The organism is Thetidibacter halocola (assembly GCF_018224955.1).
Taxonomy (GTDB): domain Bacteria; phylum Pseudomonadota; class Alphaproteobacteria; order Rhodobacterales; family Rhodobacteraceae; genus Thetidibacter; species Thetidibacter halocola.
This window is the reverse complement of record NZ_JAGTUU010000010.1, coordinates 57,672-112,277: the sequence shown is the minus strand read 5'-3', so window position 1 is coordinate 112,277 and position 54,606 is coordinate 57,672. Positions and strand designations below refer to the sequence as shown.

At 65.8% G+C, this 54,606-nt stretch carries 56 protein-coding genes, 1 tRNA gene and 1 riboswitch (2 of these 58 running past the window's edge); of the genes, 36 read left to right on the top strand and 21 right to left on the bottom strand.

The features are described from left to right. Together KB874_RS21160 and KB874_RS21155 are read left to right on the top strand one after the other, a co-directional pair. Positions 1–526, top strand: the 3' end of a protein-coding gene (locus KB874_RS21160) for a polyamine aminopropyltransferase (protein WP_346346583.1). The gene continues 1,037 nt to the left of window position 1, outside the view; the window shows 526 of its 1,563 coding nt (coding positions 1,038–1,563); the start codon falls outside the window, past its left edge; it ends in the stop codon at positions 524–526. A gap of 56 nt (positions 527–582) precedes the next feature. Then, positions 583–1,143 carry a helix-turn-helix domain-containing protein gene (locus KB874_RS21155; RefSeq protein ID WP_212538556.1) on the top strand — a complete coding sequence of 187 codons (561 nt, stop codon included), beginning with the start codon at positions 583–585 and terminating at the stop codon, positions 1,141–1,143. 89 nt (positions 1,144–1,232) lie between these two features. On the opposite strand, the gene KB874_RS21150 is transcribed toward KB874_RS21155, so the two are convergent. The 3 genes from KB874_RS21150 to KB874_RS21140 form a co-directional block, all read right to left on the bottom strand. Next, entirely contained in the window at positions 1,233–2,606 is a 1,374-nt protein-coding gene (locus tag KB874_RS21150) for an L-serine ammonia-lyase (RefSeq protein ID WP_212538555.1), read from the bottom strand. Between the two features lie 87 nt (positions 2,607–2,693). Continuing rightward, complete coding sequence (locus KB874_RS21145) at positions 2,694–3,398, bottom strand: glutathione S-transferase family protein (protein WP_212538554.1); 705 nt, start codon at positions 3,396–3,398, stop codon at positions 2,694–2,696. Further along, positions 3,391–4,116 carry a glutamine amidotransferase gene (locus KB874_RS21140; RefSeq protein WP_212538553.1) on the bottom strand — a complete coding sequence of 242 codons (726 nt, stop codon included), beginning with the start codon at positions 4,114–4,116 and terminating at the stop codon, positions 3,391–3,393. The genes KB874_RS21145 and KB874_RS21140 overlap by 8 nt, the downstream gene beginning before the upstream one ends. A gap of 112 nt (positions 4,117–4,228) precedes the next feature. On the opposite strand from KB874_RS21140, the gene KB874_RS21135 reads away from it, so the two are divergent. Next, complete coding sequence (locus KB874_RS21135; protein WP_212538552.1) at positions 4,229–4,978, top strand: YebC/PmpR family DNA-binding transcriptional regulator; 750 nt, start codon at positions 4,229–4,231, stop codon at positions 4,976–4,978. Positions 4,979–5,109: 131 nt separating this feature from the next. Here the strand turns inward: KB874_RS21135 and KB874_RS21130 are convergent, their stop codons facing one another. After that, the gene (locus KB874_RS21130) at positions 5,110–6,039 is read right to left on the bottom strand and encodes a 3-hydroxyacyl-CoA dehydrogenase family protein (RefSeq protein WP_212538551.1); all 930 of its coding nucleotides are present in this window, start codon (positions 6,037–6,039) and stop codon (positions 5,110–5,112) included. 200 nt (positions 6,040–6,239) lie between these two features. Here KB874_RS21130 and KB874_RS21125 point away from each other — a divergent pair, with 200 nt between their 5' ends. Then, positions 6,240–6,989, top strand: coding sequence for a hypothetical protein (locus KB874_RS21125; protein WP_212538550.1), 750 nt, complete (start codon positions 6,240–6,242; stop codon positions 6,987–6,989). Between the two features lie 4 nt (positions 6,990–6,993). Here the strand turns inward: KB874_RS21125 and KB874_RS21120 are convergent, their stop codons facing one another. Then, positions 6,994–7,701 (bottom strand): DUF5765 domain-containing protein, encoded by a 708-nt coding sequence (locus tag KB874_RS21120; RefSeq protein ID WP_212538549.1) that lies wholly within the window; start codon positions 7,699–7,701, stop codon positions 6,994–6,996. Positions 7,702–7,826: 125 nt separating this feature from the next. Here KB874_RS21120 and KB874_RS21115 point away from each other — a divergent pair, with 125 nt between their 5' ends. The 6 genes from KB874_RS21115 to KB874_RS21090 all read left to right on the top strand — a co-directional run bounded on the left by KB874_RS21115 (position 7,827) and on the right by KB874_RS21090 (position 12,479). Continuing rightward, positions 7,827–8,423 carry a LysE/ArgO family amino acid transporter gene (locus KB874_RS21115; RefSeq protein ID WP_212538548.1) on the top strand — a complete coding sequence of 199 codons (597 nt, stop codon included), beginning with the start codon at positions 7,827–7,829 and terminating at the stop codon, positions 8,421–8,423. A gap of 81 nt (positions 8,424–8,504) precedes the next feature. Next, positions 8,505–9,404 carry a DMT family transporter gene (locus tag KB874_RS21110; RefSeq protein ID WP_249200708.1) on the top strand — a complete coding sequence of 300 codons (900 nt, stop codon included), beginning with the start codon at positions 8,505–8,507 and terminating at the stop codon, positions 9,402–9,404. Between the two features lie 136 nt (positions 9,405–9,540). Beyond that, a complete protein-coding gene (locus tag KB874_RS21105) occupies positions 9,541–9,738 on the top strand; it encodes a hypothetical protein (protein WP_212538547.1) in 198 nt (65 codons plus the stop codon). 146 nt (positions 9,739–9,884) lie between these two features. Further along, entirely contained in the window at positions 9,885–11,390 is a 1,506-nt protein-coding gene (gene betC / locus KB874_RS21100) for a choline-sulfatase (protein ID WP_212538546.1), read from the top strand. 90 nt (positions 11,391–11,480) lie between these two features. Continuing rightward, on the top strand, positions 11,481–12,149 hold the full coding sequence (locus KB874_RS21095; protein WP_212538545.1) for a thermonuclease family protein: 669 nt from the start codon (positions 11,481–11,483) through the stop codon (positions 12,147–12,149). 84 nt (positions 12,150–12,233) lie between these two features. Beyond that, positions 12,234–12,479 (top strand): HP1242/YdcH family protein, encoded by a 246-nt coding sequence (locus KB874_RS21090; protein ID WP_212538544.1) that lies wholly within the window; start codon positions 12,234–12,236, stop codon positions 12,477–12,479. Here KB874_RS21090 and KB874_RS21085 read toward each other — a convergent pair. Next, positions 12,476–12,985 (bottom strand): glutathione peroxidase, encoded by a 510-nt coding sequence (locus KB874_RS21085; protein WP_212538543.1) that lies wholly within the window; start codon positions 12,983–12,985, stop codon positions 12,476–12,478. The two genes, KB874_RS21090 and KB874_RS21085, sit on opposite strands and share 4 nt — an antisense overlap. Before the next feature lie 121 nt (positions 12,986–13,106). On the opposite strand from KB874_RS21085, the gene KB874_RS21080 reads away from it, so the two are divergent. The 5 genes from KB874_RS21080 (at position 13,107) to KB874_RS21060 (ending at position 15,094) form a co-directional block, all read left to right on the top strand. Next, complete coding sequence (locus KB874_RS21080; protein WP_212538542.1) at positions 13,107–13,412, top strand: DUF4389 domain-containing protein; 306 nt, start codon at positions 13,107–13,109, stop codon at positions 13,410–13,412. Positions 13,413–13,513: 101 nt separating this feature from the next. Then, the gene (locus tag KB874_RS21075; RefSeq protein ID WP_212538541.1) at positions 13,514–13,783 is read left to right on the top strand and encodes a DksA/TraR family C4-type zinc finger protein; all 270 of its coding nucleotides are present in this window, start codon (positions 13,514–13,516) and stop codon (positions 13,781–13,783) included. 13 nt (positions 13,784–13,796) lie between these two features. Further along, positions 13,797–14,186, top strand: coding sequence for a hypothetical protein (locus KB874_RS21070; RefSeq protein ID WP_212538540.1), 390 nt, complete (start codon positions 13,797–13,799; stop codon positions 14,184–14,186). A gap of 115 nt (positions 14,187–14,301) precedes the next feature. Next, on the top strand, positions 14,302–14,547 hold the full coding sequence (locus tag KB874_RS21065; RefSeq protein ID WP_212538539.1) for a CDGSH iron-sulfur domain-containing protein: 246 nt from the start codon (positions 14,302–14,304) through the stop codon (positions 14,545–14,547). A 100-nt stretch (positions 14,548–14,647) separates the two neighbouring features. After that, the gene (locus KB874_RS21060; protein WP_212538538.1) at positions 14,648–15,094 is read left to right on the top strand and encodes a host attachment protein; all 447 of its coding nucleotides are present in this window, start codon (positions 14,648–14,650) and stop codon (positions 15,092–15,094) included. Between the two features lie 43 nt (positions 15,095–15,137). Here the strand turns inward: KB874_RS21060 and KB874_RS21055 are convergent, their stop codons facing one another. The 4 genes from KB874_RS21055 to KB874_RS21040 form a co-directional block, all read right to left on the bottom strand. Beyond that, on the bottom strand, positions 15,138–16,964 hold the full coding sequence (locus tag KB874_RS21055) for a M3 family oligoendopeptidase (RefSeq protein WP_212538537.1): 1,827 nt from the start codon (positions 16,962–16,964) through the stop codon (positions 15,138–15,140). Positions 16,965–17,027: 63 nt separating this feature from the next. Beyond that, on the bottom strand, positions 17,028–17,882 hold the full coding sequence (locus KB874_RS21050) for a hypothetical protein (protein WP_212538536.1): 855 nt from the start codon (positions 17,880–17,882) through the stop codon (positions 17,028–17,030). Between the two features lie 60 nt (positions 17,883–17,942). Continuing rightward, a complete protein-coding gene (locus KB874_RS21045; RefSeq protein ID WP_212538535.1) occupies positions 17,943–19,535 on the bottom strand; it encodes an ATP-dependent DNA ligase in 1,593 nt (530 codons plus the stop codon). Next, on the bottom strand, positions 19,532–20,533 hold the full coding sequence (locus tag KB874_RS21040) for a ligase-associated DNA damage response exonuclease (protein ID WP_212538534.1): 1,002 nt from the start codon (positions 20,531–20,533) through the stop codon (positions 19,532–19,534). Before KB874_RS21040 ends, KB874_RS21045 begins: the two co-directional genes overlap by 4 nt. A gap of 51 nt (positions 20,534–20,584) precedes the next feature. On the opposite strand from KB874_RS21040, the gene KB874_RS21035 reads away from it, so the two are divergent. After that, a complete protein-coding gene (locus KB874_RS21035; protein ID WP_212538533.1) occupies positions 20,585–21,364 on the top strand; it encodes an HpcH/HpaI aldolase family protein in 780 nt (259 codons plus the stop codon). Here KB874_RS21035 and KB874_RS21030 read toward each other — a convergent pair. Together KB874_RS21030 and KB874_RS21025 are read right to left on the bottom strand one after the other, a co-directional pair. Beyond that, positions 21,344–22,306, bottom strand: a complete 963-nt coding sequence (locus tag KB874_RS21030; protein ID WP_212538532.1) for an alpha/beta fold hydrolase — start codon at positions 22,304–22,306, stop codon at positions 21,344–21,346. The two genes, KB874_RS21035 and KB874_RS21030, sit on opposite strands and share 21 nt — an antisense overlap. After that, complete coding sequence (locus KB874_RS21025) at positions 22,306–22,596, bottom strand: SCP2 sterol-binding domain-containing protein (protein ID WP_212538531.1); 291 nt, start codon at positions 22,594–22,596, stop codon at positions 22,306–22,308. The genes KB874_RS21030 and KB874_RS21025 overlap by 1 nt, the downstream gene beginning before the upstream one ends. Before the next feature lie 82 nt (positions 22,597–22,678). Here KB874_RS21025 and KB874_RS21020 point away from each other — a divergent pair, with 82 nt between their 5' ends. The 5 genes from KB874_RS21020 (at position 22,679) to KB874_RS21000 (ending at position 27,778) form a co-directional block, all read left to right on the top strand. Then, positions 22,679–23,233 carry a tetratricopeptide repeat protein gene (locus tag KB874_RS21020; RefSeq protein WP_249200707.1) on the top strand — a complete coding sequence of 185 codons (555 nt, stop codon included), beginning with the start codon at positions 22,679–22,681 and terminating at the stop codon, positions 23,231–23,233. A 25-nt stretch (positions 23,234–23,258) separates the two neighbouring features. Then, on the top strand, positions 23,259–26,195 hold the full coding sequence (locus KB874_RS21015; RefSeq protein ID WP_212538530.1) for a helicase-related protein: 2,937 nt from the start codon (positions 23,259–23,261) through the stop codon (positions 26,193–26,195). A gap of 1 nt (position 26,196) precedes the next feature. Further along, a complete protein-coding gene (locus KB874_RS21010) occupies positions 26,197–26,574 on the top strand; it encodes an RNA-binding S4 domain-containing protein (protein ID WP_212538529.1) in 378 nt (125 codons plus the stop codon). 54 nt (positions 26,575–26,628) lie between these two features. Beyond that, entirely contained in the window at positions 26,629–26,967 is a 339-nt protein-coding gene (fdxA, locus tag KB874_RS21005) for a ferredoxin FdxA (protein WP_212538528.1), read from the top strand. Positions 26,968–27,268: 301 nt separating this feature from the next. Continuing rightward, entirely contained in the window at positions 27,269–27,778 is a 510-nt protein-coding gene (locus KB874_RS21000) for a CarD family transcriptional regulator (RefSeq protein ID WP_212538527.1), read from the top strand. A 64-nt stretch (positions 27,779–27,842) separates the two neighbouring features. Here KB874_RS21000 and KB874_RS20995 read toward each other — a convergent pair whose 3' ends face one another. Together KB874_RS20995 and KB874_RS20990 are read right to left on the bottom strand one after the other, a co-directional pair. Further along, on the bottom strand, positions 27,843–29,723 hold the full coding sequence (locus KB874_RS20995; protein WP_212538526.1) for a monovalent cation:proton antiporter-2 (CPA2) family protein: 1,881 nt from the start codon (positions 29,721–29,723) through the stop codon (positions 27,843–27,845). Positions 29,724–29,827: 104 nt separating this feature from the next. Beyond that, positions 29,828–30,757 (bottom strand): hypothetical protein, encoded by a 930-nt coding sequence (locus tag KB874_RS20990; protein WP_212538525.1) that lies wholly within the window; start codon positions 30,755–30,757, stop codon positions 29,828–29,830. Between the two features lie 134 nt (positions 30,758–30,891). Further along, positions 30,892–30,970: riboswitch (SAM riboswitch) on the top strand. 45 nt (positions 30,971–31,015) lie between these two features. On the opposite strand from KB874_RS20990, the gene metZ reads away from it, so the two are divergent. The 5 genes from metZ (at position 31,016) to KB874_RS20965 (ending at position 36,906) form a co-directional block, all read left to right on the top strand. Next, positions 31,016–32,191, top strand: a complete 1,176-nt coding sequence (metZ, locus tag KB874_RS20985) for an O-succinylhomoserine sulfhydrylase (protein WP_212538524.1) — start codon at positions 31,016–31,018, stop codon at positions 32,189–32,191. Between the two features lie 124 nt (positions 32,192–32,315). Continuing rightward, positions 32,316–33,416: a GTP cyclohydrolase FolE2 gene (gene folE2, locus KB874_RS20980; RefSeq protein WP_212538523.1), complete on the top strand. Its 1,101-nt coding sequence runs from the start codon at positions 32,316–32,318 to the stop codon at positions 33,414–33,416. Between the two features lie 168 nt (positions 33,417–33,584). After that, entirely contained in the window at positions 33,585–33,809 is a 225-nt protein-coding gene (locus tag KB874_RS20975) for a hypothetical protein (protein WP_212538522.1), read from the top strand. 59 nt (positions 33,810–33,868) lie between these two features. Next, complete coding sequence (locus KB874_RS20970) at positions 33,869–35,320, top strand: TrkH family potassium uptake protein (RefSeq protein ID WP_212538521.1); 1,452 nt, start codon at positions 33,869–33,871, stop codon at positions 35,318–35,320. Then, positions 35,320–36,906: a 5-guanidino-2-oxopentanoate decarboxylase gene (locus tag KB874_RS20965; protein ID WP_212538520.1), complete on the top strand. Its 1,587-nt coding sequence runs from the start codon at positions 35,320–35,322 to the stop codon at positions 36,904–36,906. Before KB874_RS20970 ends, KB874_RS20965 begins: the two co-directional genes overlap by 1 nt. A gap of 74 nt (positions 36,907–36,980) precedes the next feature. Here the strand turns inward: KB874_RS20965 and KB874_RS20960 are convergent, their stop codons facing one another. Further along, on the bottom strand, positions 36,981–40,112 hold the full coding sequence (locus tag KB874_RS20960) for a valine--tRNA ligase (protein ID WP_212538519.1): 3,132 nt from the start codon (positions 40,110–40,112) through the stop codon (positions 36,981–36,983). Positions 40,113–40,617: 505 nt separating this feature from the next. After that, on the bottom strand, positions 40,618–40,836 hold the full coding sequence (locus KB874_RS20955) for a DUF1127 domain-containing protein (RefSeq protein WP_212538518.1): 219 nt from the start codon (positions 40,834–40,836) through the stop codon (positions 40,618–40,620). Between the two features lie 220 nt (positions 40,837–41,056). On the opposite strand from KB874_RS20955, the gene KB874_RS20950 reads away from it, so the two are divergent. Further along, the gene (locus tag KB874_RS20950) at positions 41,057–42,121 is read left to right on the top strand and encodes an Mrp/NBP35 family ATP-binding protein (protein ID WP_212538517.1); all 1,065 of its coding nucleotides are present in this window, start codon (positions 41,057–41,059) and stop codon (positions 42,119–42,121) included. Between the two features lie 7 nt (positions 42,122–42,128). On the opposite strand, the gene KB874_RS20945 is transcribed toward KB874_RS20950, so the two are convergent. The 4 genes from KB874_RS20945 to KB874_RS20930 form a co-directional block, all read right to left on the bottom strand. Then, positions 42,129–43,250, bottom strand: a complete 1,122-nt coding sequence (locus KB874_RS20945; RefSeq protein WP_212538516.1) for a DNA polymerase III subunit delta' — start codon at positions 43,248–43,250, stop codon at positions 42,129–42,131. Beyond that, on the bottom strand, positions 43,247–43,885 hold the full coding sequence (gene tmk / locus KB874_RS20940; protein ID WP_212538515.1) for a dTMP kinase: 639 nt from the start codon (positions 43,883–43,885) through the stop codon (positions 43,247–43,249). The genes KB874_RS20945 and tmk overlap by 4 nt, the downstream gene beginning before the upstream one ends. Continuing rightward, positions 43,882–45,051, bottom strand: a complete 1,170-nt coding sequence (locus tag KB874_RS20935; protein WP_212538514.1) for a D-alanyl-D-alanine carboxypeptidase family protein — start codon at positions 45,049–45,051, stop codon at positions 43,882–43,884. The genes tmk and KB874_RS20935 overlap by 4 nt, the downstream gene beginning before the upstream one ends. 97 nt (positions 45,052–45,148) lie before the next feature. After that, entirely contained in the window at positions 45,149–46,090 is a 942-nt protein-coding gene (locus KB874_RS20930) for an SPOR domain-containing protein (RefSeq protein WP_212538513.1), read from the bottom strand. Positions 46,091–46,302: 212 nt separating this feature from the next. Between KB874_RS20930 and KB874_RS20925 the strand changes: the two genes are divergently transcribed. From KB874_RS20925 to KB874_RS20900, 6 genes are all read left to right on the top strand, one after another. Continuing rightward, a tRNA-Ser gene (locus tag KB874_RS20925) sits at positions 46,303–46,392 on the top strand. A gap of 268 nt (positions 46,393–46,660) precedes the next feature. Continuing rightward, complete coding sequence (locus KB874_RS20920) at positions 46,661–46,930, top strand: hypothetical protein (protein ID WP_249200706.1); 270 nt, start codon at positions 46,661–46,663, stop codon at positions 46,928–46,930. A 317-nt stretch (positions 46,931–47,247) separates the two neighbouring features. Next, positions 47,248–47,463, top strand: coding sequence for a helix-turn-helix transcriptional regulator (locus KB874_RS20915; protein ID WP_212538512.1), 216 nt, complete (start codon positions 47,248–47,250; stop codon positions 47,461–47,463). A gap of 168 nt (positions 47,464–47,631) precedes the next feature. Then, entirely contained in the window at positions 47,632–48,132 is a 501-nt protein-coding gene (locus tag KB874_RS20910) for a hypothetical protein (RefSeq protein ID WP_212538511.1), read from the top strand. 656 nt (positions 48,133–48,788) lie between these two features. Then, positions 48,789–49,196, top strand: a complete 408-nt coding sequence (locus KB874_RS20905; protein ID WP_212538510.1) for a helix-turn-helix transcriptional regulator — start codon at positions 48,789–48,791, stop codon at positions 49,194–49,196. A 555-nt stretch (positions 49,197–49,751) separates the two neighbouring features. Beyond that, positions 49,752–50,153: a hypothetical protein gene (locus tag KB874_RS20900; protein ID WP_212538509.1), complete on the top strand. Its 402-nt coding sequence runs from the start codon at positions 49,752–49,754 to the stop codon at positions 50,151–50,153. A 215-nt stretch (positions 50,154–50,368) separates the two neighbouring features. Here KB874_RS20900 and KB874_RS20895 read toward each other — a convergent pair whose 3' ends face one another. Further along, positions 50,369–51,814 carry a DUF6880 family protein gene (locus KB874_RS20895; RefSeq protein WP_212538508.1) on the bottom strand — a complete coding sequence of 482 codons (1,446 nt, stop codon included), beginning with the start codon at positions 51,812–51,814 and terminating at the stop codon, positions 50,369–50,371. A gap of 1,387 nt (positions 51,815–53,201) precedes the next feature. On the opposite strand from KB874_RS20895, the gene KB874_RS20890 reads away from it, so the two are divergent. From KB874_RS20890 to cas3, 3 genes are all read left to right on the top strand, one after another. Further along, positions 53,202–53,501, top strand: a complete 300-nt coding sequence (locus tag KB874_RS20890) for a hypothetical protein (protein ID WP_212538507.1) — start codon at positions 53,202–53,204, stop codon at positions 53,499–53,501. 202 nt (positions 53,502–53,703) lie between these two features. Continuing rightward, a complete protein-coding gene (locus KB874_RS20885) occupies positions 53,704–53,928 on the top strand; it encodes a hypothetical protein (RefSeq protein WP_212538506.1) in 225 nt (74 codons plus the stop codon). A 2-nt stretch (positions 53,929–53,930) separates the two neighbouring features. After that, positions 53,931–54,606 carry the beginning of a CRISPR-associated helicase Cas3' gene (gene cas3 / locus KB874_RS20880; RefSeq protein WP_212538505.1) on the top strand. The gene runs 1,820 nt beyond the window's last position, so the window shows 676 of its 2,496 coding nt (coding positions 1–676); it begins with the start codon at positions 53,931–53,933; the stop codon falls past the right edge of the window.

The window sequence follows — 54,606 nt, the reverse complement described above, 5'->3', positions numbered from 1 at the left end:
TCCGCGCGTCACCATCGTCAACGCCGACGCCTGGCGCTTTGCCGAGGACAGCCCGCAGGCCTTCGACATCATCCTCCTCGACCTGCCCGACCCCAAGAACCTCGCCCTGTCAAAGCTCTACAGCCGCGAGTTCTATGCCGTCCTTGTCGAACGCCTGGCCGCCGACGGGCTGCTGGTGACGCAGGCGGGCTCGCCGCTCTATGCGCGGCAGGCGTTCTGGTCGGTTGTCGCCACCTTGGGAGACACGCGCAACCCGGTGGCGCCAGGGCAGGGCCTGTCGGTGGTCCCCTACCACGCCCATGTGCCCAGCTTCGGCGAATGGGGCTTTGCTCTGGCCAGCCTCGCGCCGCTGGCCGATCGCGCGCCGCGATGGCCCGAAGGCCTGCAGTTCATGTCGGGCGCGACCTGGACCGCGGCTCGCCATTTCCCCGCCGACATCGCGCGCGTCGCCGTCGAAACCAACAGAATCCAGTCGCACGCGCTGCTTGGCTACTACCTGGACGGGTGGGATCGCTGGTTCCGCTAGACCCGGGGGACCTCACAGCGTATTCTCTTCACCGGGATTATCTCCCGGGGGCTGCCATGAAAACCGCGCTGAACCGTCGCTTGGCCGACCGTCTCGCGCAACTGCGCGCGGCAGAAGGCTGGACGCTGGACCAGCTCGCTGCGCGCAGCGGGGTCAGCCGGGCGGCCCTATCGCGGCTTGAAAACGCCGAGGTCTCGCCGACGGTCGACGTGATCGCCCGGCTGGCCGATGCCCATGGCATGGCCCTGTCGCAACTCCTGTCCCAGGTCGAAGAGGCCGAACCCGGACATATCCGCCGCGACGACCAGCCAAGTCTGCGCGACGAGGCGACCGGGGTGCGGCATCGCGTTCTCTCCCCGCCCGCAGCGTCCTTCGCCCTTCACATCGAGGAAATCACGCTGCCGCCCGACCGCGAACTCGCCCAGCAGCAGGGCAGCCTGCCGGGGCAGGAACGGCAGATCGTGATGCTGTCGGGCTACATGACCGCCATTGTCGAGGACAGCCCGCAGGCGCTGGGCCCGGGCGACGTGCTGCGCTTCCGCCAATACGGCGCTACGCGTTTCGTCACCGAAAAGGGACAGGGTGCGCGCTTCCTGCTCTGCATCTCGGGCGCCTGATCCGTTTTCTTCTGGCTGAAAATATCCCGGGGGAGTCGCGGAATGCGACGGGGGCAGAGCCCCCTCGACGCCCTCTCCGGCCGGTGCCGTCAGCAGTTCGGCACGTTCACTGCCAGACCGCCCAGCGAGGTTTCCTTGTAATGCGCGTGCATGTCGCGCCCGGTCTGTCGCATCGTCTCGATGCAGGCGTCGAGTGGCACGAAATGCGTGCCGTCCCCGCGCAGGGCCAGCGAAGCCGCAGAGACGGCCTTGATCGCGCCCAGCCCGTTGCGCTCGATGCAGGGTACCTGCACAAGGCCCTTCACCGGGTCGCAGGTCATGCCGAGGTGATGCTCCAGCGCGATCTCGGCGGCGTTTTCCACCTGTTCGGGCGTCCCGCCCATGACGGCGCAAAGCCCCGCCGCGGCCATCGCCGCAGCCGATCCGACCTCGGCCTGGCAGCCGGCCTCGGCGCCACTGATCGAGGCATTGTATTTCACCAGTCCGCCGATCGCCGCCGCGGTCAGCAGGAAATCGGGGATGCGCGCGGCCGTTGCGCCGGGAACATGGTCCAGCCAATACCGGATCACCGCCGGCACCACGCCCGCCGCGCCGTTGGTGGGTGCGGTCACGACCTGCCCGCCGGCGGCGTTCTCTTCGTTGACCGCCATGGCATAGACGCTCATCCAGTCGTTGATCGTGTGCGGCGCGGTCAGGTTCATGCCCCGTTCCGCCAGCAATTGCTGATGGATCGCGCGGGCACGGCGTTTCACCTTCAGCCCGCCGGGCAGAATGCCGTCCCCTTCCAGTCCGCGGTCGATGCAATCGGCCATCACCTGCCAGATCCGGGCCACGCCCCGGTCCAGCCCATCGGCCCCGCCGCGCGAGATCTCGTTAGCACGTTTCATCTGAGCGATGGTCTTGCCGCTGGCCTGCGCCATCTCCAGCATCTCGGCGGCGGTCTTGAACGGGTAGGGAACGGGCGGCCCGTCATCGGTGTCCTTGCCCGCCGCCAGTTCGCCTTCGGTCAGGACGAACCCGCCGCCGACCGAGTAATAGGTCTCCTGGAGGATCACGTCGCCCTGCGCGTCGGTCGCCATCAGGATCATGCCGTTGGCGTGCCCCGGCAGCGTGCGCTCGAAGTCAAAGCGCAGATCGTGCTCCGGGTCGAAGGCCAGCGGTGGCAGGCCGTCGGGCGTAACGCGCCTGTCCTGGCGGATCGCGGTCAGCGCGGCATCGGCCTTGTCGCGGTCATACTCGGCGGGGGTGAACCCTGCGAGGCCCAGCACCGTCGCTCGGTCTGTGGCATGGCCGACACCGGTAAAGGCCAGAGACCCGTGCAGCGAGGCCTTCAGCCCATGCGCGGTGAAGGGCGCGGCGCGCAGCCGATCGAGGAACCGCGCCCCGGCCACCATCGGCCCCATCGTGTGCGACGAGGACGGGCCGACGCCCACCTTGAACATCTCGAAAACGGACAGGAACATGCGCGCGACTCCTTTGTCGGGTAACTATGCCGGATCGGGCCGGGTTCCACGCCGGAAAACGACCTGGGACAGCGGACAAGCGGCCTGTCAGGTGGCACTGCCCTCGGGCGGGTCGCAGGGGCGCGGCGCGGTAAAGGGGGTTGGCCCCAGCCCCTCGGCGCGGGCGGCGGCTTGGCCCGAAGGGCGCGCCTCCATCCTTGCGGCCAGTTCCGCCAGCGCCGGGAAGTCGGCCAGCCGGAACCACGCCGTGCCGCCCGCAGGATAGAGTGCGCACCAGCGCAGGAGCGGGGCGAGGTAGCAATCCAGCATGTCCGGCCCGGGGCCGCGCGCGGCGACATGGGTGTCGAGCAGGTGCAGCGCGCGGGGCAGGGTCATGTCCACCGCGTGCCACGCCCGTAGCGTCGCGCACAGCGCCGCCTGCGCCGCGGCGTCGTCACCGACGAACTTCCCCGGATAGAAACTCATGCGCAGCATCAGGTGCAGCGTGTTCGATGTGAAGAACAGCCATTTCAGGAAGTCCCCCCGCGCCGGATCGCCCGGCAGGGGCGCCATCCGCCCGTGCCGGTCGGCCAGCCACAACAGGATCGCCCCGGTCTCGAAAATCACGCCATCCGGCGTCTCCAGCGCGGGGATCAACCCGGCGGGGTTCACCGCGCGATAGACCGCGCCCTGCTGCGCCTTCGCGGCCCTGTCGACAAGACGGGTCGCATATGGAGCGCCCAGTTCCTCCAGCGCCAGCCGTACCGCCAGCGAGGCATTGTCGGGCGCATAATGCAGCCGGTAGTCAGCCATGGCGACGGACGAACCCTTCGAGGATGCGCGCGGGCCAGGTCACATCTGCGGCGCGGCACATGGCGATCAGGTCGCCGGCGGTCTCGGGCGGGAAATAGCCGCGGTCCTTGTAGATGCGGATGCGGGTTTCAAAGCCTGCCGCGTCGGCCTCGGGGTGGAACTGCGTGGCATAGACGTTCTGCCCGTGGCGGATCATCTGGAACGGGCAGCCCTCGCCTGCCAGCAGGTGCACGCTTCCCTGCGGCAGGGCCTGCACCGCCTCCTTGTGGCCGACGAAGGCGTCGAAGCGGTCGGGCAGGGCGGCCAGCAGCGGATCGTCACCCACCTTGCGGCAGGTCACGGCCCCCACCGGCTCGCCATAGCGGGCCTTGGATACCTCGGCGCCAAGGTGATGCGCCAGGATGCCGATGCCATAGCAGCAGCCCATGAAGGGAATGTCTTGCGCGGTGATCGCGGGCATCAGCGACAGGCAGGCGGCCTCGATCCGCGCCTCGACCGGATCCTTTGTCTCGGGCGGGTCCGAGACGCAGCCCGGCCCGCCACCGACGATGACTCCGGCGTAATCGGCAGGGTCCAGCCCCCGCGGCAGATCCTCGCGGTCCAGCCGGATGCGGTGGACGCGCGCGGCGTCCAGCCCGCCCTTGTCCAGGAAGGCGTGGTATTCGTCGTCCGAGGCTTCCGTCTCGGGGCGGAGTTGCAGCAGCAGGAACCGTGCCATGTCCTTCCGTTACCGCGTGGGTGGCGGCCTGCCAAGCCCGGCCTTGGCAAGCGCGGGGGGCATGCGCTAAGAGGGCGCAGTTTTGCGCACACCACACCCAAGAGGCAACCACATGGCCGGCCATTCCAAATGGGCAAACATCCAGCACCGCAAGGGGCGTCAGGACGCCGTGCGGGCCAAGCTGTTTTCCAAGTTCTCCAAGGAAATCACCGTCGCCGCCAAGATGGGCGACCCCGACCCCGACAAGAACCCCCGCCTGCGCCTTGCGGTGAAGGAAGCCAAGGCGCAGTCCATGCCCAAGGACAACATCGAGCGCGCCATCAAGAAGGCGATCGGTGGCGAGGGCGACAATTACGAGGAAATCCGCTATGAGGGCTATGGCCCGAACGGCGTCGCGGTGATCGTCGAGGCGATGACCGACAACCGCAATCGCACCGCATCCAACGTGCGCTCGACCTTCACCAAGAACGGCGGCAACCTGGGCGAGACGGGCTCTGTCGCCTTCATGTTCGAACGCAAGGGCGAAATCGTGTTTGCGGCCTCGGTCGGTGACGCAGACACGGTGATGATGGCCGCGATCGAGGCCGGTGCCGAGGACGTCGAAAGCGACGAGGAAGGCCACGTGGTCTATTGCCAGGACACCGACCTGGCCGAGGTCGCCGCCGCGCTGGAAGAGGCGCTGGGCGAATCCGAATCGACCAAGCTGATCTGGAAGCCGTCGACCACCACCGAACTGGGCGTCGAGGACATGCAGTCGCTGATGAAGCTGGTCGAGGCGCTGGAGGATGACGACGACGTGCAGCGTGTCACCACCAATTTCGAGGCCTCCGACGAGGTCATGGCGCAGCTCGAGAACGCCTGAGCCGCGACACGAAACCTGTCGGCGGGTTTCGACCGAAGCCCGCCGCAGTCGGCCCTTGGGGGCAACCGCTACGCCCTGGTCTGGCCCCCCGGTGAGGTCCTTCTCCTGAACCCGCCGTGGCTCTTCGAGCCCTAGAGACGGTGTGCGGCCTTCAGCTTGAGCAACTCGACTAGGGCCGCATCGCGTCTGTCGGTCAGCGTCGCTTCGTCCATATCGGCGAGTTCGTTGTCCACGCCCGCGACCAGCGCCGCCTTTACCGCCTCGGTCAGTGTCGGGTTTCCAAGGCTCTTCCAGCGCTCTTCCTGTGTCGGGCCAAGGTGGTCCAGGTAGCCGCGATATCCGCCCTGACCGCCGCCCATGTGATAGGTCAGATGCGGCCCCATCAGGGCCCAACGCAGTCCGGGTCCATAGGCAACGGCCTTGTCGATATCCTCGACATCCGCGATCCCCTCGGCAACCAGATGGACCGCCTCGCGGAACAGGGCCGAGGTGAGGCGATTGGCCAGGTGACCCGGGACTTCGCGTTTCACGCGGATGCACACGCGCTGCATCCGGGCATAGAACCGCTCGGCGACGGCCACCGCCTCCTCCGACGTTTCCCGTCCTGCGACGAGTTCCACCATCGGCACGAGATGCGGCGGGTTCATCGGATGTGCGACGAGGATGCGGCCAGGGACCCGGGCGCCGGTCTGCATGTCGCTGGCGCAGAGCGATGATGTGCTTGACGCGATGACGACCTCGGGCCTGATCACCGCCTCGAGTTCCGCGATGATCGCCCGTTTGGCCTCGAGGCGCTCGGGACCGTTTTCCTGCACGTAATCAACGGGCCGCAGTGCCGCGACATCGTCTGTCACGACGGGCGCCGGGCAGGTTTCGCTGTTCGTCAGGCCCAATGCCGTCAGATTGGCCCAGGCCTTGGGCAGGAAATCCTCCAGGCGTCTGGCGGTTTCGGGATCCGGGTCGACCACGATGACGTCACATCCCCTGGCCAGGAACAGGCTTGCCCAGCTCATGCCGATCAGGCCGCCGCCGACGATTCCCACGGTTTCAAAGTCGCTCATGCCGAACCTTTCGATTTCGGGACAGCTTCGCGTGATCCGGTCCGAAGTTGTAGCCCCCTTGCGACGCGGCCAGGCGGGAAAACCTGTCTGGCGCGTGGCCTGCCTCTGGGCTTCCCGGGGAATATCCCCGAAACTTTGCAAATCGTCGTCGGCCCGTTTTTCAGGGCCGTTTGAAACCCGCGGGGAGACTGTCGGAACCCATGCTGCGCGCCATCGTCCTCCTGATCCTTGTCGTCGGCCTGTCGGCGCTGGCGACGTGGTATTTCGGGCGTGACGTGGTCATCGCGCTGGGGCTGATCCTTGTCCAGGTCAAGGTGCTGGCCAAGAAACTGGCGATGGTGGAATGGCCTGCGCTGCTCATCTGGCTCAAGGCGCAGTGGGTCGCGTTCTTTCGCGTCGAGCTGCTGAAGAAATGGATCACCTCGGTTGCCGTGCCGATGGTGTTCGGCCGCGCCCTGATACGCCGGATCAAGCTGTTCCTGGCGGGCTATCTCGCCAGCGTTCAGCAGACCTATGACTCCTTGATGCGCTGGTTCGCGGGGCTGGGGCCGGTGGAAAAGGCGCTCGCCTGGGCGATCGTGCTTTTTGCCACGCTGGCGCTGTCGGTCACGTCGCTGGGGCTGTGGCTGGTGCTGTTCTCGGTCCAGCTGCCGTTCTGGCTGGCGGCGGGGGCGGCGGGGCTGGCCAAGGCGATCTGGGCCAGCACGCAGAAATCGTTGTTCAAGCTGCTGGCCTTTCTCCAGCTGTCGTGGCTGTGGCGGGGGATGCGCCGCCTGCTGCCCCGGCACTGGCTGGAGGCCAAGCGGCGGTTCGATTTCCGCGTGGCGCGGGCGGTGGTGCGGCGGCGGCGCATGACAGTGCGCCAGCTGGCCGAGCGCAAGGACCGTCTGCCGTTCCGCACCGGGGTGCTGATCGAATACCTGCTGCTGCCACCGCGGCGGGACGGCTGAGCGCCTAGGCCGGGGCGGCAAGGACGCGCGTGCGGATCGGCGGGCAGAGTGCCACCAGCACGAGAGCGATGGAGGTCAGGCACCAGATCGCCGGCATCTCGTTCGGGTCGGTCGTCAGCAGCGATGCGAGAACCGGCCCGAAGGTCAGATGGAACAGCGCGAACCGCCATGCGCCATAGGCCAGCGGCAGCACGAAGACTGCGATCATGTAGCTGGGGAACTGGATCGCGTCGCCGAACAGCCCGCTGACCCCGCCCCAGAGATCGTTCAACGGCACCTCCCAGGCCAGGTGCCAGGTGCCTGAGCGTGTGCACAGGAACGGGCCGCACAGCACGTCGCCCGGCTGGCATTGCCCGGCCCAGGAAACGGGGGCGAGGCGGAACAGCAGCATCGCCGTCGCCAGCGCCGCGAGGGCATAGACCACCCGGCGCATTCCGGCCGAAACGGGCCGCGGTGCGATGGCCATGGCGAAGGCGTTGATGAAGATGGGTTGCACCGCGATATGGACATAGGACAGCAGCGTGACGATGCGGTTTTCCGCCGTGCCGCACTGGTCGATCACCCAGTAGCCGCCGACCTGCAACGCCTCCATCAGCGTGAAGAATGCCAGCGTGGCCGGGATGGCGCGGGGCAGGCCGCGGCGGGCGCTGACCAGCGTTGCCGCCGTGCCAAGGCCGACCATGGCGACCGAGACGCCTTCGCTCCAGCACATGGCGGCTCCTTTCCGAACGCTGCGCCGACCCTGCGGCGCGACGCCGGTCGGGTCAAGCCCATGGGCGCTTGCACACTGCGCAGCAAAATGGCACCCGGCTGCCGACGGACAGGAAGGGGCAGGGCATGCAGGCGGCTTTCGCGGGATTCGCTCTGGGTTTTTCGCTGATCCTGGCGATCGGGGCGCAGAACGCCTTTGTCCTGCGGCAGGGTCTGCGGCGGGCGCATGTTCTGCCCGTGGTTCTGGTCTGCGCGCTGTCAGACGCGGCGCTGATCGCGGCGGGGGTGGCGGGGTTCGGCGCGCTGACGCAGGCGGTGCCGGGTCTGGAATTCTGGATGCGGGTCTTCGGCGCGGTTTTCCTGATCTGGTACGGCGCGCGCACCCTGCGCAGCGCCTGGCGCGGCGGGCAGGTGCTGGTTGCCGGGGCCGAGGCGCAGAGCCTGCACTCGGCGGTGCTGACCTGTCTCGCGCTGACCTGGCTCAACCCGCATGTCTATCTTGATACCGTGGTGCTGCTTGGTGCCGTCTCGGCGCAATACGAGCCGCGGCTGGCCTTTGCGCTGGGCGCGATGACCGCGTCTTTCGCCTTCTTCTTCAGCCTGGGATTCGGCGCGCGGGCGCTGGCGCCGCTCTTTTCACGGCCGCGGGCCTGGCAGGGGCTGGACCTGCTGGTGGGCCTGACCATGTGGGCCATCGCGGCCAAGCTGCTGTGGGGCGGTTGAGCGCGGGGCTGTTCCATGGCGCAAGGCGGGGTTGCGCCCCGCCCCCTTGCCACTGCCGCGCCGGCGGTTAAACCCGTCCTTATGGACGAGACGCAATACAGCCCCGGCCGGGGCATCTTCTGGATGGCGGTGACGGGGCTGTGTTTTGTCATGGTCACGGCCTTGGTCAAGCTGCTGGGCGGTGCCATCCCGGCATCGGAATCGGCCTTTCTGCGTTATCTGCTGGGGCTGGTCTTTCTGATCCCGATGTGGCCCGCCATGCGCCAGACGCGGCTGACCGCCCGGCAATGGCGCCTGTTCACCCTGCGGGGCATCACCCATACCGGGGGCGTCGTGCTGTGGTTCTATGCCATGACACGCATTCCCATCGCCGAGGTGACGGCGATGAACTATCTCAATCCGGTCTATGTCACGATCCTCGCCGTCTTCTTCCTGGGCGAGACGCTGGCCCTGCGACGCATCCTGGCCATCCTCGCGGCGCTGGCAGGAGCCCTGGTCATCCTTAGGCCCGGCTTTCGCGAACTGGACCCTGGCCATGTGGCGATGCTGGGCACGGCCTTGTTCTTTGCGGTGTCCTACCTGCTGGCCAAGATCCTGTCGGGCGAGGTGCCGGCGACGGTGGTGGTCTTCATCCTGTCGGTGACGGTGACCATCGGGCTGGCGCCGCTGGCGATCTCTGTCTGGGTCTGGCCCGACTGGCGGGCGCTGGCGATCCTCTTTGCCGTGGCGAGTTTCGCCACCGCCGGGCATTACACGATGACCCTGGCCTTCGCCGCAGCGCCGGTGACGGTGACGCAGCCCGTCACCTTCCTGCAACTGGTCTGGTCGGTCGCCATTGGCGCGCTGTTCTTTGCCGAGCCGATCGACCCATGGGTGATTGCCGGCGGCACGCTGATCTTGGGGGCGGTGTTGTTCATTACTTGGCGCGAGGCGGTGCTGAAAAAACGCATCACCCCGGTGGAGCATGCGACCAAGTTGTGACGGTCGGGTGCATGATCCCCGGCTCGATCGGGGATTGTCGCCGTTTCCCGAAGAATCCCCGGCCTCGGCACAGTCCTGCCCCAATCATGAATCAGCGTGATCTCATTGAACGGCTGAACGCAGCGGGAGAAATACGATGTTTGCCGAGAACAAGTTGACTGACGACATGACCGAGATCATGGCCTTTCTTCTGGCCGAACGCCGCAAGGTGCTGAGCGAGAGCGAGTGGCGCTTTCGGATGCGCGGCTATGGCTACAACCTGCGTCGCACCGAGGGTGGGGTCGAGGTTGCGCGCTTGCCGCAGAACCGGGTCCTGGGCACGATCGCGGTCTGACCGGCCGGATGCGGCCAGCCGGAGTGTGGCCAGGGCGCCTTGTCCCCTGGACTGCCCCTGTTTGCGGCACAAGGAAGCCGGAAGTGGCTGCCGATTGACGGCGGGCACGGCGCGCGACACTCTCGCCCGAGGGCAGGGAGGCGCGCATGAAACCGAATATCCTGATCGTCATGGTCGACCAGTTGACCGGGACGCTGTTCCCCGACGGTCCGGCGGACTGGCTGCATGTGCCACATCTGCGGGCGCTGGCGGCGCGGTCGGCGCGGTTCGCCAACGCCTATACCGCCAGTCCGCTATGCGCGCCGGGGCGGGCCTCGTTCATGTCGGGGCAATTGCCCAGCGTCACGCGGGTCTATGACAACGCCGCCGAATTCGCGTCGGACATTCCGACCTATGCGCATCATCTTCGGCGGGCGGGCTATTTCACCTGTCTCTCGGGCAAGATGCATTTCGTCGGGCCGGACCAGTTGCACGGGTTCGAGCAGCGACTGACCACCGACATCTACCCCGCCGATTTCGGCTGGACGCCGGATTACCGCAAGCCGGGCGAGCGCATCGACTGGTGGTATCACAACATGGGTTCGGTGACGGGCGCTGGCGTGGCCGAGATCACCAACCAGATGGAATACGATGACGACGTGGCCTTTCAGACCGAGCAGAAGCTGTATGACCTCGCGCGGGGCGGGGATGCGCGTCCCTGGTGCCTGACGGTCAGCTTCACCCATCCGCACGACCCCTACGTGGCGCGCAAGCGATTCTGGGACCTGTACGAGGATTGCGAGCACCTGCTGCCGGAGGTGCCGGCCATGCCCTACGAGGATCATGACCCGCACAGCCGGCGCATCTTCGACGCTAACGACTGGCGCAGCTACAGCATCACCGAGGACATGATCCGCCGGGCGCGGCAGGCCTATTTCGCCAACATCTCGTATCTCGACGAAAAGATCGGGCGGCTGTTGCAGGTGCTCGATGACACGCGGCAGGAGGCCATCGTCGTCTTCGTCAGCGATCACGGCGACATGCTGGGCGAGCGCGGGCTGTGGTACAAGATGAACTTCTACGAGGGGTCGGCCCGCGTACCGCTGATGATCGCGGTGCCTGGGCAGGACGGGCGGCGGGTCGGCGCGCCGGTCTCGACCATCGACCTGTGTCCGACGCTGTGTGCGCTGGCCGGCGTCTCGATGGACGAGGTCATGCCCTGGACCGAGGGCGAGGACCTGGTGCCCCTGATGCAGGGCGCGCAGCGGCGCGGGCCGGTGGCGATGGAATATGCTGCCGAGGCGTCCGAGGCGCCGCTGGTCTGCCTGCGGCAGGGGCGGTGGAAATACACCAATTGCGCGCTGGACCCCGAGCAGTTGTTCAACCTCGAGGACGACCCGCACGAGTTGACCAACCTTGCCGGGGATCCGGCCCGCGCCGCTGTGCTGGAACAGTTCCGCATCATGGCCGCCGAGCGCTGGGACCTCGAGCGGTTCGATTCCGAGGTCCGCCAATCCCAGGCGCGGCGCTGGGTGGTCTACGAGGCGCTGCGGCAGGGCGGCTATTTCCCGTGGGATTTCCAGCCGTTGCGCGACGCATCCGAGCGTTACATGCGCAACCACATGGACCTGAACGTGCTGGAGGAGAGCAAGCGATTCCCGCGTGGCGAGTGAGGCGGGATCGTCCACGCTACGTTAACACTTTCTTAAGATTAATTAATCTTAACGCTTGAACGCGGGTTCCATGCCTCCGATCTTGGAGACATGGGTAAATGGTTGATGATTGTCGCGCTGCTCGCGTCGCCTTTGGCGGCCGCGGAGCGTATCGACGGAACCATCCGGGTCAAGGATGGCGACACGCTGGAGGTTGCGGGCCGGTCCGTGCGGTTGCATGGCATCGACGCGCCGGAATCGGACCAGATGTGCGGTGCGGGCGGCAACGGCCCGCTTTGGGCCTGCGGCGCCTGGGTCACGTCCGAGGTGCGGGCGCGGTTCCAGGGCGCGCGGGCAGATTGCGCGGTCGTCGATACAGACCGCTATGGCCGCGCCGTGGCGCGCTGCATGGTGGACGGGCAGGACATGGGCCGGGTCCTGGTGCGCGAGGGGCTGGCCTTTGCGTATCGCCGCTACTCGATGGACTATGACCTCGACGAGAAGTCGGCCGTCGTCGAAGGGCGCGGCCTGCACGGTGCCGATGTCACGCTGCCGGCCGATTTCCGGGCCTTCCGCCGCGATCTGCCCGCGGTAAGTGCTGGTGTCGCGCCGGATGGCTGCACGATCAAGGGCAACATCAGTTCCGACGGCAAGCGCATCTATCACGTGCCGGGACAGGATTGGTATTCCCGGACGCGGATCGACACCGCCAAGGGTGAACGCTGGTTCTGTTCGGAGACCGAGGCGCGGGATGCGGGCTGGCGCCGGGCGCGGCGATGAAATTCGGGCCGACTTGATCCGGGTCAAGGTTCGCGGCGCCACCGGATGCGACTGTCCTTCGGCAAAGGACAGAAAGGAACCGCGATGAGCCATACACCCCACGAACTGCACGAGGAATTCCCGCACCTCGCCGCCCGCATCACCGAGTTGAAGACGCACGACGCGCATTTCGCCCGATTGGCTGAGGAATACCACGACCTCAACCGTCAGATTCACCGCGCCGAGACAAATATCGAGCCTATGGAGGACTTGGCCGAAACCGCCCTGCGGAAGCAGCGCGCCGCGCTCAAGGATCAGATTTACGCGATGCTGACGGCCGAGAAGGCCTAGCGCAGCAGCGCCTCGACCCGGTCGGTGATCGGCCCTGACAGGGGCCGCGTCATCGACCCGAAGGTCGCCACGGGCTGGCCTTCGCCATCCAGAAGCACCTTGTTGAAATTCCATTGCGGGGCATATCCATGTGCCTCGCGCATCCATTTGAAGAATGGGTGCGCCTGCTCGCCAGTGACCGGCGTGATGTCGGTCATGGGCATGTCGAGGCCGAAATTGACTTCGCAGAATTCCTTGACCTCCTCGGCCGAGGCCAGTTCCTGCCGGAAATCGTTGGACGGCACCGCCAGCACCACCAGGCCCCGGTCGCGGTAGCGGTCATACAGCGCCTGGAGCCCGTCATATTGCGGGGTAAAGCCGCAGCGCGAGGCGGTGTTGACCACCAGCACCGGCCGCCCCTTGAAATCGTCGAGGTCGATCGTGCCGCCGTCGATATTGGCAAAGGTGAACCCGGCCAGCGCCGGGGAAGCGACAAGCGTCGCGAGCAGGGCGAAGATGCGCAGCATGATCTGTCTCCTTGTTGGGCAAGAGGATAGCGGGCAGTCGGCGGGATCAAGGGCGCGCTTGGCGCAAGGGGGCGCTTTGGGCTAGTCTCTCACGCAAGCGTGACCGTAACGGGAGGGTGCCATGAGCCCCAGCGAAGAGGACAAGGTCGACGGACGGATCAACGGCGAACAGCCGCCGACCCGGGCCGAACCAATGCCGGCGCGGCTGGCCTACATGCTGCTGATCTGGCTGATGCTGAGCCTCGCGCAGACCGTGCTGACGGTCGCGACGGTGGTGCAACTGATCATCATGCTGGTGAATAACCGCCAGCCGAACGAGCGGCTGGCCGATTTCGGCACCGACCTGGGGATCTGGATGGCCAAGGCTGCGCGCTATCAGACTGCGGCTTCGGAGGTGAAGCCGTGGCCCTGGACAGAGCTTGACTGACCGGCTGCAGCGCCGCTGGCTGCGTTCGGATGCCTCCGGCGGGAGTTTGTCGGGCAAGATGAAGCGGCGCGGCTGGTCTGCTAAACGAGGGGGAGGCCCGAATGGCCGGAGGGTGGAGCCGCGACGGCGCGGTGAACGAGCAGATCGAGGCCTCGATCGCCGAGGAACTCGCGCGGATGAAGGCCCGCCGCGCACCGGTGGGCGAAAGCCTGACCCATTGCGCCGACTGCGATGAGCCGATCCCCGAGGCGCGGCGGCAGGCGATTCCCGGCGTCAAGCTGTGCATCGACTGCGCCGCCGAGCGGCAGGGCCGCGAGTTGCGCCGGGGCGGGATCAACCGGCGCGGATCGAAGGACTCGCAGCTGAAATAGGGGCGAAAGCCGCATGGCCATCCCGCTTTTCGTCGCCGCGTTCCTCGTCCTGTTGGCGGCATACGCCTTTGTCGTGCTCCGCATCTGGCGGGCGGCTGTCAGGGCGAGTGGCGTACAGTCAGAAGATGCGGTCAGTGCCGGGCTACTGGTTGCCGGCGGCTATGTCCTTACAGGCGTTTTCTGTGCCGGTGCCACTTATCTGATCCACCCCGGCGCGACGTATTCGTCGGGTGTGATAGAGTGGGCGTGGCGCATCTTGGCTTGGCCGCTGGATCTGTTGATGACAGCGCTCTGGACCAGCCGGCCGATCTGGGAAAACGGCGCGTTCATGCGCGGCCTTGCCGGTGTCGGCGTGTCTCTGCTGGTGATCTGGCGAGCGGCAGACTGGTTCGCGCGGCGATAGGGCTGCCGCTGCGGCGCCCGTTGACCCAGCCAGTCCCGTCCGCCGGGGTGGCTTGCCTTTGCCTGTAGCACGCTAGCTGTTTGGGCCGAAACCCAAGCCAGACAGGAGAAAGCCCTTGGCCGACGAAACCCCGATCATCGCACAGAAATCGCCCTATGCCATCGACGTGGCAGCGGGCAAATCCTATTTTTGGTGTGCCTGCGGCCAGTCGAAGAACCAGCCGTTCTGCGACGGTTCGCACAAGGGCACGGAATTCTCGCCGGTCAAGTATACCGCGGAGAAGGATGGCAAGGCGTTCTTCTGCGGCTGCAAGCACTCGGCCCGCGCGCCGCTGTGCGACGGCTCGCATTCGAAGCTGTGACCTCCAGCCAGTGACCCTGCTGCGATTTGCGCAGGGTCAAGGTGGTGGTGTGCCGGGGGCGCTATCCTTCTCCTGATGGGTATCCAAAGGGAGAAAAGGGATGAAACCGGTTCGCACTGTTCTTTTGCTGGCCAATGACCGCGAGGCGCGCCTCCTCGAGAATGATGGCGTGGGCAAGGGGCTGCATCAGTTGTCCCACCTGACGGCCGAGGGGCTGGCGGGGTTAGAGCCCGCTTACACGTCCGGTCCCGGGCGTTCCCAAGCGGCGCCGGGCGTGGCGCGGCACGGGATGGAAGACGCGACCTCGTCCGAAGAGTTGAACCGGGGCCGGTTCGCCGCGGCGTTGGCCGACGAGGTTGCGCGCGTCATCGGCAAGGGCGGGCAGGACCGGTTGATGGTTTCGGCCCCGGCCAAGATGTTGGGCGCCCTGCGCGCCGCGCTGGCGAAACAGTCGGGCGTCGCAATCACCCATGACATGGACAAGGATCTGGTCCACGTGGCCACGAACGACCTGCCGCGCCATTTCGAGGATGTGGCGGCGTTCTGAGATGGCAAGAGGCGCCGGGCGGTCTGTCCGGCGCCGCTTTTGATCAGCCTTCCATCGCCTCGAGCTGGTCGATGAAGCCCTCGATCATAGACAGGCCCTTGTCCCAGAACTTCGGGTCGGTGGCATCCAGCCCGAAGGGGGCCAGCAACGCCTTGTGGTGCTTTGACCCGCCAGCCTTCAACATGTCGAAATACTTGTCCTGGAAGCCCTGCGGCGCCTCCTGGTAGGCGGCATAAAGCGCGTTCACCAGGCCGTCGCCGAAGGCATAGGCGTAGACATAGAAGGGCGAGTGCACGAAATGCGGGATATAGGCCCAGAAGGTCTCGTATCCCGGCATGAAGTCGAAGGCCGGCCCGAGGGATTCCGCCTGCACGCTCATCCACAGCGCGTTGATGTCGTCCGGCGTCAGTTCGCCACCGCGCCGCGCCGCGTGCAGCTTGCACTCGAAATCGTAGAAGGCGATCTGGCGGACGACGGTGTTGATCATGTCCTCGACCTTGCCGGCCAGCAGGATCTTGCGTTCCTTGTCGTCCTTCGCCTTTTCCAGCATCTTCTGGAAGGTCAGCATCTCGCCGAAGACGCTTGCCGTCTCGGCCAGCGTCAGCGGCGTCGAGGCCAGCATCTCGCCCTGTCCTGCCGCCAGGACCTGGTGCACGCCGTGTCCCAGTTCATGCGCCAGCGTCATCACGTCGCGCGGTTTTCCGAGGTAATTCAGCATGATGTAGGGATGCACGGTGGTCACCGTGGGATGGGCGAAAGCGCCGGGCGCCTTGCCCGGCTTCACGCCTGCGTCGATCCAGCCCTTTTCGAAAAACGGTGTCGCGATCTCGGCCATGCGCGGATCGAAGCCCGCATAGGCCGTCATCACCGTCTCGCGGGCCTCGGACCAGCCTACCGTGCGGGTCTGTTCCATCGGCAGCGGCGCGTTGCGATCCCAGACCTGCATCACGTCGAGGCCTAGCCACTTGCGTTTCAGCTCGTAGTAACGGTGGCTCAGGCGCGGATAGGCGGCGACCACCGCGTTGCGCAGCGCCTCTACCACCTCGGGTTCGACGTCGTTCGACAGGTGGCGTCCGGTCTGCGGCGTCGGCATCTTGCGCCAGCGGTCAAGGATCTCCTTTTCCTTGGCCTGGGTGTTGTGCACGCGGGCGAAGGTGCGGATGTTGTCCTGGAAGACGCGGGCCAGTTCCTCGGCCGCGGCCTGGCGCTTGCTGCGCTCCTGCTCGGTCAGCAGGTTCAGGGTGCCCTCGATGTTCAGTTCTTCACCATCGACGGTGAACTCCAGCCCGGCGATGGTCTCGTCGAACAGCCGCTCCCAGGCGTCGCCCACCACGCCGAGGTCATGCAGGAATTTCTCCAGTTCGTCGGAAAGCTGGTAGGGTTTCATCGCGCGGATGCGGTCGAAGGCGGGCTTGTAGCGCGCGAGGTCGTCGTTCGCCGAGAAAAGACCGTCGAGGAAGGAATCCTCCAGCCGGTTCAGTTCCAGCGTGAAGAAAACCAGCGGCGTGGTGAAGTTGGTGATCTTTTCCTGGCAGTCGGACAGGAATTTCGTCCGTTCGGGGTCAACCGTCAGCTGGTAATAGCGCAGGCCCGCGAAGGACATGATGCGGCCGGCGATGTTCTCGATCTTTTCATGCCGGTGCACCGCCTCGAGGAACCCGGCCGCGTCCAGCGTGCCCAGCTTGCCCTCGTAATCTGCGGCGAAATCGGCGCAGGCCTTTTCCAGCCAGTCGAGATCGCGCTTGAGCTCGGGCGCGTCGGGATCGGCGTAAAGGTCTGTCAGATCCCACTCGGGCAGGTCGCCCAGGTTGCGGGCGCCGCCTGCGGCACTGGCGTCGAAAAGCGGGCGGGGGCTGGGAATGTTCTGCATGGCGTCCTCGTGTCGTTTGCCCCTGACATATGGCCCGGACAGGCGGCTGGCAACCAGCGCGGGCTAGAACCGCCGGGTCAGCGTCAGGTGCGCGCTGTCGCGGTCGCCTTCGTGCAGGGCGGCGCCGGACAGGGTCAGGCCGGGCGACAGCGCCCAGGTCGCGGCCAGGCCACCCGTGTCGGGGGCCGTGCCGCGCGCCGTCTCGGCGAGGGCCGAAAGGCGCAGGCGGTCGCTCGCCTGCCAGTGCAGGTCCAGCGCCAGCGCGTCGGGCTGGCTTGATGCATCGGGGTGAAAGGCCGCCAGACCGGCCTCGATCCGGGCCCCTTTCCAGCGCAGGCCAAGCTTGGTGTTGTTCCGAATCGCGCCCTCGGCATGGACCGACTCCACCGCCGCGGCGACGGTCCACGCGCCCTCCTGCCCGCGGATCGCGGCGGTGGCGCTGGAAAACGCACCCTTGGCGTCGGAATGCAGCGACAGGCCCCACCAGGTGGCCCCGTCCTGCCGGTCGTAGGACAGGCCCACCGGCACGGCGTTCACCCGCATGGCGCGGGTCGTGGTGTGGGCGCGGGTCGTCTCGGCCTCGGCATAGGCCCGGTGCGGCGCGGTCTCTTCGAAAACAGAGATCAGCACCGCGTCATAGGCCGGGCGCACCACGCCGAGGCGCAGATCGCCCCAGTGCAGCGCAGCGTAGGTTTCATGCGGACGTTTTCCCGGCATGCCATAGGCAAATGTTCCGATCTCCACCGCTGCATACGCGCCCAGGCGCCAGGTCGCGGTCATGTCCACCGGCGCGATCCAGCTGTCGCCTCGCGCATCCGTCAGCCCCAGGCCCACGCGACCCTCGATGTCGAGGCTCTGCGCGAGGGCGGCTGGCGCGGCAAGGCTCAGGCACAGGGCGAAAATGGCGGGTCGGGTCATGGTCACCTTTCGGGTCCGGGGCCTCAGTCTGCCACGGAAACCGGGCGGGGTTAAGCCATGTCAGCCATGCGCCGCCAGCAAGGCGCGCAGGTCGTCCAGCGTATTGGCCTCGTCCACACTCTTGTCGTGGCGCCACCGCGCCATGCGGGGAAAGCGAAGGGCGATGCCGGACTTGTGTCGGGGCGAGGCCTGGATCCCCTCGAAGGCGATTTCGAACACGTGTTCGGGCCGCACCTGCCGCACCGGGCCAAAGCGTTGCAACGTGTTCTTGCGCACCCAGCGGGTGATTTCGGCAAACTCGGCGTCGGTCAGGCCGGAATAGGCCTTGGTGAAGGGGACAAGGTCGTTGCCGTCGCGCACCGCAAAGGTGAAGTCGGTGAACAGGTTGGCGCGGCGGCCATGGCCCTGCTGCGCATAGATCATCACCGCGTCCACCGTCAGCGGGTCGAGCTTCCATTTCCACCAATCGCCCTTCTTGCGCCCGGCCAGATAGGGCGAGGCCCGGCGTTTCAGCATGACGCCCTCGGCGTGGCGGTCGCGGGCCTCGCCGCGCGTCTCGGTCAGGGTCTGCCAGTCGTCGAAAGCGATCAGCGGCGAGGGGCGCAGCGGCGCGTCTGGCGGCAGGCCCGCCAGCAACGCATCCAGCGCCGCGCGGCGGTCGGCCAAAGGTGCCTCGCGCAGGTCGCGGCCGTCCTGCTCCAGCAGGTCATAGGCCAGCATCAACACCGGTGCCTCGCGCAGCAGCTTCTTCGGCACGCTCTTGCGCCCGATGCGCGGTTGCAGGGTGGCGAATGGCATGGGCTGTGTGCCATCCCACGTCACGATCTCGCCGTCGATCACGGTGCCCTGCGGTAGGAAATCCGTGGCACGAGCCAGTTCCGGGAAGCGGTCGGTGATCAGTTCTTCGCCCCGAGACCACAGGTGATGGCCGCCGCCGCGCAGGATCAATTGGCCGCGGATACCGTCCCATTTCCACTCCGCCTGCCAGTCGGCCGGATCACCCAGCGGGTCGGGACCGCCGTCCATCTGGTAGGCGAGGTAGAACGGATAGGGACGGCTGTCGTCGGCCTGCGGGTCGTCGGCCTCGATCAGGCTGGCGAAACTGGCGGTCTCTGGCGTCCAGGCCCCCATCAGCTTCAGCGCGAGGGTCGCTTCGTCCTGCCCGGTTGCCTGGGCCAGCGCACGGGTCATCAGCTTTTGACTGATGCCGATGCGGAAGCCGCCGGTGATGAGCTTGTTGAACAGGAAGCGTTCGGTCGCCTCCAGCCGATCCCAGGCGTCGAGGATGCGGGCGCGACGATCCTCGAGCGGCAAGGCTTGAAGTGTGAGAAGTTCTGAAATCCAGTAGGTTAGAGGGCGATCCTCCGATTTTTCGGCGGGCGGCAGCATCAGCGCCAGCGTCTCGGCCAGGTCGCCCACGATCGGATAGCTTTCCTCGAGCAGCCAGAGCGGAAGGCCCGCGCGCTCCGCCGCCCATTCGCGCAGCTGTGTGGTGGTGACCGCCCGTTTCGGGCGGCGACCGGAAAACAGCGCGATGGTCCAGAGCTTGTCCGTATCGTTGGCGGTCTTGAAGAAATCCGCCAAGGCCCTTGTCTTGACTGTGGTTTTCGTCGTCTGGTCGATCCGGGTAAACAGCGTCGCGAAATCCTTCATGCCGCGTCCTCCTCGTCCGTGCCGAACTCGGTCGGGACGACTTGCGCAGAGCAGTCATTCGCATTAAGCCAGCGACTGAAGATATCCGTGTAACCGTGGGTTACAAATACTTTTTCAGCCTCTGTTTGCCGGATCGCCTGGTGCAGCCCATCCCAGTCCGCATGATCCGAGATGACGAAACCCCGATCCGCCGCGCGGCGCCGCCGAACGCCGCGCAGCCGCATCCACCCCGAAGCAAAACCGGTTGAGGCCCCGGCAAACCGCCGCGCCCAGGCCGATCCCAGCGCGGCGGGCGGCGCGATGACCAGCGCGCCGGGGAAATCCTTGCCCTTCGTGTCCGGCGTGACGGCGACCGTGTCGGGCAGCGCATAGCCCTGCGCGCGCAGCACGGCATTGGTGTTCTCGACCGCGCCATGAGTCAGGATCGAGCCGATCCCCGGATCGACCAGTGACAGCAGGCGCTGCGCCTTGCCCAGCGAATAGGCTCCCAGGATCGAGGTCCGCCCCTCGGCCGCATTGGCCGCCCACCAGGCGTTGATCTCGGCCGCGACCTCGGCCTGCGGTGCCCAGCGAAAGACTGGCAGGCCGAATGTGCACTCGGTGATGAAGGCGTGACAGCGCACGGGTTCAAAGGGTTCAGACAGCCCGTCGCTCTCGAGCTTGTAGTCGCCCGAGACAACCCAGACCTGCCCGCCCACTTCGACCCGCACCTGGGCTGAGCCGGGCAGGTGCCCCGCCGGGTGGAACGAGACCACCGCATCGCCGATCCGCCGCCGTTCGCCATAGGCGATACCCTCGGCCCGGATGTCGCCCAGCCGATGCCGGATCACCGGTAGCGCAGCATGGGTGGCCAAATAGGCGCCGTGGCCGGGCCGGGCATGGTCGGCATGGCCGTGGGTGATCAGCGCGCGGCCGACCGGGCGCCACGGGTCGATGTGGAAATCGCCCGCTGGGCAAAAGATACCCTGTTGGGTAAAGGTCAGGACAGGATTGGCCATGATGCCCTAGATAGGTGCACGGGACGCGCACGCCAGCAAGGGAGGGGACAGATGCGGATTGCAGGTTTCAGGGACAGGCTGCGCGGCGGCGCGCCGCTGGCGGGCACTTTCGTCAAGACGCCCTCGATCCAGGTGATGGAGGTGCTGGCGCTGAGCGACCTCGATTTCGTCTGTCTCGACACGGAACACGCACCGGTGGACCGGGCGGGCATGGATGCCTGCCTTGCGCTGGCCCGGGCGATGGATTTCCCCGTGGTCGTCCGGGTGGGCGAGGCTGGGGCGCGCGAGATCCTCCAGGCGCTCGATTCCGGGGCGGTGGGCGTGGTCGTCCCGCATGTCTGGAGTGCGGAAAAGGCGGAGGCGGTGGCAAGAGCCGCGCATTTCGGCTTGGGCGGGCGCGGGTTCGCTGGTGGGACGCGTTGGGCGGGGCATGGCGCGCGGTCCATGGCCGACGTGCTATCGCAGGACCCGCAAAGCGTGGTGATCGCCCAGATCGAGGAACCCGAGGGCGTCGAGGCCTGCGAGGCGATCGCAGCGGTGCCGAATATCGACGCGCTGTTCGTGGGCCCCGCGGATCTCAGCGTCAGCTACGGTCATGACAGCCTCGACAACCCCGATCTGAAAGCGGCGCTGGCACGGGTTGGCGCGGCGGCACGGGCGGCGGGCAAGGGCTTTGCCAGCTTCACCCCGACCTCGGCCATGGCGGCGGACTGGGCGCGCGACTATGGCATGCACATGGTTCTGGTCGGTTCGGAACTGGGCTGGATGCGCGCCGGGGCCAATGCCACGGCACAGGCGTTTCACGCGGCGTCAGGCCGAGAGCGCGGCTGAGGGGCGGGCGCCCTCGAACAGGGAGCAGATGTCGGAAACGACGGCATTGCGGACCTCGGGACGTTCCATCAGGATCTCGTGCTCCCCGCGGTCCACGATCACCAGCTTGCCCGAGGGCCAGCGCAGCATTCGGTCATGGATGCGGTCGGTGTCGACGATGCGTTCGTTCGTGCCGAGGAAGGTCAGGACCGGCAGCGCGGGCGAGGCCATGCGCGCCAGCGAGCGGCATTCGGCAAGCGCCTCGTGCAGCCAGTGCATCGACGGGCCGCCCAGTTGCAGTTCCGGCCGGGCCAGGACGTGGCGGCGCATGTAATCCCACATGTCCGGATCCGTCGTCAGCGTGTTGTCCTCGAAGGCGCCCACGGCGACATAGCTTTCGACCCCGGTGCCGGGGGCCAGCAGATGGCTGAGCCCGATCCGCTTGGACGACCAGGATAGCGCCCAGGCGGCAGGCCGCACGGGGTGGGCCATGCGGATGCCCCACATCGGGCCGGTAAAGGCCGCCGCCTGCACCGGCAGGCCCGACATCACCGCGCGCAGGCCGATGCAGCCTCCCATGGAATGCCCGATCAGGTAATAGGGGCGCGGCAGGTCCAGCGCCTCGGCCGCGTCCAGCATCGCGGCGACATCGAGCTGGTAGTCGAGGAAGATGTCCACATGCCCGGTGCGCGGATCGTCCAGCATCCGGTCTGCCAGGCCCTGGCCGCGCCAGTCGATGGTCAGCGTGTGAAATCCCTGCGCTGCGAGGTCGCCCGCCGTGCGGCCGTATTTCTCGACATACTCGGTGCGGCCAGGGAACAGCAGAACCGTGCCCTGTGCCTCTTGGCTGGGGAAATGGGCCACGCGCAGGCGCAGTCCGTCCCGGGTCCGCACCCACCAGGCCCGCGAGTCGTGCGGGCCTTCTGCCAGGTCGGCATGGAAGGGGGCGGGTGTCAGGGTCATCAGGCCAGGACCTGCGCCAGGCGCATCGCCGCGCCCATGTCGCCGTCGATGGTCAGCTTGCCCGACATGAAGGCGCTCGTCGGGTTCAGCGCGCCCTCGAAGATCTGCTGGAAGGTGTCGACGTCGGCGCTCAGCGTCACGTCGGCCTCGTCGTCGCCCAGGCGTGCGCCGGTCTCGTCCACGATGAAGCTGCCCTCGTCGCCCATGACGAAGCGGGCGGTGCCGTCAAAGCCGGCTCCGGCCATCTTTTCGTTCAGGGCGGCCACGGCCGCGTTGAGGGTATCGCTCATATCGGTGCCTTTCTCTCGATAACGTGCGCTGGATTTTAACGGGCCAGCGGCTACACTCGTCATTGTTATGAGCATGGGTCCGATGAATATCAAATCTACCGTCGCGGCACTTCTGGCCGTAGTCATGTTTTCCATACCCGGCCTCGCCGGCGCCGAGGACGGTCGCCTGGACGCCTTGCTGCAAGAGCTGGCGCAGGCCCCGGACGAGGGGGCGGCAGCCCGGCTTGAACGCCAGGTGATCGACGAATGGTCGAAATCCGGCTCTGCCACGCGCGACCTGCTGCTGAAACGCGGCCACGATGCGCTGGAGGTCAGCGACTGGACCGCGGCGGTCGAACATTTCGGTGCATTGACCGACCATGCGCCGGATTTCGCCGAGGGCTGGCACGGGCTGGCGCTGGCCTATTACCAGCTCGACATGTTCGGCCCGGCGATGGATGCGCTGGAACGCACTCTGGCGCTGAACCCCCACCATTTCGCGGCGCTGCGCGGCGTCGGCGCGATCCATGAGCAGACCGGGAAACCGGCCCTTGCCTATGACGCCTACGAACGGGTATTGCGGCTGCGTCCGCATGATGCCGAAGTCGAACAGGCGCTTGAGCGGCTCGAGCGAGAGGTGAAGGGCGTCGCGCTCTAGCGCGCAGCCCAGGCGAGGGGGGCCAATGGCCCAGAAAGCACGGATCGCGGCCGTTCTCGGCCCGACCAATACAGGCAAGACCCATTACGCGATCGAGCGCATGTTGGGATACCGCACCGGTATCATCGGCCTGCCCCTGCGTCTGCTTGCGCGCGAGGTCTATGACCGGATCGTCGCGGCGCGCGGCCCTTCTGTCGTGGCGCTGGTCACCGGCGAGGAACGCATCGTGCCCGCCCGCGCGCAATACTGGGTCTGCACGGTCGAGGCGATGCCCGAGGGCATGGGCGCCGATTTCGTCGCCGTGGACGAGATCCAGCTTTGCGCCGATGCCGAGCGTGGCCATGTCTTCACCGACCGGCTGATGCGGATGCGCGGCCTGCACGAGACCCTGTTCCTGGGCGCGGATACAATGCGGGGCCCCATCGCGGCCCTGGTGCCCGGTGTGGAATTCATCCGCCGCGAGCGGATGAGCCAACTCTCCTATATAGGTTCGAAAAAGATAAGCAGACTGCCAAGCAGGACTGCAATTGTCGGGTTTTCCGTCGATAATGTCTATGCGATTGCCGAGTTGCTAAAGCGCACAAAGGGCGGTGCGGCGGTCGTCATGGGGGCGCTCAGCCCGCGCACGCGCAATGCGCAGGTCGATCTGTACCAGAATGGCGAGGTCGATTTCCTGGTGGCCACCGACGCCATCGGGATGGGCCTGAACCTGGATATCGACCATGTCGCCTTTTCCGCGCTGGCCAAGTTCGACGGGCGGCGGATGCGTCCCTTGCAGCCCAACGAGCTGGCCCAGATCGCCGGCCGGGCCGGGCGGGGGATGAGCCACGGCACCTTTGGCGTGACGGGCGAGGCCGGGCAGATCCCCGACGACTGGGTCGAGAACATCGTCAACCACAGCTTCACGCCGCTGAAGAAACTCAACTGGCGCAACGCGCGCCTCACCTTCGGCAGCATCGACGCGCTGGAGCGCAGCCTCGACGAATCCCCCGACAACGAGTGGCTGTCCAAGGCGCGCGAGGCCGACGACTTGCGCGCCTTGCGCGCGCTGTCGTCGGAGGCCGAGGTGCGGGCGCGAGCCAGCGACGGAACCTCGGTGCAGCTGCTCTGGGATGTCTGCCGTATCCCCGATTTCCGCGGCATCAGCCATGCCGAACATGCGGGCCTGCTGGGCGTGATCTTCAACCACCTGCACGAACGCGGGCGGATTCCGGACGATTTCATGCACAGGCAGGTGAACCGGATCGACCGGACCGATGGCGACATTGACACATTGTCGAAACGGTTGGCCTATATCCGCACCTGGACATATGTGGCGCAGCGCCGTGGCTGGGTCGGGGACGAAGACCATTGGCGCGGCGAGACCCGTGCGGTAGAAGATCGCCTGTCGGACGCGCTTCACGCGGGCCTGACTCAAAGATTTGTTGACCGGCGGACCAGCGTCCTGCTCCGCCGGTTGAAGCAGAAGGAGGCCATGGTGGCCGAAGTCAATGACAAGGGTGAGGTGACCGTCGAAGGACAATTCGTCGGTCGGCTCGAGGGTTTCCGTTTCCGCCAGGACAAGAGCGGCGTGGGGCAGGAGGACAAGACCGTCCGCCAGGCCTCGCTGCAGGCACTGGCGCCGCATTTCCACCTGCGGGCGGACCGGTTTTACAACGCGCCGGACACCGAGCTGGACTTCACCGAGCAGGGTGGCCTGATGTGGGGCGACCAGGCGGTGGGCAAGCTCGCCAAGGGTGATGATCCGCTGAAGCCGCGCGTGGTGGCCTTCGTCGATGACGAGGCCGGGCCGGACGTCGCGATGAAGGTCGAGCGCCGCCTGCAGCATTTCATCGATCGCAAGATCGCCACCCTGTTCGAGCCGCTGCTGAAATTGCAGGGCGACGAGGCGCTGACGGGCCTTGCACGGGGCTTTGCCTTCCGCCTGGTCGAGTCGATGGGTGTGCTGCCGCGCGCCGAGATCGCCGACGAGGTCAAGCAGCTGGACCAGGAGTCGCGTGGCGCTCTGCGCAAGCATGGCGTCCGCTTTGGCCAATACACGATCTTCATGCCACTCATGCTGAAGCCCGCGCCGACCAGGCTGCGGCTGGTGCTGTGGTCTCTGGCGAATGGACTCGACGAGTTCCCCGAGGCGCCGCCTCCGGGCCTGGTCACCGTGCCGAACATCGCCGATGTGCCCGCACAGCACTACACGCTGGGCGGCTACCGCAAGTCCGGCGAGCGTGCGATCCGCATCGACATGCTGGAACGCCTGGCCGACATGCTGCGCGCCGAGGACAGCCGCGCGGGCTTCGAGGCCAAGGCCGACATGCTCTCGATCACCGGGTTGACGCTCGACCAGTTCGCGGACCTCATGCAGGGCCTGGGCTATCGCGCCGAAAAGGCCGAGCGCGCCAAGGTCAAGCCGGTGGATGCGGTCGTGGCCGAGGCTGCGGCGACCGAAGGCGCTGCGCCTGAGGCCGCCGACCTGCCCAAGGCCGAGATCCCCGATGCCGGCGTGGCGCCGGTGGCGGAGACGCCGGCCGAACCGGCCGCCGAGCCCGCCGTCGCCGAGACGCCCGAGGGTGAGATGACGCCCGGTGCGGTGCTGGACGAGGCTTTGGCCGGCCCCGAGATGGAGGTCTTCTTCACCTTCACCTGGGGCGGCAATCGCGGCAACCAGCAGCGCCGGGGTGGCGGCAAACCCCGCCGCGAGGCGACGGCCGGCGACGGCCAGAAGCGCGAAGGCAGCGGTGAGCGTCGCGACCGCGGCGCCCCCGGCGGCGAGCGTCGGGATCGGGGTGAGCGCGGGGACAAGCCGCGTGGCAAGGGGGGCAAGCCAAAGGGCAAGGGTGGGCCGAAGCCCGACCGCGAACGCGATCGCGGCCCCAAGACCTACGAGGCTCGTCCGCAGAAGAAGGACAGGATCGACCCCGACAACCCCTTCGCCGCAGCGCTGATGGGGCTGAGGGACAAGACCTGAATTGACCGGCGCCGGGTCGAAGCTCCGGATCGATAAGTGGCTATGGCATGCGCGCTTCTTCAAGACGCGCAGCCTGGCCGCAAAGGCTGTCTCGGGCGGGCTGCGTGTGAACGGGCAGCCGGTGGCAAAGCCCGCCTTTGCCGTCGGTCCCGGCGATGTCCTGACCTTTTCGCAGGCGCGCGACGTGCGGGTGATCCGTGTCGTCGCGCTCGGTGAACGCCGCGGCCCGGCCCCCGAGGCGCAGGCGCTCTACCACGACCTGGACCCGCCGAAACCGCGCGAGCCTGACCTGTCGGCGCCCCAGGCCGAGGCGGGTGGGCGCCCGACCAAGCGCGATCGCCGCATGCTCGAAAAGTCGTGGCCCGATGCGCTTGAATGATCCCCGCCTCTGGTCTAGCTAGACCCGAGACGCGCATCGGATGGAAGAGACCCCATGACCTACGTGGTGACCGACAACTGCATCGCCTGCAAATACACGGACTGTGTCGAAGTCTGTCCCGTGGATTGCTTCTACGAGGGCGAGAACATGCTGGTCATCCATCCGGACGAATGCATCGATTGCGGCGTCTGCGAGCCTGAATGCCCCGCCGACGCGATCCGCCCCGATACCGAACCGGACATGGAAAAGTGGGTGGAGTTCAACCGGAAATACTCCGAGGCCTGGCCTGTCATCATCACCCGCAAGGACCCTTTGCCCGAGGCCGAGGACCGAGATGGAGAGACCGGAAAGCTGGAGAAGTATTTCAGCGAAACGCCCGGCCAGGGCGGCTGAGCGATTCGGCGGGCGACCGCTCGCGGCACTTTAGGAAGGCGCGCTATCCGTCTGAAAAGGCGGGATTAAGCGGGTTTTCTCGTGCCGCTATCAAGTGCCCTCGGTTTATGGTATTATCTTGCATATATGAATATGCCATGCACCATGCACCGGGTGAAGCTGCACCAGGGGGCCTAACCATCGACGATCAGATCGGGTGAACGGGGATCAAAGGGATCCGCGCTCACTTTCTTGTCGCCTGATGGTGCTCCCTTGCTCATCCGATGCCGCGATGCGGGCGAGTTGTGAGGACCGAAACAACATGACCAAAGCGAAGAAATCCGAGTTCCGTCCCAACGATTACGTGGTCTATCCGGCGCATGGCGTCGGACAGATCGTGTCGATCGAAGAGCAGGAGATCGCTGGCATCAGCCTCGAACTGTTCGTCATCTCGTTCGAGAAGGACAAGATGACCCTGCGGGTTCCGACGAACAAGGCAACGGAAGTCGGTATGCGTTCGCTCTCTTCGCCCGACGTGGTGGATCAGGCGATGAAGACGCTCAAAGGCAAGGCCAAGGTCAAGCGCGCCATGTGGTCGCGCCGCGCCCAGGAGTATGAGCAGAAGATCAACTCGGGCGACCTGATCGCGATCGCCGAGGTCGTGCGCGACCTGCATCGTGCGGACGACCAGCGTGAGCAGTCCTATTCCGAGCGTCAGCTCTACGAGGCCGCGCTGGAGCGTCTGACCCGCGAAGTGGCCGCCGTCTCCGGCGGAGACGAGGTCGCCGCCGCCAAGCAGGTGGACGATGTCCTTGGCCGCCGCGCGGCCTGATTTCTGGTAAGAACGACTGATCGCCGCGCCCCGTGACGGGCGCGGCTTTTTTTGTGCGCTGCCGTCAGGCGGCGTTCTGGTCCTGCTTGGCGCGGTTCTCCAGCGCGGTGAACAGCGCGGTTTCCAGGTCCTTTTCCAGTTCCTTGGCACGCTCGATATAGGCGTGGTTCTGATCCGCCGGCAGCGACGGGTCCCACAGTTCGGCCAGTTCGCGCACGGTCTCGCGGTCATGGTAGTAGAAAGTTTCCTCGGCGAGGGCGGCCTCGTAGTCGCTCATGCCGATGTTCTCCAGCACGTAGCGCCCTGCACGCAGTGAACTGTCGAACATCTCGCGCACGATGTCGTCGGCCCCGGCCCGGTAAAGCTGATAGACATGGGTCCGGTCCCGTGCGCGGGCCACGATATGCAGGTCGGGGCGCAGGCGGCGGGCATAGGCCACCAGCTTGGTCACCGACTTGGGATCGTCCAGCGCGGCGACCAGCACCTTGGCATTGCCCAACCCGGCGGCGTTCAGCAGTTCAGGCCGCGTCGGGTCGCCGAAAAAGCCCTTGTAGCCAAAACGCCGCATCAGCTGGATGGTCTGCATGTCGTGGTCCAGTACCACCGTCTTGTGGCCGGTGGACTGCACCAGCCGGTTGACCACCTGGCCGAAGCGGCCGATTCCGGCGATGATGACGGGCCCTTCCTCGTCGATCTCGTCGGGTTCTGGCGCGTCCTCGCGGTCGGCCATGCGGGACGACAGGTAGTCATACAGTATGAACAGCAGCGGGGTGATCAGCATGCTGATGGCGATCACCAGAAGCAGCCGCCCGCCCAGGCCATCGGTCAGCACGTTCAGTGACAAGGCGAAGGAAATCAGGACAAAGCCGAATTCGCCGGCCTGGGCCAGACCCAGCGTGAACAGCCACAGGTTCCGCCGCCGCAGGCCGAACGCATAGCCCAGACCGTAGAGGATGGCGCCCTTGAGCAGGATCAGGCCCAGCGCCAGGCCCATGATGATCGCGGGTTCCCGCAGGAACGAGGCCACGTCGATCCCGGCGCCCACGGTGATGAAGAACAGGCCCAGAAGCAGGCCCTTGAACGGTTCGATGTCGGATTCCAGCTCGTGCCGGAATTCCGAGTTGGCCAGAACCACGCCGGCGAGGAAAGTGCCCAACGCGGGCGACAGGCCGACCATCGTCATCAGCAGGGCGATACCCACCACGATCAGCAGAGCCACGGCGGTGAACATCTCTGGCAGGCGCGAGCCGTGGATGTAGCGGAAAAGCGGCCGCGCGCCGTAGACGCCCGACAGGATCAGACCTGCGATCACGCCCAGCGTCACCAGCGCGACCCCCCAGCCCGGCAGCCCTTCGACCAGCGAGATCGCGTGGTGGGCTTCCTCGGGTACGGGCGGCCGGTTGATCGACCCATCGTTCGACAGCGTCGCCACGCGCGCCACTTCCAGCAGGGGCAGGGCGATCAGCATCGGGATCACCGCGATGTCCTGCGTCAGCAGCACCGAAAAGGCAGACCGCCCGCCGGGCGTCTGCATCAGCTTCTTCTCGTTCAGGGTCTGGAGCACGATCGCCGTCGAAGACAGCGCCAGGATCATGCCCACCGCCAGCGAGGTCTGCCAGGCGAGGCCCAGCGCGTTGCCGCATGCGACCACCGCGCCCATCGTCAGCAGGATCTGGAGCCCCCCCAGGCCCACCAGCCGGTGCCGCATGTCCCAGAGCGCCCGAGGCTCCAGTTCCAGCCCGATGATGAACAGCATCATCACGACGCCGAATTCGGCGAAGTGCAGCAGATCCTCGGTATGGGCGACAAGGCCAAGACCCGGTCCGATGATCAACCCGGCCAGCAGGTATCCCAGGACCGATCCAAGGCCAAGCCGCGCCGCCACGGGGACGGTGATGACCGCCGCCGCGAGAAAGATGGTGCCCTGAAGCAGGAAAGAATCCATGGTGCCTCTTTTCTTGTGCCTTGCCTCCATGATGCGGTGCGCCGTCGTGGAAACGCAACATGGCGCGCCGGAAAATGCTGGCGCTTGCTTCGATATGCCCCGTCTCAGCGCAGCGGCAAGGGCCGGGGTAGGGGCAGGCCGGGCAGGGCCGGGCGCAGGCGCGACCAGCGCGGCGCGGTCTCGCCGGGCAGGATCGCGCGCAGGCGCGCCATCTCCAGCCGTCCGGACAGGAACGCGCGATAGAGCGGAAAGGCGCCGGGCCGCAGGTAGGGCGACCAGTGGCAGACCCGCTGCTGCGGCGCCCCGATGGCAAAACCCGCCCCGCGCAGGGCGGCCAGGCTTTGCGGGTCGTCCAGTTGCAGCGTCGCGACATGCGGCAGGTCGAGCGGCGCGTGGCCTAGCACGCGGTCGCCGGCCACCGGGGGAGACACCAGCCGTTCCAGCAGGAAGTCGAACAGGTCGTTCTCTCGGCTGGTGACGTTCAGCACGGTGCAGGCGGCGCCGCCCGGGCTGCGCAAGGCATGGTCGGCGGTGGCCCGATACTCGGCCCCGGTCATCAGGATGGCGCGGGTCGCCGCACCGGGCGCGGACCGCGCCAGCGCCGCCAGAGCCACGCGCACGCCCAGCGAATGGGCGACCAGGTGCACCGGCCTTCCCGGTGCAAGGCGCGCCAACTGCCCCAGCAGAACGGCCAACTGCGCGCCCGCCGCATCCGCGGCGCGCCAAGCATGCCAGATCGACCCGCGCGCCGTCCAGCCGAAGGACAGGCCAAGCCCCTCGCCCGGCTGGCCGCGCAGGCCCAGCCGCCGGGGCCAGCTGACGATGCGCGGGCTGGTGATGGCCGGGCGGCGCGACAGGAGCGACTCATGCGGGCAATGCCGGGGATGGCCGGGCTGATACTTGAACCCGTGGATCATCACCGTGACCGGGCCGGGATCCGCGGACAGGGCGTGGCGCAATGCGGGCAGCAGTGGCGCACTGACACCATGCAGGCGGGGACCTGTCTCTCCGGTCGAGATGCGTAGTATGGGCATCCTCACGCTCCACGACATGTTGTGGCCGCCTTAGGCAAAGGCTGCGACGAAGCCGTGAAGCTTTGGTTACAGCTGCGTGACGATGCGTGCGCTCCATGCGCAACACCCTTGCACTTGGCCCGTCAAAGCCGTAATCCCCCCCCCGTGGCGATTTGTTAACCGGATTGCGGGCCACGTTAAACATGCCGCTAAAGAGGTCGGACGGAGGGGCCCCTTTCGCGAGACCGCGATGGGGCTTTTTTGTTGAGGAACGGAACGATGGCAAAAGGCAAACGCACGAACCTGGTGCATGGCGGCACAAGGCGCAGCCAATGGGGCGAGGTCAGCGAGGCGATCTTTCTCACCCAGGGTTTCGTCTATGACACCGCCGAGGCCGCCGAGGCGCGATTCATCAAGGCGGGCGACGACGAGTTCATCTATGCCCGCTACGGCAACCCGACCGTCCGCATGTTCGAAGAGCGCATCGCCCTGCTCGAAGGGGCCGAGGACGCCTTTGCCACCGCTTCGGGCATGGCGGCGGTCAATGGTGCGCTGTGCTCTATGCTGCGGGCGGGCGATCATGTGGTCTCGGCCCGCGCCCTGTTCGGATCCTGCCTGTATATCCTCGAAGAAATCCTGACCCGTTATGGCGTTTCGGTGAGCTTTGTCGACGGCGCCGATCTCGACCAGTGGCGTGCCGCCATTCGCCCCGGGACCAAGGCGGTGTTCTTTGAATCGATGTCGAACCCGACGCTGGAACTGGTCGACATCGCCGGCGTGGCAGAACTGGCCCATGCGGTCGGCGCCACGGTTATCGTCGACAACGTGTTCTCGACGCCGATCTTCTCGGATGCCATCGCACAGGGCGCCGACGTGGTGATCTATTCCGCGACCAAGCATATCGACGGGCAGGGGCGCTGCCTGGGTGGCGTGATCCTGGGTACGCAGCAGCATATCCGCAAGGTGGTCGAACCCTACATGAAGCACACCGGCGGCTCGCTGAGCCCGTTCAACGCATGGGTGCTGCTCAAGGGGATGGAGACGCTGGACCTGCGCGTACGTGCACAGGCCCAGAGCGCGCAAGCCATTGCCGAGGCGCTTGACGGCCATGCCAAACTGTCGCGGCTGATCTATCCGGGCCTTCCCGGCCATCCGCAACACACCCTGGCGCAAAGCCAACTGGGAACGGGCGGCACGATGCTGGCGCTCGAGGTCAAGGGCGGCAAGGACGCCGCCTTCCGCCTGCTCAACGCGTTGGAAATCATCGTGATTTCCAACAACCTCGGGGATGCCAAGTCGATCGCGACGCATCCCGCCACGACTACCCACCAGCGCCTGACGCCCGAACAGCGTGCCGGTCTGGGCATCGGAGACGGGCTGATCCGCTTGTCGGTGGGGCTGGAGGACAGCGCCGACCTGGTCGAGGACCTGCTGCGCGGGCTTGACGCTATCTAGCGTCGGGTCGCGGAAAGAGTGATCCGGAACCATTTGCCCATCGTAACACTTGTAGAAATTGGACATCGCGGTTCGCGATACCTATCTCAAGAACAAGTCAACGACATGCGAGGGGGCCTGATCCATGAACATCCACACGCCGGATATCGACCTGAAACCCAGCCGCGAGGAAGCGGAACAGGCCCTGGCACTGCTGCGGCGCTGGACTGGCAAGGCACACGACGCCGAAATCGCCGAACTGGATCCGATCCTCGCCCGGTTGACGCCGGATGCGCAGCCGGATGCCTATCCGGTGCTCAACCGCGACTACCCCCACGGCTTTGCGGCAGACGCGGCCTACAAGGCGACGCTGCCCGACCTGCAGAACGGTCCGTCATCGCTTATCAAGGGCGCGAACCGGACGATCCAGCATGTCGGCATCTCGAACTTTCGGCTGCCGATCCAGTATCATACGCGCGACAATGGCGACCTGACGCTGGAAACCAGCGTGACCGGCACCGTCAGTCTCGAGGCTGACAAGAAGGGCATCAACATGTCCCGCATCATGCGCAGCTTCTATGCGCATGCTGACAAGACCTTCAGCTTCGAGGTGATCGAGGCGGCGCTGGACGACTACAAGAGCGACCTCGAATCGTTCGACGCCCGCATCAACATGGCCTTCCGCTTTCCTCTCAAGGTGGCGTCGCTGCGGTCCGGCCTGTCGGGCTACCAGTATTACGACATCGCGCTGGAATTGGTCGAGAAGGACGGCGTGCGCCGCAAGATCATGCATCTCGACTATGTGTACAGCTCGACCTGCCCCTGCTCGCTGGAACTCAGCGAACATGCCCGTCGCGAGCGCGGCCAACTGGCGACCCCGCATTCGCAGCGCTCCGTCGCGCGGATCTCGGTCGAACTGGTGCCCGGCGAATGCCTGTGGTTCGAGGACCTTATCGAAATGTGCCGCCGCGCCGTGCCGACCGAGACGCAAGTCATGGTCAAGCGCGAGGACGAGCAGGCCTTTGCCGAACTGAACGCCGCCAACCCGATTTTCGTCGAGGATGCGGCGCGGCTGTTCGCCGAGGGCTGCCAGACCGATGCGCGTATCGGCGATTACCGCGTGGTTGCCAGCCACCAGGAAAGCCTGCACAGCCACGACGCGGTGTCGGTCCTGACCGAGGGACGCACCTTTGCCTCCGACAGTCTCGACCCCAAGCTGTTCTCGACACTGTTCCACGTCGGCTGATCGCTTTCCCGACCGCACAACATGCGCCCGCCCCTCCGGCGGGCGCTTTTTTTGTGCAACGGGCCCTGGCGGGCCGTGGTCACGCAGCCGTGTTTACCGGTGGGCAAGCCTTTTGCCCCATGCTGCCCGGGTGGGAGGAAACCGATCGCCAGACAGGAGGTTTCCGAAATGCCGACTGATAACGTGCGGATCGCCATGGGCCATGACGCCCTTGGGCCACGCATCGACCTTTTCCTGACCGGAGTCGGATTCGGCTTCAATCCCGGCCGAATCCGGCGCGCGCGCCTGCCCCAGATCATCGCGCTCGAGGCCTCCAGCGACGAGGAACTGGCCCATCTGGGCATCGACCGCGAGGGCATCCTGCCGCATGTCTTTCGCGACCTCATGGGCTGAGCGCCGGGGCTCTCGCGTCACGCTTGACAGTCCGGGTCAGGCGGGCCAACGCTGCGGCCATGTTCGATATCCGCCCCGTCGCCTATGTGATCGGCCTGCTGGTGGCCTGTCTCGGCGCCACCATGCTGCTGCCGATGCTGGTCGACATCGCCGAGGGGCGGGGCGAATGGCCGGTCTTCTTCGAAAGCGCCGTGATCACGATGCTGGCCGGCGGCATGACCGCGCTGGCCTGCTCGAACGGCGTCAAGGAAGGGCTGAGCCTGCAGCAGACCTTTCTTCTGACCACCGGCGTCTGGGTGGCGCTGCCGGTTTTTGGCGCTATCCCCTTTGCGCTCGGCGCAACGCAGGCCAGCTTCACCGATGCCTTTTTCGAGGCGATGTCGGGCCTGACCACGACCGGCTCGACGGTATTCACCGGGCTTGAGACCCTGCCCAAGGGATTGCTGTTGTGGCGCGGGCTGCTGCAATGGTTGGGCGGCATTGGCATCATCGTCGTGGCGATGGTCTTTCTGCCGGAGCTGCGCGTCGGTGGCATGCAGATCTTCCGCTCCGAGGCCTTCGACACGATGGGCAAGATCCTGCCCCGTGCGACCCAGATCAGCGCCTCGATCTCGACGATCTACGTCTCGCTGACGTTGCTCTGCGTGTTGTGTTACCTGCTGACGGGCATGAACGCCTTCGACGCCACGGTGCATGCGATGACCACCGTATCGACCGGCGGTTTCGGCAATTACGACGCCAGCTTCGGCGTATTCCAGGGACCGGCGGAATACGTGGCCTCGGTCTTCATGATCCTCGCGGCACTGCCTTTCGTCCGCTATGTCCAGCTGATGGCCACCCGCAACCCGCGGCCGATGCTGAGCGATAGCCAGATCCGTGCCTTTCTCGGCACCATCGCGGTGCTTGTCGGCATGGCGTGGTCGATCCTGTTCTTCCTCTTCCCCCACGATCACGAACAGGCCCTGCGCGAGGCGCTGTTCAACATCACCTCGATCATCTCCGGCACGGGATATGCCAGCGTCGACTACATGCAGTGGGGACCATTCCTGATCATGCTGTTCTTCTTCATCGGGCTGATCGGTGGCTGCGCCGGATCGACCGCCTGCTCGGTCAAGATCTTCCGCTACCAGCTGCTTTTCGCCTCGATCAAGGTCCAGCTCCGCCGCATCCGCGCGCCGCACGGTGTCTTTGTCCCGCGCTTTCAGGGCCGACCCGTCAGCGACGAGGTCCTGTCCTCGGTGATCTCCTTCTTCGTCTTCTTCGTGGTCTCGCTGGGGGTTCTGTCGGTCGCTCTGTCGATGACCGGGCTAGACTTCATCACCTCGGTTTCGGGGGCGGCGACGGCGCTGGGCAATATCGGCCCCGGCCTCGGAGACCAGATCGGCCCGGCGGGCAATTTCGCCGGGCTCAACGACACGGCCAAGTGGATGCTGAGCTTTGGCATGCTGGCCGGGCGGCTGGAATTGCTGGCCGTCTACGCCCTGTTCACCGTCCGATTCTGGAGGGCCTGATGCCAAGACCGCTGGGTGCGCAAATCTCGCACATGCTCAAGGACCGGGGGGTGGACGTCGTCTTCGGCATTCCCGGCGTGCACAATATCGAGATGTATCGAGGGCTTGAAGAGGCCGGTCTGCGTCACGTCCTCGCCCGACATGAACAGGGTGCGGCCTTCATGGCCGATGGCTATGCCCGCGCGACGAGACGGCCGGGCGTCTGCTATCTGATCACCGGGCCGGGCCTGGTCAACGCCATGACCGCCCTGGGTCAGTCCTACAGCGACAGCGTGCCGGTCCTGGCCCTCGCCTCCTGCCTGGACGAGACGGCGGCGCGTCGTGGCCAATTGCACCAGATGCGCGACCAAAGGGCCGCTGCCGCCACGGTTTGCGACTGGTCCGAAGAGGCGCGTTCGCCGCAGGCGGCCTATGCGCTGGTCGACCGGGCGCTGTCCGAATTCGCCAGCGCCCGCCCGCGCCCCAAGGCGATCCATGTGCCCATTGCGGCGCTCGGCGCTCCGGCCGAACCCTTTGGTCCGGCACCGGCGCATCCCACCTTGCCCCAGGCCGACGTGGCGCAGGTGCGCGCCGTGCTCGACCGGGTTCTTGCGGCGCAACGGCCCGTGTTCATCCTCGGCGGCGGCGCGCGCGCCGGCGCAGGGGCCATCGCCGCCGTGCTGCGAGGGACGGGTGCCGCCAGCTTTACCACCATCGCCGGGCGCGGCCTGGTCCCGGTCGAGGCGCCGCTGCATTTCGGCAGCTTCCTGCCCCGGCCCGACAGCGCCCGCGTCTTGGCCAGTGCCGACCTGGTGATCGCCTTGGGCACCGAACTCAGCGAGACGGATCTCTGGCGCGGCGACCTCGGCCATGACGCCCCGATGATCCGTGTCGATCTCGATCCCCGGATGCTGGCGCAGGCCCGCGCCGGCGATACGCCCATTCTCGGCGATGCCGGTGCACTCCTTCGCGCCATGGCTTCGGCCCTCGCCACGTCCGACCACGACGCCCCCTCCGGCTGGGATGCGGCAGAGGTCGCCGCCACCCGTGCCCGCTGGCGGGCCGAGGTCATGGCCGAGCGCCCCGCCATCGTGGAAACCGTCGATGCGCTGCGTGCCGTCATGCCCGACGACGCCATGATCTGGTCCGACATGACGCAATTCGCCTATGCCGCGACAGAGGTCTGGGACATGCCCCGACCGGGTCACTGGCACCACCCGGTGGGTTTCGGCACGCTGGGCTACGCGCTGCCGGCGGCGATCGGCGGCGCGGTCGCGCGCCCCGGCCTGCCCACCGTGGCGATCCTCGGCGATTACGGCCTGCAGTATACGCTGCCGGAACTCGGCACCGCCGTGGAACTGGGACTCGGCCTGCCGATCCTCGTCTGGGACAATGCCGCGCTGGGCGAGATCCGCGACGCCATGACCCGGTCGCAGATCGCCCCCACAGCCGTGACCGCGCGCAACCCGGATTTCCTCGCCCTGGCCCGCGCTTACGGTGCCCGTGCTGCGCAGCCAGACAGCCTGGCCGCGCTGCAATCCGCGCTGCGAGAGGCCTTCGGCGCCCCCGTTCCCACCGTCATAAGGATGACCCCGGCCATGCTCTGACCGGGGCTTCTTCTGGCCTCAAACATCCCGGGGGAGTCCCGAAGGGACGGGGGCAGCCCAATCCCCGCCAAGTGTCAGCCCAGTTCGGCCAGCCGGTCCAGCGCGGTTTGAAGCGTCGCCGCCTCTTCTTCGCGCGCGGCGAGGTTGGCCTTCGTCTCCTCGACGACCTCCTCGGGCGCGCTTTCGGCGAATTTCGGGTTCGACAACCGTCCCTTCAGCCCGCCGATCTCCTTGCCCAACTTGGCCAGCGACTTCTCCAGCCGCGCCGCTTCCGCCGCGACGTCGATCAGGTCGGCGACGGGCAGGCCGAAGGTGGCGCTGCCCACGGGAATCGTGATGCAGCCCTTCGGGAAGGCCGTGACCGTGTCCAGCGACTCGATCCGCGCCTGGCGCTGGATCAGGGGGGCATTGCGCTCCCACGCGCCGCGCGCCGCGTCGTCCAGCCCCATGACCAGCATCGGCACCTGCGCGCCCGCCGGCACGTTGACCTGCGCCCGGGCCGAGCGCACGCCGTCGATCACCTCGATCACGAAGCGCATCTCGGCCGCCGCATCCGCATCGACCAGCGCCGAGGTCAGGCTTTCGGGCCAGTCCGCGTGCACCAGCATCTTGGGCCGCGCCTTGTGGCCCCAGAGTTCTTCGGTCAGGAAGGGCATGAACGGGTGCAGCAGGATCAGCGCCTGGTCCAGCGCCCAGGCATAGACCGCGCGCGTCTCGTCCGCCTCGGCCCCGCCCGCGTCGAAGACCGGCTTGGTGAATTCCAGATACCGGTCGCAGAACGTGCCCCAGAAGAAGGCATAAAGCGCATTCGCCGCATCGTTGAACCGGTATTCAGCCAGTGCCGCGTCCACCGTCTCGCGCAGGATTGCCACCTCGCCGATGATCCAGCGATTGAGCGGCAGCGTCGCCGCCGGCACCGCGGCCTGGTGCGGCACCTCCCAGATACCTTTCAGGTCGCCAAAAGACGCCGCCTGCCAGATCTTGGTGCCGAAATTGCGATAGCCCTTGATCCGATCCACCGACAGTTTCAGCACACCGCCGATTGACGCCATCGACGCGTTGGTGAAGCGCAGCGCATCGGCGCCGAACTCGTCCACGATCTCCAGCGGGTCGATGACGTTTCCGGTGGTCTTGGACATCTTCTTGCCCTTCTCGTCCCGGACGAGCTGGTGCAGGTAGACCGTGTGGAACGGGATCTGATCCACCACCGCAAGCTGCATCATGATCATCCGTGCCACCCAGAAGAAGAGGATGTCGAAGCCGGTGATCAGCACGTCGGTCGGGAAGAAGCGCTTTAGTTCATCAGTCTGCTCGGGCCAGCCCAGCGTGCCGATCGGCCAGAGACCGGAGGAGAACCAGGTGTCGAGAACATCGGGGTCGCGCCAGACCGGGTAGACCAGGCGGGTCGGGTCTTGCGACGCCTCGTAGTCGGCCAGGGTTTCGGCAAGCAGATGCGCCGCAGCGTTCCGGTCGGACACCTCGACCACGCGGGCGTGGTTCAGCGGCGTGGGCAGCCCGGCGAGCACGTCGTCGAACTGCGCCTTGACCGCGCCGAAGTCATGCGCCGCGTGGTGGCGTTCCTCGCCGCGCAGCAGCGTCTGGGCGTTCATCAGGCGGCCCATCTCGACCAGGTCCAGCGCGCCGTCGCCCTCGTCGTCCGAGAAGCCTTCGCCCGACAGGTCGAACCCGTACCAGACCGGGATCTGGTGGCCCCACCAGAGCTGGCGGCTGATGCACCAGGGCTCGATGTTCTCGAGCCAGTGGAAATAGGTCTTTTCGCCGCTTTCCGGCATGATCCGGATCTTGCCAGAGCGCACCGCGTCCAGCGCGGGGCCAACGACCTTTTCGGCGTCGACGAACCACTGGTCGGTCAGCATCGGCTCGATCACGACCTTCGAGCGGTCGCCGAAGGGCTGCATGATCGGCTTGGCCTCGACCAAGGGCACCAATGCCGCCGGATCGTCATCCTCGCCAAGCTTGCGGCCAAGGCGCGGATCGTCCGCGCGGATCATCACCGCCAGCCCCTCGGCTGTGATCTCGTCGATCACCATGTCGCGGGCGGCAAACCGGTCGATCCCGCGCAGATGGTCGGGGACGAGGTTCAGCGTATCGGCTTCGGTTTCGGTCAGGCTGCGTTCGCCCCGCGCGACTTCTTGCGCGATGGCGGCGGCCTCGGCGTAGGGCAGGCCGTCGTCGCGCATCCAGCCCTTCGTATCCATGAGGCGATACATCGGGATGCCGCTACGCTTGGCGACCTCGTAGTCGTTGAAATCATGCGCGCCGGTGATCTTCACCGCGCCCGAGCCAAAAGTCGGATCGGGATAAAGGTCGGTGATGATCGGGATCAGGCGGCGATGTTCTTTCGGCCCGACCGGGATCTCGCAGAGCTTGCCGACGATGGGCGCATAACGCTCGTCCGAGGGGTGCACGGCCACCGCGCCGTCGCCCAGCATGGTCTCGGGGCGGGTCGTGGCGATGGAGATGTAATCCCGCGTCTCGCGCAGGGTGACATTCCCGTCGGCGTCCTTCTCGACGTATTCATAGGTCTCGCCGCCGGCCAGCGGATACTTGAAGTGCCACATGTGGCCCGCGACCTCGATGTTCTCGACCTCGAGGTCGGAAATCGCCGTCTCGAAATGCGGGTCCCAGTTGACCAGTCGCTTGCCGCGATAGATCAGGCCCTTTTCGTACATGTCCACGAAGACCTTGATCACGGCGTCGTGGAAATTGCCCTTGGAGTCCGCCTCGGGCGCGCCGGGCGCGCCGGACATGGTGAAGGCGTTCCGCTCCCAGTCGCAGGAACAGCCCAACCGCTTCAGCTGGTTGATGATCGTGCCGCCATATTGCGCCTTCCAGTCCCAGACCCGGGACAGGAATTCCTCTCGGCTCAGGTCGGTCCGCTTCTTGCCTTCCTCGGCCATCAGCCGCTTTTCGACCTGAAGCTGGGTTGCGATGCCGGCATGGTCCTGCCCCGGCTGCCACAGTGTGTCGAAGCCGCGCATCCGGTGCCAGCGCACGAGGATGTCCTGCAACGTGTTGTTGAAGGCATGGCCCACATGCAACGCGCCCGTCACGTTGGGCGGCGGGATCATGATGCAGAAGGACTCGTCGCGCTTGCGGTTCGCACCGGCGCGGAAGGCGCCCGCCTGTTCCCACTCGGCCGAGATGCGCGGTTCGACCTCGGCTGCGTTGAAGCTCTTTTCCATCGCTTTCGTCCCGTCTGATGCGTTGCCTCGGCAGATAGCCGGATGGGGACGGGATTGGAAGGGGGAGGCTCCCTGATTGGGGAGGTGAGGGGCCGCGCCAGGTGTTGCGCAGGAGGATATTGCCCCACACGTTTTTTGGTTTCTGGCAGGGCAAAACGAAAAAACGGCGACGCTCAGGGAGGAGGAGAGAGCGCCGCCGTTCAGGTAACGGACACCCCAGGGAGGAGGAGAGGGGCTCCGATCGAAATCTGGCGCGGCGGTGCCAGGGAGGAGGAGAGGCACCGCCGCCTAGTGTCTGACCGCAGGGAGGAGGAGAGCGGCCATCACATCTGTTTGGGGCTTTCGCCCCTGAATGTCGGTGCGACGGTGCCAGGGAGGAGGAGAGGCACCGTCGCTGTCGATGTCGGCCCAGTTGGGAGGAGAGAGCCGGTCATCGGTCGGGGCAGAGGCCCCATCGTGTCGGCAGCGTCATCGAAGGGAGGTTCGATGAGACTGCCGTCATGTCTCAGACCTCGTAGGCGGCCTGCCAGGCCAGGCGGCGCAGGTCGCACCGGCTGAGGCCCAGATCGGCCAGTTCACGATCCGACAATTGTGCCAGTTCGCTGAAGGTCTGCTTGTAGAGACGGCGGCGCGCCAGGCGCGCCCGGACGTCGATCATCAGTGCTTCGACCCGGGCGACGGGGCCGCCCCGGGATGCACTGTTCGAGTTGCTTGCGTATGCCATGTTCCTGTGCCTCAGTGGCTGTCGTTTCCTGTTGCACCCAAGATGGCGCTAATGCTGCAACTGCACAATGCATCGCTCGACAATGCTGCCATGCAGCAATTGCATATGCAAACCCTTGGATTCGTGCGACTTACGCCTAAGGCGTCAGCAATCGGCATCTTTTCCGGGCGGTGACGCAAGGGAAGGTTGCCAGCAGTCCCTTGCAAGGAGAGATGCAAAGATGTCGTTAACCAAGGACAAGGTGCTTGAGGCGCTCGCGCGACTCGCGCTGCCCGATGGTGGGTCCCTCGTATCGCGTGACTTGATTCGTGCCCTCACGGTGGAGGGTGGTGCGGTGCGTTTCGTCATCGAGGCGCCCAGCGCCGAAATTGCCCGCCAGATGGAGCCGCTGCGCCGCGCCGCGGAGGCCACGGTGATGCAGGTGCCGGGCGTGACTGGCGTCAGCGCCGTCCTGACCGCGCACGCCGCCGCGCCCAAGGCGCCGCAGCTCAAGCTCGGCGGCCATCCCACGGCGCAGGCCGGGCCGATGCGCCCGCCGGGCGTCAAGACGATCCTGGCCATCGGGTCTGGCAAGGGCGGCGTGGGCAAATCTACCGTCTCGTCGAACCTCGCCGTGGCGTTGGCCCGGGCGGGCAAGCGGGTGGGCCTTCTGGATGCCGACATTCACGGCCCATCGCAGCCGCGCATGTTCGGCCTGACCCAGCGCCCCGCCAGCCCCGACGGCAAAACGATCATTCCGCTGCGCGCGCATGGCGTCACGGTCATGTCCATCGGCTCGATGCTGGCCGAGGACAAGGCTGTGGTCTGGCGCGGGCCGATGCTGATGGGGGCGCTGCAACAGATGCTGATGCAGGTGGACTGGGGCGAGCAGGACGTGCTGATCGTCGACCTGCCGCCGGGCACGGGCGACGTGCAGCTGTCACTGTGCCAGAAATCCGAGGTCGCAGGCGCCATCGTGGTCAGCACCCCGCAGGACGTGGCGCTGCTGGATGCGAAAAAGGCGCTCGACGCTTTCGCCACGCTCAAGACGCCGGTGCTGGGCCTGATCGAGAACATGGCGGTGTTCACCTGCCCGCATTGCGGCAAGGACAGCCATATCTTCGGCCATGGCGGCGTCGCGGCCGAGGCCGAGCGGCTGGGCCTGCCGCTGTTGGCGCAACTGCCCATCGACCTCGACACGCGGCTGGGCGGGGATGGCGGTGTTCCGGTCGCGACCGGCAGCGGGCCGATGGCCGAGGCCTATGCGCGGCTGGCCGATCGCCTGATCTCGGGCGGGATCGTCTGAGGCGCGCTCAGACCGCGCGGGCCAGGTGCAGGACCAGGTCCGTCACCAGCGATGCCGGGTCGATATTAACCGCGCGGGCATGGCGCGCGCGGTCGCACGCCGCCTGCGCCGCCGCCGCCCATCGTTGCGCGGCCCGCGCATCGGGGGCGAGGCGGGTCAGCACCTTTCCCTCTCCTGGCGCGATCTCGACCGCCGGGGGATGCCCCGTGGCGCCGGTGCGCGCGATCCGGGCGCAAAGCTGGTCGGTCAGTGTCAGCAGCAGGCCGAGCCGGTCCTCGGCGCCCTTGCGGCCGGCCGTCTCGGACAGCGCCATCATGCGTCCGCGGTCCAGCGTCGGCAGGCTGGCCAGCACCGCCAGCAATTCGCGATAAAGCGCAAGCCCGTCAAGGTTGACCAGCCGGATGGCAGCCCCGGCCGAGCCGCCGGCCAGTTCCGCCAGTGCGCCTGCGTCCTCGGGCGCGATGACCACGCCCGCCTGGTCCAGCGCACGGGCCATGTCAGCGGGCGCCAGCGGCGCCAGCCGCAGAGTCCGGCAGCGCGAGCGGATCGTCGGCAAGAGCCGCGCGGGCTGGTGACTGATGAGCAGCAGGGTGGTGCGCGCGGGGGGCTCCTCGAGCATCTTCAGCAACGCGTTGGCGGCCTGCATGTTCAGCTCGTCCGCCGCATCCACGATCACCACGCGCCGCCCGCCATCCGCCGCCGACAGGCTGAAGAACCGATGCAGCTTGCGCACCTCGCCGACGCTGATCTGCGCGGCCAGCTTGTCGCCCTTGTCGGTCGGCCCACGGCGCAGCAGGAAAAGGCCCGGTTCCGACAGCGCGCGCATCCGGCGCGCGACGGGGTGCTCTGGCTCGACATGCAAATCTTGCGGCGGGGGCGGCGCGCCGAACAGCCCGTCGCCGGACTCTTCCGGTGTCGTCAGCAGGAAGCGCGCCATCGCCCAGGCCAGCGTCGCCTTGCCGGTTCCCTGCGCGCCGGTCAGCAGCCAGCCGTGATGCAGCCGCCCCGAGGCATGGGCGGCCAGGAACTCGGCCTCGGCGGCGGCCTGTCCAAGGACGACGGGTGCCATGCGCGGATGCGGTGCACCTGCGATGACGTCCGGTTCGGGCAGGTCGATCAGATCGCTCATGACACGGCGACGGCCAGCCGGGCAGAGACCGCGGCGCGGACGTCGGCGGCGACCGTATCGACCGCGCGATTGCCGTCGATCACGACAAAGCGGGCGGCGAATTCGCGGGCGAGGTCCAGAAAGCCCTGCCGCATGCGTTCTTGCAGCGAGAGGCCGAAATCCTCGAACCGCTCCTCGGGCGTGGCACGGGCCTTGGCGCGGGTCAGGGCGGCGCCCGGGTCCATGTCGATCAGCAGCGTCAGGTGCGGCTCCAGCCCGATCATCAGGTCATGCAGGCGGTCGACCTTGGCGCGTAGATCGCCCCGCGACAGGCCCTGATACATCCGCGTGCTGTCGGCGAACCGGTCGCAGATCACGACCTTGCCCGCTTCGAGCGCGGGGCGGATCGTCCGTTCCAGGTGGTCGCGGCGGGCGGCTGTGAACAGCAGCAATTCGGTTTCTGCCGACCAGCGATCGGGGTCGCCTTGCAGGACCAGGGCGCGGATCTCTTCGGCGCCGGGGCTGCCGCCCGGCTCGCGCGTCAGGATCACGTCATTGCCCAGCTCGCGCATGTGGTCGGCCAGCAGCCGCGCCTGCGTGGACTTGCCCGACCCGTCGATGCCCTCGAAGCTGACGAACAGTCCCCCGCCCGTCACATCGCATCCCCGGGGCGGTTCTGCACGCGCGCCAGAAGGTGCTGCCCGGCGGTCATCACCCGGTCGACGAATCCGGCCGCCGGAACCGCGCGGTCCGCGAATAGCGGCAGGCGCGTCTCTTCAAGGCCCTCGGGGCGAATGATGAGCTCGGCCAGTTGCTGGCCCTCGGTCACCGGCGCGCGGATCGGTCCGGTATAAACAACCTCGGCCTTCAGCGGTTCGACCGGCGCGGTGGGGAGCAGCAGCGTCAGGTCCTCACGCGCGACCAGGCCCACCTTTTCCTCGGCCCCCATCCAGATATCGGCTTCGGCGATGGCGGTATCCTTCGTCACGACGGTCTGTTCGGCGAATTGCCGAAAGGCCCAGTTCACGATCGATTCCGATTCCTCGGCCCGCGCCTTGGCGGTATCCAGACCGGTGATGGCGAAGATCACCCGCCGGTCGCCCTGCCTGGCCGATCCCACCAGCCCGAATCCGGCCTCCTGGGTATGCCCGGTCTTTAGCCCGTCGGCCCCGATCCCCAGCCCCAGCAGCGGGTTGCGGTTGAAGCGGTTCTGGCTTTCGTTGGGATCGAACAGGAATTCCTGTTCGGCGAACATCGGGTAGAATTCCGGGAAATCCTCGATCAGGCGGCGCGCCAGAAGGCCGAGGTCGCGCATCGACATGACATGGCCCGCGGCGGGCCAGCCGTTCGAGTTCTTGAAGATCGAGTTGGTCATGCCCATCTGCTGCGCCCGCTGGGTCATCATGCGGGCAAAGCCGTCTTCGGTGCCATCGGGGCTGAGCGCCTCGGCCAGCACGACGCAGGCGTCGTTGCCCGACAGCACGATGATCCCGCGGATCAAGTCCTCGACCTTCACACGCTCGCCGGCCCGCAGAAACAGTGTCGAGCCACCGTAATCCATCGCATGCTGCGAGACACGCAGTTCCTCGCTCAACGAAAGGCGCCCGTCGCGGACCGCCTCGAAGGCGACGTACAGCGTCATCAGCTTGGACATGGACGCCGGCGGCAACGCCTCGTCGGCGCGCTTGGCCAGCAGGACGGTGCCGGTGGTCTGGTCCATCACGAAGGCGGCGTTGGCGCGCGTGTCGAATGCCCAAGCCTGCGCGGCGGTCAGGGCGATCAGGGCGGCGGAGGCCAGGAGGCGGCGGGGCAGGGCGGTCATGGGCGGCAGGCTCCCTTGCGAGATGCGAGTCATGTCCTTGCGGTTATCGCGCAAAGTGCGGCGGGTGTCATCCCGCCGCCCGGGCCTGCGTCGGCATCTAGTTGCTGACGGCGTAGGCGTCGGTAAAGCCGCTTCCCTTGATCTTCTTCAGCAGCACGTCCATCTCGCCCTTGTCCTGCGCCGGGCCGACAACGACCCGCCAGAAGGTCTTGCCCTGCGAATTCTGCTTCTTGACCGTGGGCACCATGCCTTCCTGCCGCATGGCGACGGCGGTGTTTTCGGCGTTTTGCTCGACGCTGAAGATGCCGATCTGCACGTAAGGCCGGGACAGACCCGAGGCCTTGGCCGGTTTGGGTGCCGGCGCGGCGGCGGGCGTGGCTTGCGGCGTGTCCGTCGAGGTGATCGCGGCCGCGGGCATTGTGGGTTTTGCCGGGGCAAGCGCGGCGGTCTCGATCGCTGCGGCAGAACCGCTTACGACCGGATCGGCCGGAGGCAGCGCGCCTTCGGCGACTTCGGGCGCGGAGGGTACGGCGCCCTCTGCGGCCATTGGGTCGGCCATCGGCATGGCCTCTGCGGGGGCCTCCTCGCGGCGCAGGGCAACGACGTTCAGGTTCGTGGGCTGGCCCGCCAGCATGCCGACCGCGGCGGCTGCGTCGGAGGATACCTGAAGGCGCGGCCCCGGCGACTGCCGTTCCCTCCTGAACAATGCGCCGATGACGAACTTGCCGTTCTGCTCGTTTCGGATGATGACGCGTTCCGGTTCGGTGACGTCCGGATGCGCCACCCAGACGCCGCCAAGCGAGGGCCGCCCGTCCCAGAGACCGGCCTCTGTCGCCTGGAAGACTTCGGGCGCCTCGACGTCGCGCTCGACCGTGCCGCCGCCGCCTGTCGCGGCGCGTGCGACGGTCTCGTCCCCGCCGGATTTCTGTAGGAATCCCGGCATCTGGCCTTCCGCACAAGCGGTCAAAAAGGCCAGTCCCGCGATCAGGACCGAGTTGCGCAGACCCGTGCTGCGATGGGCCGATGTCCGGTAGCTCATGTTCCGCCTCTTGCCTGTGTCGTCCGCATGTTCCGCGGCTGCGCCGGGTTGACCCGGTCGCGTCTGCCTCTTTCGGGGCGATTTCCGCCCCTTGTGCAAGGCAGATTAACCGTTTGTCCGCGTTCTGAAAAGCCCGCAACGCGTGGATGCGCGATTTTCCGGCACGGTGCGCTTTCAGAATCGCCATGGCGGGTCTATCTGCATCCGCACGCGGAGGTTTGGCAGAGTGGTCGAATGCGGCGGTCTTGAAAACCGTTGGGCGTGAAAGCGTCCCGTGGGTTCGAATCCCACAGCCTCCGCCAGATTGCCCTGTAACGCTATGAAATGATTTCGTAATGCTAAGGGTGTAAGCATCGTTCCACCATCCTTGCCACCAATAAATTCGCTATTGCCTGCCACGTCGTGCAGTCAATTGCTTCAAATTTCGTTTTGAAGGCCTCGTAGGCTGGCTAGTCGGGCGCAAGTCGGTTCGAGCTGTATCTTGATCGCCGGATCGCCAAGTTGAAGCCGGCCAAGACGCAAAGTCAGATCGCCGCTGACCCAGAGATCCCCAACCCGAACATGGTCGCTATGATCAAGACTGGCGCCAGCAAGCTGGCGCTCGACTGTGTGCCATCGATGGCGCGTGCGCTGAAGCTCGAGCCCGCTTACCTGATGCACATGGCCATCGAGGGGTTGATAGCCGGAAATGTGGCACAGGAGGGGATCGCGGTCTTCGGAACTCTGGTGATCGAGAATGAGACGACGTGGCTCGAGGCGCTGCGCGAGGTGTCGAACGAGACCGATCCACGGCTGACCGCCCGGGCGTGGAAGTTACTTTTCGCCGTCGCCGTGAGATGAGGCGATGTCTGACTTGTCCGAACTATCCGCGTAAGTGGTGTCCATGCCGCGTCCCACTGCGGACAAATGAGTGGTGCTGACCAAGACGAACCGGAGCTGGTTGTGCTTCCTGCCGGACACAAGGGCAGGGCGTGTGGCTCCTACACCGCGCCGTTTGCAGCTGCGGAGCGCGGACTGACATCCAGGCCGAAGATTTTTTCGAGCAATCGTATGCGTCCCTCCCATGTGATTGCAAAAACATAGGCAAGCTGATGGACTGCCGCTGAACCTGGTGGCCTTCGGCTCTTGAAGGGCATAAAAAAATCAGGAGTGAACGCATGTCCCAAAATGGATACGACATATACCTCTCGGTGAAGCAGGTGGCCACGCGTCTTGGCGTTTCCGCGGACTCGATCTGGCGGTGGAAGCGGAACGGAGAGTTCCCCGAGGCGGTGAAACTCGGAGGCCGCACGACACGGTGGCGCCTGACCGATATCGAGGCTTGGGAGGCCGCGCGGAGCGCGTGTTTCCTGATGCACCTGGATATTGGCTAGTCGCGACGTCGCTTAATGATGTCGCAGCTCTCATCCGCGAGCTGATGCCAGGCGGAACGGCGCTAGGCGCCGTTCCGAATGCGGTAGTTGAGCCGCACTCGCCTTACACGATCATGAGACGCCGCGGCCTTCCCCGTGCACATAAACCACAAGAAATGGGTGATCCCGATGACTTTCCACTCAAGTTTCAACAGTCTTTCAGCGCGCCAGCGTATGAAGTCCGAACTCGTAAGCCGCCTGTCCGAGTTTCGGTTCGACTACTTCGTCACTCTCGCGACCAACCACAGCACGTTGACCCCGCGCGCGATGAGGGACCGCCTGAAGATCTGGGACGCGCGTATGAACCGGTTCCTTATCGGTCCCAAATGGAACAGGCGTCCGGATGAGCGCCTCGTGTGGTTCGCGTTCCTCGAGAAGGCCGCGGTCAATCCCCATTGGCATCTCCTCGTCGAACTCGATCCTGCGCCGCCATCCGCTACTGCGAAGGCTAGGCAGGCGCGGTTCGAGATCGAGGCCAAACTGAACTGGGAGGGGCTGGTGAAATCTGGCGATGTCGACGTGAAGACCGTTGCTGATCCGCGTGTGATCGAGTATTGTTCCAAGGAATTATGGAGCGACGATGCCTTTACAGCGTTCGTCTGCTCACGGGAATTTCAGAACAACAAATAGGCGACTGACTGGGGCCTGCCGGAGACTCCGTGGGTGACCATCTACAGCCTTGTCAAAGCTTCCGACCGCTGGGTAAATCCAGCGGCGGTTGCGTTCTATTGTCTATCAAGAACAACTCCTTATCTCTTAGGTGCCGAGCGCAGCGAGGCATCCGGCGCAGCGTCACGAGGCCGAAGGCCGAGGGATGCGAGCATACTCCGCTATATCGCCACATCGCTCCGCCGGCACCTAACGCACTCCCACGGACGACGTTGCTACAGAAAACAGGTGGCGCGTTTCGACGCGCGAAGCAGTTCCGAGCAGCCCACGCGGGAACCAAAATCAAGAGCTTCGGCAACTCCCACCGCCCCGTAACGAAGACAGATGCTGTTCGCGGTCTTCTCAGTAACCTGCTTCGCCGGGTCGACAACTTCCGTGCGGCAGCATACTGCCTTGTCTATATACCGAGCGCGCTCACCATGACGCGTGCTCATCGGGTGAATATCCTGGAGCCGAGAACCCCAGCGCAGCGTCACGAGGTCGAAGGCCGAGGGACGCGAGTATAACCCTACTGCGTAGACTCATCGCCCATCGGGAACCCAACGCACTGCCATACACGCCATCGCAATAACGAACGCAGCAGTAGCAGGGAGCTGCTGCGTTCAGGAGTGCGAAGCATGACGAAACGGACACATCCCCACGCGGAGACGCGCCTGGCGAAATTCATCGACCGTCGGATCCTCGAACTGGCGCCCAGGAAGTCGCAGCGCGACATCGCCTTGGAAGCTGGGTTCAAGACCCCGAACGTTGTATCCATGATTAAGTCGGGAGCCACGAAACTTCCCCTGGATCGCGTCCCGGCCATGGCCGCCGCGCTTGAGGTCGATCCCCGGCACCTCTTCAATCTTGCCCTTGAGCAGGTTGGTCTCGAAACGACCCTCAAGGCAACGCGCGACATCTTCAACGTGATCGTCACGCAGAACGAGGCAGCCTGGCTCGAGGAAATCCGCGACGCCAGCGACCACACCGATCCTCGCCTGACCCAGCGCGCCCGCGCCGCCATCCGCGGGATCTTCGGCAAATGAACCGCCGTGTTGTTGAGGGCTTCCAGCTTCCGGATGGCTCACCGGAGCTTACAGAGGCGGAAATGACGTGGATCACCTTTCTCCGCGACATCTACCCCGGGCCCGTGGAGCCACCCAGGCTGCGCGCGATACAAGCGCTCAGGGAGGGTATGCGGCCCCGCCCGCCGGATACGTAGCCGGCATCGGAGGAGGCGCTACACGGGGCCTCTACGGGGCTCTCGAAGCGCGTCACCTCATCGCCGAGATAGAAAAAGCGCGGATGGGTAATGCCCACCGGGTGGTGCAGAATCTGGCCAGGGAGGGCATGGGCGATGTTCGGATGGCTCTCGGTTACGAACGCCTTTCGGACGTGCGCGGCAAATCCTCGGAGGTGAACGACGGGCTGATTGTGGCGATGTTCAAACTACGCCGCGGCAGAGCCCGGATCCTGTCCACAGCGACAACTCGCTGTTCGGAGCGTTCTGATCTTCCGGTCTGGAATGGCTGCATCCCGCCCCAGACCCAGGCGGGATGCGGCGACCTTGCGAAGTCCTAGAATATCGCAGATGCGACGACGTGGATGCAGCCAGGATCCACGTCGTCCGGCGGCCAAGGCTCCTCTTCGTCGAAAATGAATGGACGTTCGACGGCAAACTTGGCGCTTTGCACATAACGCGAGGAAGAATCTCTACCGCGATGCTACTTTGCCGGAAGGAAAAGCACCGGTTCTTCATCCTCGCTTTCGACACGTTCGAGGTATTCGCGCCCGTGAATGCCATGGGCAATCAACGTCCTGGCAAGGCTGGGTTGGACAAGGAATTTGTCCCGATTTCGCTGCACCTTGCCAGACTCGAGCAGATCGATCGAGAGCGCAACGAGGCGCTTCGCCAGCTGGATGCAGCATCCGCGACCATTGCAGACCTGCGCGAGGCGATGGTGCCGGTGGAAGATCTGCAGGAAGCACAGCGGCAGATCTGAGCCCTCAACGGAACCATTGTTGAACTGCAGGAGATCGCTGAACGGCTTCGTGACCGCGTCATCGAAAACGATAAGCTCTTCGCGAACTTCCGCGACGATTGCCGCGCTCAGCCAGCCTGTGCGAGGGCCATGCGACTTGAATGAAGCGCCGGGCACCTCCGGTGACAAGCGCATCCCCCGAAGCGACCCAAACCGGTGAAATCCGATATGGTGGCTCAGCCCGAAAGGGTCACGGCCCGTTCCCAGAACGATGTCTTCCGACCATGGGCTTCACGCAGGGCACTCAAATACGCCCGATGGTCCGGATGCCCTGAATAGTCATCGATTGCCGCATCGGCCTGCGCGCAGGATGTCAGATGGCGCGCTGCGTGGCCATAGCGCCCCGACCGAGCCTTTTCCAGCGCAAAGCGGATCATCGCCCGCCAGACCAGAACCGCAGCCAAGGGATGTTCCGGTGCGAGGACCTCGGCCGCCGGGGTCAGGACTTCATAGGTGTCCCCATCCAGATCCTCAGTGCGCGACAGAACCACCTTTGCCCCAAGCGCCGGATCAGGCCAGGACAGGCAGAACGCCAGCCCAGTGACGACGTCCGGGAAGGCCAACACATGGGCCTGTGCCCTGAGCAGCGCCTCCTCGTCCTCGAAATCCGGCAGCCGTGCCAGGTAGCGCCGCAGGGTCGGGGCACAGAGCCGTCCTTCGAACCTGCTCCATAGGGCGGCGCGCAAGGCCTCTTCCTCTCCCAGTGCCTCGAGGCAGTCGAAATGGACCTCGTCAAGGTCGGGCATGTCAAACCAACGGTCCCTGACGTCCTGCCGCGCAAGGCAGTTCTGCACGATGCGCAACGCGTCCTCGGGCCGTCCGGCCGCCAGCAGCCGCTGCGCGGCCTGTGGGGCGATCGTGTGGAAAGTCAGCTGCTCCGCCGTGTAGCGTGCCAGCCAGGCGTCCACGTCGCCCTGCAGATCGGCCACATCCTGCAGGATGATCTTGGCCTTGCTGTTCCGGCTGTCGCGCGCCAGTTCGGCCCTGCGTGTGTCGTCCTGGACGAAGTCGTAACGCGCGAGGTCCGCCTCGGTCAGCGGCATGGCGATCGCCGCTTCGGCGCGCGTCTTGAGATGAGCAAGTCCGGCTTCACCCAGAGCCTCGCCAAGGGCCGTCACGGCGTCATCGAACGCGCCATGCTCGTCACCGATGATCGCGTCGAATACCATCTCGGCCAGCGCCTGCGTGTCAATCTCCAGCCGGGGCGCCAGGCGTGCGATCACGTCCATCGCATCGTCCATCACCGCGCCGATCGTGCCGTTGCTGTCGTCCGTGCGCTCATGGATACCCGGGGCAAGGTGCAGGAGCGACCAGAGCAGGTCGAACGCGGTGGTCGCATCCTCCGGCGCAATGCGCTGGTCGATCACGCCGATCAGGTCCGTGAGTTCGCGCGCCAGTGTGCGCTGCGTCTTCCACGACAGGAAGCCGCGTGCCTTCCGGATCTGTGCAAAGCGCTTGCGCATATCGGCCGCAGCCTCGCGCGGACCCTGTTCGGTAGAGAGCGCCATCCGGACCCGCCGTTGCCGCGCAGCATCGCCCTTGACCGCCTCGAGTAGGAGATCGGCCAGAGCGTCGGCACCCAGCGCAACCAGGTTCTTCTTGTTGAGCGGCTTTCCGGCCATCGAACTGCCTCTCCGAGCATCGCGATCACGCCAAGCTGTAACGGTAAAGCGCACCTGCACCAAGGCAACGGATGCGCCGGTCGCCGCGACGGCCAGGGACAAGCCCTCCCCTGTCGCCATGGATTCGGAAAGGCTGAACGTCCAGGGACCGATGGACGCGCGAAGTCCTAGAAGAAATCGGGTGCACCATGGGGATGCCTCGGGGCGCCGTCGCTCCCCCGGCAACAAATCTGCCGCTGTCCTTTGAACCTGTTGTTAAGCTGAATCAAGCCCGCGATCTCTTGACGGCAAGTGAACTGCCCCTTGCCTCAGCCCTGCCAAACCTTTCCCCTGGACATGTCCATGATGTCGAAAGCCTTCGAAGAACCTTGCGTATGACAGGGCCGCATCGAGCAAGTCGGAATACGTTTTCACGACATTCCAATGCCTTATCATCAACAGCACGACGCGAGACCTTTTCCTTAACAACCCGGTGATTTTCTCCACTAAAGCGAGTCGGAGACTTGCTCATCTATGGTTCATCACCACAAGCTCTGGGGTGCTCAGCAACACGCATTTTTGGTCGCGCTTCATCCCGGCAGCACCCAAGACGAAGGATCGCACTCAGCGACGAGCGCAGCCGGACGGACGTGTAACCGCACCATTGCGGGAAACATGGAAAGACAAGCCAAAATAAATGATGGACAGGTGTCCATGTGCGCAGCCGACAAGTAGAGAGGATTGAGCGAGTATTGGAGCGTTTCGACAACCACAGGAAGGTTGTGGCGCCGTGAACTTTGTGACTTCGCCACACAACTGGTGCGAATGCAACCTATCCGGAAATCCCAGTGATCGCGAACGAGGTCCCCGCCGCGGCCGCACAGGATAGCGGCGCTGATTAGGCCGATATAGAGACAACCCTGCCGGGCTTCGCCCTGGTCGACATTGAGGCGTAGATCGCGGAGGCTCTGTGCCATACTGCCGATCTCGCCGATCCTGCGATCTTCGATATCGCACTATCGCTAGGCCTTCTCCGTGGAGGTCCGGAACTAGCCCGAGGCCGGATCCCGCTGCACGATCTTCCCGCCTGGCTGTTGCCCGATGGCGCTTCGCGCGCCGCACTTGTCATGGTGGACGGCAATGTCGGAGCCTGGTCCGGCCTAGTCGGGATAGGTCCGGCAGGGGCGCTGGTCCTCGGCTCTGCAGCGGCGACCGCCGCATTACTCCGAAACGACAAGGACAAAGGCGCCATGACGGCCAGCTTGGCGGCCGAGTGGAAAGATTGTTTGGAGGCAGCAGCCGACGACCTACATGCCGTCCTTGTAGACGTGTGCGAGCGACGGATCGACGGACTGCGCGCGCGTGCGGAAGACCTGCAACTGCACGGTGCGGCGTCGCCGGTCGGACGTTGGATCATCTGCCGGGCACACAACGATCTGATCGCAGCCATGAAGACCGGCTGGTGCTGCACGGTGTCGGCAGGAAAACCGAGGGGGACACGCTGGTGCTGTTTTTCATCGCCGCAGACATCGCGCCAGCGGACATGACGGTTCTCCGCCTCAGTCATGCGCTTCGACGCCATCCCGAGAACAAGCCTAGGTTGCAGGACATGCTCTTGGACAATTGTGGCCGCGCGGCGATGGACATGGTCGCCGACGCGAGGAAACATGCGAAGGACAGGCTTGCCTGTTGGGCCAGGAAATCCTGAACTGGGACGCCCGCTCATTGGCTCCCCTAGCTATGATCGATAGACAACTGGTGCAAGTTCTTGTCCACACTATCGTATAGCGGTAGCTTCGCGAGCACTTAAACCGATGTATCGAGTAGGTAACAGGTATGTTCGGGTCCCAGTTCCCAAACAGCTTCTGGTCCTCATGAGACTGTTGAAGCATCGGCTACCGGAAGTCGGAATGCAGCAGCGCTATCCTTGCTTTCGCCGCCTCGATTGCGACTCAGCGATTGCCAAACAGGCGGTCGCGGGCCTTAAGGACTATGAGCCCGAACAGGATCCTCAGCCGGACATGTTCATATGCCGCGCCCCGGTGACCGTCGTCTGCAATGGCTCATTTCCTGCCTTGGCCAAGTTTTACCGATCCGGGATGAACAAGCACCCGCAACAAACTTCAGTGACGTGAAGATGTCGATTCTGGACTGGCCCGGAAAAAGCGCGGCAGACGACAGGCTTCCTCCCCATCCTGCCGTATACCACATGTTGGATGTCGCCGCGGTTTCGGAGCATCTGATCGCCAGTTTCAGATGCCCTCCGGAACTGAGGGAAGCCTTGGTTCTTCTCGTCGCTCTACACGATCTCGGCAAGGTCAGCGACAGCTTCCGCAGCATGTTGGAGACGGGACGCCGCCAGAACTACAGGCACTGGCAACTCACCGAAGCCCTGCTGCATGCGCATGATGTCCGCCTCGCAGCTGCAATCGGTGGCGGAGCGGACCAGCGGTGGGAGCTATATGCGGCCACCTCGGGGCATCACGGCCAACCCTCGGACCTTCCATTGGGATCGCTGCCGAAACACCCACGGGCGCGCGCACTACACAGGGCACTGAAGGAGGTCGGGACCGGTCTGGAACCGGCAGGAACGGTCGTCGACGCGTTTTGCGCGATCTGGCAGGAAGCTTCTCTTGATGGCCTCAGCCTTTCAGACGCAAAACGTCTGTCGTGGTGGCTGCCGGGCCTCTGCGCCGCCGCCGACTGGATCGGTTCGAATACGACCTGGTTCCCTTCCGTCCCGCCCGGACCAACGCCCACGGACTACCTGATTGACGCGCGCACCATCGCCAGACGAGCAATCGAGGAAGCCG

Excerpts from the sequence above, each read along its gene's own strand:
- KB874_RS21155 (WP_212538556.1), top strand. The coding sequence starts at position 583 with ATGAAAACCGCGCTGAACCGTCGCTTGGCCGACCGTCTCGCGCAACTG.
- KB874_RS21150 (WP_212538555.1), bottom strand. The coding sequence starts at position 2,606 with ATGTTCCTGTCCGTTTTCGAGATGTTCAAGGTGGGCGTCGGCCCGTCC.
- KB874_RS21145 (WP_212538554.1), bottom strand. The coding sequence starts at position 3,398 with ATGGCTGACTACCGGCTGCATTATGCGCCCGACAATGCCTCGCTGGCG.
- KB874_RS21140 (WP_212538553.1), bottom strand. The coding sequence starts at position 4,116 with ATGGCACGGTTCCTGCTGCTGCAACTCCGCCCCGAGACGGAAGCCTCG.
- KB874_RS21135 (WP_212538552.1), top strand. The coding sequence starts at position 4,229 with ATGGCCGGCCATTCCAAATGGGCAAACATCCAGCACCGCAAGGGGCGT.
- KB874_RS21130 (WP_212538551.1), bottom strand. The coding sequence starts at position 6,039 with ATGAGCGACTTTGAAACCGTGGGAATCGTCGGCGGCGGCCTGATCGGC.
- KB874_RS21125 (WP_212538550.1), top strand. The coding sequence starts at position 6,240 with ATGCTGCGCGCCATCGTCCTCCTGATCCTTGTCGTCGGCCTGTCGGCG.
- KB874_RS21120 (WP_212538549.1), bottom strand. The coding sequence starts at position 7,701 with ATGTGCTGGAGCGAAGGCGTCTCGGTCGCCATGGTCGGCCTTGGCACG.
- KB874_RS21115 (WP_212538548.1), top strand. The coding sequence starts at position 7,827 with ATGCAGGCGGCTTTCGCGGGATTCGCTCTGGGTTTTTCGCTGATCCTG.
- KB874_RS21110 (WP_249200708.1), top strand. The coding sequence starts at position 8,505 with ATGGACGAGACGCAATACAGCCCCGGCCGGGGCATCTTCTGGATGGCG.
- KB874_RS21105 (WP_212538547.1), top strand. The coding sequence starts at position 9,541 with ATGTTTGCCGAGAACAAGTTGACTGACGACATGACCGAGATCATGGCC.
- betC (WP_212538546.1), top strand. The coding sequence starts at position 9,885 with ATGAAACCGAATATCCTGATCGTCATGGTCGACCAGTTGACCGGGACG.
- KB874_RS21095 (WP_212538545.1), top strand. The coding sequence starts at position 11,481 with ATGGGTAAATGGTTGATGATTGTCGCGCTGCTCGCGTCGCCTTTGGCG.
- KB874_RS21090 (WP_212538544.1), top strand. The coding sequence starts at position 12,234 with ATGAGCCATACACCCCACGAACTGCACGAGGAATTCCCGCACCTCGCC.
- KB874_RS21085 (WP_212538543.1), bottom strand. The coding sequence starts at position 12,985 with ATGCTGCGCATCTTCGCCCTGCTCGCGACGCTTGTCGCTTCCCCGGCG.
- KB874_RS21080 (WP_212538542.1), top strand. The coding sequence starts at position 13,107 with ATGAGCCCCAGCGAAGAGGACAAGGTCGACGGACGGATCAACGGCGAA.
- KB874_RS21075 (WP_212538541.1), top strand. The coding sequence starts at position 13,514 with ATGGCCGGAGGGTGGAGCCGCGACGGCGCGGTGAACGAGCAGATCGAG.
- KB874_RS21070 (WP_212538540.1), top strand. The coding sequence starts at position 13,797 with ATGGCCATCCCGCTTTTCGTCGCCGCGTTCCTCGTCCTGTTGGCGGCA.
- KB874_RS21060 (WP_212538538.1), top strand. The coding sequence starts at position 14,648 with ATGAAACCGGTTCGCACTGTTCTTTTGCTGGCCAATGACCGCGAGGCG.
- KB874_RS21055 (WP_212538537.1), bottom strand. The coding sequence starts at position 16,964 with ATGCAGAACATTCCCAGCCCCCGCCCGCTTTTCGACGCCAGTGCCGCA.
- KB874_RS21050 (WP_212538536.1), bottom strand. The coding sequence starts at position 17,882 with ATGACCCGACCCGCCATTTTCGCCCTGTGCCTGAGCCTTGCCGCGCCA.
- KB874_RS21045 (WP_212538535.1), bottom strand. The coding sequence starts at position 19,535 with ATGAAGGATTTCGCGACGCTGTTTACCCGGATCGACCAGACGACGAAA.
- KB874_RS21040 (WP_212538534.1), bottom strand. The coding sequence starts at position 20,533 with ATGGCCAATCCTGTCCTGACCTTTACCCAACAGGGTATCTTTTGCCCA.
- KB874_RS21035 (WP_212538533.1), top strand. The coding sequence starts at position 20,585 with ATGCGGATTGCAGGTTTCAGGGACAGGCTGCGCGGCGGCGCGCCGCTG.
- KB874_RS21030 (WP_212538532.1), bottom strand. The coding sequence starts at position 22,306 with ATGACCCTGACACCCGCCCCCTTCCATGCCGACCTGGCAGAAGGCCCG.
- KB874_RS21025 (WP_212538531.1), bottom strand. The coding sequence starts at position 22,596 with ATGAGCGATACCCTCAACGCGGCCGTGGCCGCCCTGAACGAAAAGATG.
- KB874_RS21020 (WP_249200707.1), top strand. The coding sequence starts at position 22,679 with ATGAATATCAAATCTACCGTCGCGGCACTTCTGGCCGTAGTCATGTTT.
- KB874_RS21015 (WP_212538530.1), top strand. The coding sequence starts at position 23,259 with ATGGCCCAGAAAGCACGGATCGCGGCCGTTCTCGGCCCGACCAATACA.
- fdxA (WP_212538528.1), top strand. The coding sequence starts at position 26,629 with ATGACCTACGTGGTGACCGACAACTGCATCGCCTGCAAATACACGGAC.
- KB874_RS21000 (WP_212538527.1), top strand. The coding sequence starts at position 27,269 with ATGACCAAAGCGAAGAAATCCGAGTTCCGTCCCAACGATTACGTGGTC.
- KB874_RS20995 (WP_212538526.1), bottom strand. The coding sequence starts at position 29,723 with ATGGATTCTTTCCTGCTTCAGGGCACCATCTTTCTCGCGGCGGCGGTC.
- KB874_RS20990 (WP_212538525.1), bottom strand. The coding sequence starts at position 30,757 with ATGCCCATACTACGCATCTCGACCGGAGAGACAGGTCCCCGCCTGCAT.
- metZ (WP_212538524.1), top strand. The coding sequence starts at position 31,016 with ATGGCAAAAGGCAAACGCACGAACCTGGTGCATGGCGGCACAAGGCGC.
- folE2 (WP_212538523.1), top strand. The coding sequence starts at position 32,316 with ATGAACATCCACACGCCGGATATCGACCTGAAACCCAGCCGCGAGGAA.
- KB874_RS20975 (WP_212538522.1), top strand. The coding sequence starts at position 33,585 with ATGCCGACTGATAACGTGCGGATCGCCATGGGCCATGACGCCCTTGGG.
- KB874_RS20970 (WP_212538521.1), top strand. The coding sequence starts at position 33,869 with ATGTTCGATATCCGCCCCGTCGCCTATGTGATCGGCCTGCTGGTGGCC.
- KB874_RS20965 (WP_212538520.1), top strand. The coding sequence starts at position 35,320 with ATGCCAAGACCGCTGGGTGCGCAAATCTCGCACATGCTCAAGGACCGG.
- KB874_RS20960 (WP_212538519.1), bottom strand. The coding sequence starts at position 40,112 with ATGGAAAAGAGCTTCAACGCAGCCGAGGTCGAACCGCGCATCTCGGCC.
- KB874_RS20955 (WP_212538518.1), bottom strand. The coding sequence starts at position 40,836 with ATGGCATACGCAAGCAACTCGAACAGTGCATCCCGGGGCGGCCCCGTC.
- KB874_RS20950 (WP_212538517.1), top strand. The coding sequence starts at position 41,057 with ATGTCGTTAACCAAGGACAAGGTGCTTGAGGCGCTCGCGCGACTCGCG.
- KB874_RS20945 (WP_212538516.1), bottom strand. The coding sequence starts at position 43,250 with ATGAGCGATCTGATCGACCTGCCCGAACCGGACGTCATCGCAGGTGCA.
- KB874_RS20935 (WP_212538514.1), bottom strand. The coding sequence starts at position 45,051 with ATGACCGCCCTGCCCCGCCGCCTCCTGGCCTCCGCCGCCCTGATCGCC.
- KB874_RS20930 (WP_212538513.1), bottom strand. The coding sequence starts at position 46,090 with ATGAGCTACCGGACATCGGCCCATCGCAGCACGGGTCTGCGCAACTCG.
- KB874_RS20920 (WP_249200706.1), top strand. The coding sequence starts at position 46,661 with ATGATCAAGACTGGCGCCAGCAAGCTGGCGCTCGACTGTGTGCCATCG.
- KB874_RS20915 (WP_212538512.1), top strand. The coding sequence starts at position 47,248 with ATGTCCCAAAATGGATACGACATATACCTCTCGGTGAAGCAGGTGGCC.
- KB874_RS20910 (WP_212538511.1), top strand. The coding sequence starts at position 47,632 with ATGACTTTCCACTCAAGTTTCAACAGTCTTTCAGCGCGCCAGCGTATG.
- KB874_RS20905 (WP_212538510.1), top strand. The coding sequence starts at position 48,789 with ATGACGAAACGGACACATCCCCACGCGGAGACGCGCCTGGCGAAATTC.
- KB874_RS20895 (WP_212538508.1), bottom strand. The coding sequence starts at position 51,814 with ATGGCCGGAAAGCCGCTCAACAAGAAGAACCTGGTTGCGCTGGGTGCC.
- KB874_RS20885 (WP_212538506.1), top strand. The coding sequence starts at position 53,704 with ATGCAGCAGCGCTATCCTTGCTTTCGCCGCCTCGATTGCGACTCAGCG.